General features: G+C 72.3%; 54 protein-coding genes (2 of these 54 running past the window's edge). 24 read left to right on the top strand and 30 right to left on the bottom strand.

Annotated features, from left to right (window positions below; translation table 11 throughout):
- Positions 1-1,863, bottom strand: partial view of an acetyl-CoA carboxylase biotin carboxylase subunit gene (locus LL648_RS06785; RefSeq protein ID WP_232661540.1) — the 5' portion only. It extends 120 nt beyond the left edge of the window; only the first 1,863 of its 1,983 coding nucleotides appear in the window; its start codon is at positions 1,861-1,863; the stop codon falls past the left edge of the window.
- Positions 1,864-1,868: 5 nt separating this feature from the next.
- Positions 1,869-3,434 carry a carboxyl transferase domain-containing protein gene (locus tag LL648_RS06780; RefSeq protein WP_232661539.1) on the bottom strand — a complete coding sequence of 522 codons (1,566 nt, stop codon included), beginning with the start codon at positions 3,432-3,434 and terminating at the stop codon, positions 1,869-1,871.
- Positions 3,435-3,538: 104 nt separating this feature from the next.
- On the opposite strand from LL648_RS06780, the gene LL648_RS06775 reads away from it, so the two are divergent.
- From LL648_RS06775 to LL648_RS45050, 4 genes are all read left to right on the top strand, one after another.
- Positions 3,539-4,012: a DUF1203 domain-containing protein gene (locus LL648_RS06775; protein WP_232661538.1), complete on the top strand. Its 474-nt coding sequence runs from the start codon at positions 3,539-3,541 to the stop codon at positions 4,010-4,012.
- Between the two features lie 49 nt (positions 4,013-4,061).
- Complete coding sequence (locus LL648_RS06770; protein ID WP_232661537.1) at positions 4,062-4,637, top strand: SACE_7040 family transcriptional regulator; 576 nt, start codon at positions 4,062-4,064, stop codon at positions 4,635-4,637.
- A 273-nt stretch (positions 4,638-4,910) separates the two neighbouring features.
- Positions 4,911-5,669, top strand: a complete 759-nt coding sequence (locus tag LL648_RS06765) for a LamB/YcsF family protein (protein WP_232661536.1) — start codon at positions 4,911-4,913, stop codon at positions 5,667-5,669.
- Entirely contained in the window at positions 5,666-7,180 is a 1,515-nt protein-coding gene (locus tag LL648_RS45050) for a 5-oxoprolinase/urea amidolyase family protein (protein WP_308190253.1), read from the top strand. The genes LL648_RS06765 and LL648_RS45050 overlap by 4 nt, the downstream gene beginning before the upstream one ends.
- Before the next feature lie 6 nt (positions 7,181-7,186).
- On the opposite strand, the gene LL648_RS45045 is transcribed toward LL648_RS45050, so the two are convergent.
- The 5 genes from LL648_RS45045 to LL648_RS06730 are packed head-to-tail and all read right to left on the bottom strand — an operon-like array spanning position 7,187 to position 13,130.
- Positions 7,187-8,080, bottom strand: coding sequence for a DMT family transporter (locus tag LL648_RS45045; protein WP_232661535.1), 894 nt, complete (start codon positions 8,078-8,080; stop codon positions 7,187-7,189).
- Positions 8,077-9,684, bottom strand: a complete 1,608-nt coding sequence (locus LL648_RS06745; RefSeq protein WP_232661534.1) for an adenylate/guanylate cyclase domain-containing protein — start codon at positions 9,682-9,684, stop codon at positions 8,077-8,079. Before LL648_RS06745 ends, LL648_RS45045 begins: the two co-directional genes overlap by 4 nt.
- 37 nt (positions 9,685-9,721) lie before the next feature.
- Positions 9,722-10,537 (bottom strand): MaoC family dehydratase, encoded by an 816-nt coding sequence (locus tag LL648_RS06740; protein ID WP_232661533.1) that lies wholly within the window; start codon positions 10,535-10,537, stop codon positions 9,722-9,724.
- Complete coding sequence (locus tag LL648_RS06735; protein WP_232661532.1) at positions 10,537-11,847, bottom strand: 3-oxoacyl-ACP reductase; 1,311 nt, start codon at positions 11,845-11,847, stop codon at positions 10,537-10,539. The genes LL648_RS06740 and LL648_RS06735 overlap by 1 nt, the downstream gene beginning before the upstream one ends.
- Positions 11,844-13,130 (bottom strand): acetyl-CoA C-acetyltransferase, encoded by a 1,287-nt coding sequence (locus LL648_RS06730; protein WP_232661531.1) that lies wholly within the window; start codon positions 13,128-13,130, stop codon positions 11,844-11,846. Before LL648_RS06730 ends, LL648_RS06735 begins: the two co-directional genes overlap by 4 nt.
- 56 nt (positions 13,131-13,186) lie before the next feature.
- On the opposite strand from LL648_RS06730, the gene LL648_RS06725 reads away from it, so the two are divergent.
- Both LL648_RS06725 and LL648_RS06720 read left to right on the top strand, forming a co-directional pair.
- On the top strand, positions 13,187-13,828 hold the full coding sequence (locus LL648_RS06725) for a TetR family transcriptional regulator (protein WP_232661530.1): 642 nt from the start codon (positions 13,187-13,189) through the stop codon (positions 13,826-13,828).
- Positions 13,825-15,774 carry an acyl-CoA dehydrogenase family protein gene (locus LL648_RS06720; protein WP_232661529.1) on the top strand — a complete coding sequence of 650 codons (1,950 nt, stop codon included), beginning with the start codon at positions 13,825-13,827 and terminating at the stop codon, positions 15,772-15,774. Before LL648_RS06725 ends, LL648_RS06720 begins: the two co-directional genes overlap by 4 nt.
- Before the next feature lie 71 nt (positions 15,775-15,845).
- Here LL648_RS06720 and LL648_RS06715 read toward each other — a convergent pair whose 3' ends face one another.
- Entirely contained in the window at positions 15,846-16,187 is a 342-nt protein-coding gene (locus LL648_RS06715) for a winged helix-turn-helix transcriptional regulator (protein ID WP_232661856.1), read from the bottom strand.
- A gap of 132 nt (positions 16,188-16,319) precedes the next feature.
- On the opposite strand from LL648_RS06715, the gene LL648_RS06710 reads away from it, so the two are divergent.
- Positions 16,320-17,135 (top strand): SDR family oxidoreductase, encoded by an 816-nt coding sequence (locus LL648_RS06710; protein WP_232661528.1) that lies wholly within the window; start codon positions 16,320-16,322, stop codon positions 17,133-17,135.
- On the opposite strand, the gene LL648_RS06705 is transcribed toward LL648_RS06710, so the two are convergent.
- Positions 17,118-18,701, bottom strand: coding sequence for an acyl-CoA synthetase (locus LL648_RS06705; protein WP_232661527.1), 1,584 nt, complete (start codon positions 18,699-18,701; stop codon positions 17,118-17,120). The two genes, LL648_RS06710 and LL648_RS06705, sit on opposite strands and share 18 nt — an antisense overlap.
- Positions 18,702-18,790: 89 nt before the next feature.
- Here LL648_RS06705 and LL648_RS06700 point away from each other — a divergent pair, with 89 nt between their 5' ends.
- Positions 18,791-19,375 carry a TetR/AcrR family transcriptional regulator gene (locus tag LL648_RS06700; protein WP_232661526.1) on the top strand — a complete coding sequence of 195 codons (585 nt, stop codon included), beginning with the start codon at positions 18,791-18,793 and terminating at the stop codon, positions 19,373-19,375.
- Between the two features lie 79 nt (positions 19,376-19,454).
- Here the strand turns inward: LL648_RS06700 and LL648_RS06695 are convergent, their stop codons facing one another.
- Both LL648_RS06695 and map read right to left on the bottom strand, forming a co-directional pair.
- Positions 19,455-20,330, bottom strand: coding sequence for an MOSC domain-containing protein (locus LL648_RS06695; RefSeq protein ID WP_232661525.1), 876 nt, complete (start codon positions 20,328-20,330; stop codon positions 19,455-19,457).
- A complete protein-coding gene (gene map / locus LL648_RS06690) occupies positions 20,330-21,121 on the bottom strand; it encodes a type I methionyl aminopeptidase (RefSeq protein WP_232661524.1) in 792 nt (263 codons plus the stop codon). The genes LL648_RS06695 and map overlap by 1 nt, the downstream gene beginning before the upstream one ends.
- Before the next feature lie 32 nt (positions 21,122-21,153).
- On the opposite strand from map, the gene LL648_RS06685 reads away from it, so the two are divergent.
- A complete protein-coding gene (locus tag LL648_RS06685; RefSeq protein WP_232661523.1) occupies positions 21,154-21,420 on the top strand; it encodes a helix-turn-helix domain-containing protein in 267 nt (88 codons plus the stop codon).
- 76 nt (positions 21,421-21,496) lie between these two features.
- On the opposite strand, the gene LL648_RS06680 is transcribed toward LL648_RS06685, so the two are convergent.
- From LL648_RS06680 to LL648_RS06670, 3 genes are read right to left on the bottom strand one after another with little or no spacing between them, the layout of a single operon-like run.
- Complete coding sequence (locus LL648_RS06680) at positions 21,497-22,207, bottom strand: DUF6882 domain-containing protein (protein ID WP_232661522.1); 711 nt, start codon at positions 22,205-22,207, stop codon at positions 21,497-21,499.
- Positions 22,208-22,226: 19 nt separating this feature from the next.
- Positions 22,227-23,132, bottom strand: coding sequence for an NADP-dependent oxidoreductase (locus LL648_RS06675; protein ID WP_232661521.1), 906 nt, complete (start codon positions 23,130-23,132; stop codon positions 22,227-22,229).
- On the bottom strand, positions 23,129-24,289 hold the full coding sequence (locus LL648_RS06670; protein ID WP_232661520.1) for a pyridoxal phosphate-dependent aminotransferase: 1,161 nt from the start codon (positions 24,287-24,289) through the stop codon (positions 23,129-23,131). Before LL648_RS06670 ends, LL648_RS06675 begins: the two co-directional genes overlap by 4 nt.
- An 84-nt stretch (positions 24,290-24,373) precedes the next feature.
- Here LL648_RS06670 and LL648_RS06665 point away from each other — a divergent pair, with 84 nt between their 5' ends.
- Positions 24,374-25,645, top strand: coding sequence for a multidrug effflux MFS transporter (locus LL648_RS06665; protein ID WP_232661519.1), 1,272 nt, complete (start codon positions 24,374-24,376; stop codon positions 25,643-25,645).
- A 102-nt stretch (positions 25,646-25,747) separates the two neighbouring features.
- On the opposite strand, the gene yczE is transcribed toward LL648_RS06665, so the two are convergent.
- Positions 25,748-26,374: a membrane protein YczE gene (yczE, locus tag LL648_RS06660; protein ID WP_232661518.1), complete on the bottom strand. Its 627-nt coding sequence runs from the start codon at positions 26,372-26,374 to the stop codon at positions 25,748-25,750.
- A gap of 117 nt (positions 26,375-26,491) precedes the next feature.
- On the opposite strand from yczE, the gene LL648_RS06655 reads away from it, so the two are divergent.
- The 4 genes from LL648_RS06655 to LL648_RS06640 all read left to right on the top strand — a co-directional run bounded on the left by LL648_RS06655 (position 26,492) and on the right by LL648_RS06640 (position 30,790).
- Positions 26,492-28,432 (top strand): TPM domain-containing protein, encoded by a 1,941-nt coding sequence (locus LL648_RS06655; RefSeq protein WP_232661517.1) that lies wholly within the window; start codon positions 26,492-26,494, stop codon positions 28,430-28,432.
- 23 nt (positions 28,433-28,455) lie between these two features.
- Entirely contained in the window at positions 28,456-28,998 is a 543-nt protein-coding gene (locus LL648_RS06650) for a dihydrofolate reductase family protein (protein ID WP_232661516.1), read from the top strand.
- Positions 28,999-29,078: 80 nt separating this feature from the next.
- Complete coding sequence (locus tag LL648_RS06645) at positions 29,079-29,528, top strand: MarR family winged helix-turn-helix transcriptional regulator (protein WP_232661515.1); 450 nt, start codon at positions 29,079-29,081, stop codon at positions 29,526-29,528.
- Positions 29,525-30,790 (top strand): MFS transporter, encoded by a 1,266-nt coding sequence (locus tag LL648_RS06640; RefSeq protein WP_232661514.1) that lies wholly within the window; start codon positions 29,525-29,527, stop codon positions 30,788-30,790. Before LL648_RS06645 ends, LL648_RS06640 begins: the two co-directional genes overlap by 4 nt.
- Here LL648_RS06640 and LL648_RS06635 read toward each other — a convergent pair.
- The 6 genes from LL648_RS06635 to LL648_RS06610 all read right to left on the bottom strand — a co-directional run bounded on the left by LL648_RS06635 (position 30,787) and on the right by LL648_RS06610 (position 36,317).
- Entirely contained in the window at positions 30,787-31,245 is a 459-nt protein-coding gene (locus LL648_RS06635; RefSeq protein ID WP_232661513.1) for a nuclear transport factor 2 family protein, read from the bottom strand. The two genes, LL648_RS06640 and LL648_RS06635, sit on opposite strands and share 4 nt — an antisense overlap.
- Positions 31,245-32,078, bottom strand: coding sequence for an NAD(P)H-binding protein (locus LL648_RS06630; RefSeq protein WP_232661512.1), 834 nt, complete (start codon positions 32,076-32,078; stop codon positions 31,245-31,247). Before LL648_RS06630 ends, LL648_RS06635 begins: the two co-directional genes overlap by 1 nt.
- The gene (locus LL648_RS06625; protein ID WP_232661511.1) at positions 32,075-32,827 is read right to left on the bottom strand and encodes an alpha/beta hydrolase; all 753 of its coding nucleotides are present in this window, start codon (positions 32,825-32,827) and stop codon (positions 32,075-32,077) included. The genes LL648_RS06630 and LL648_RS06625 overlap by 4 nt, the downstream gene beginning before the upstream one ends.
- 25 nt (positions 32,828-32,852) lie before the next feature.
- On the bottom strand, positions 32,853-33,662 hold the full coding sequence (locus LL648_RS45040; RefSeq protein WP_232661510.1) for a helix-turn-helix domain-containing protein: 810 nt from the start codon (positions 33,660-33,662) through the stop codon (positions 32,853-32,855).
- A gap of 323 nt (positions 33,663-33,985) precedes the next feature.
- The gene (locus LL648_RS06615; protein ID WP_232661509.1) at positions 33,986-35,134 is read right to left on the bottom strand and encodes an epoxide hydrolase family protein; all 1,149 of its coding nucleotides are present in this window, start codon (positions 35,132-35,134) and stop codon (positions 33,986-33,988) included.
- The gene (locus tag LL648_RS06610) at positions 35,124-36,317 is read right to left on the bottom strand and encodes an ROK family transcriptional regulator (protein ID WP_232661508.1); all 1,194 of its coding nucleotides are present in this window, start codon (positions 36,315-36,317) and stop codon (positions 35,124-35,126) included. The genes LL648_RS06615 and LL648_RS06610 overlap by 11 nt, the downstream gene beginning before the upstream one ends.
- 52 nt (positions 36,318-36,369) lie before the next feature.
- On the opposite strand from LL648_RS06610, the gene LL648_RS06605 reads away from it, so the two are divergent.
- Together LL648_RS06605 and LL648_RS06600 are read left to right on the top strand one after the other, a co-directional pair.
- Positions 36,370-36,984 carry an HAD-IA family hydrolase gene (locus LL648_RS06605; RefSeq protein ID WP_232661507.1) on the top strand — a complete coding sequence of 205 codons (615 nt, stop codon included), beginning with the start codon at positions 36,370-36,372 and terminating at the stop codon, positions 36,982-36,984.
- 9 nt (positions 36,985-36,993) lie between these two features.
- Positions 36,994-37,692 carry a class I SAM-dependent methyltransferase gene (locus LL648_RS06600; RefSeq protein WP_232661506.1) on the top strand — a complete coding sequence of 233 codons (699 nt, stop codon included), beginning with the start codon at positions 36,994-36,996 and terminating at the stop codon, positions 37,690-37,692.
- On the opposite strand, the gene LL648_RS06595 is transcribed toward LL648_RS06600, so the two are convergent.
- Together LL648_RS06595 and LL648_RS06590 are read right to left on the bottom strand one after the other, a co-directional pair.
- The gene (locus LL648_RS06595) at positions 37,679-38,692 is read right to left on the bottom strand and encodes a sigma-70 family RNA polymerase sigma factor (RefSeq protein ID WP_232661505.1); all 1,014 of its coding nucleotides are present in this window, start codon (positions 38,690-38,692) and stop codon (positions 37,679-37,681) included. The genes LL648_RS06600 and LL648_RS06595 overlap by 14 nt on opposite strands.
- Positions 38,693-39,007: 315 nt before the next feature.
- On the bottom strand, positions 39,008-40,828 hold the full coding sequence (locus tag LL648_RS06590; protein WP_232661504.1) for an NAD(P)/FAD-dependent oxidoreductase: 1,821 nt from the start codon (positions 40,826-40,828) through the stop codon (positions 39,008-39,010).
- A 156-nt stretch (positions 40,829-40,984) separates the two neighbouring features.
- On the opposite strand from LL648_RS06590, the gene LL648_RS06585 reads away from it, so the two are divergent.
- On the top strand, positions 40,985-41,584 hold the full coding sequence (locus tag LL648_RS06585; RefSeq protein WP_232661503.1) for a PadR family transcriptional regulator: 600 nt from the start codon (positions 40,985-40,987) through the stop codon (positions 41,582-41,584).
- A gap of 174 nt (positions 41,585-41,758) precedes the next feature.
- On the top strand, positions 41,759-42,427 hold the full coding sequence (locus LL648_RS06580; protein ID WP_232661502.1) for a class I SAM-dependent methyltransferase: 669 nt from the start codon (positions 41,759-41,761) through the stop codon (positions 42,425-42,427).
- Positions 42,428-42,493: 66 nt separating this feature from the next.
- On the opposite strand, the gene LL648_RS06575 is transcribed toward LL648_RS06580, so the two are convergent.
- Positions 42,494-43,117 carry a TetR/AcrR family transcriptional regulator gene (locus LL648_RS06575; protein WP_232661501.1) on the bottom strand — a complete coding sequence of 208 codons (624 nt, stop codon included), beginning with the start codon at positions 43,115-43,117 and terminating at the stop codon, positions 42,494-42,496.
- Positions 43,118-43,177: 60 nt separating this feature from the next.
- Between LL648_RS06575 and LL648_RS06570 the strand changes: the two genes are divergently transcribed.
- Positions 43,178-44,704, top strand: coding sequence for an MFS transporter (locus tag LL648_RS06570; RefSeq protein ID WP_232661500.1), 1,527 nt, complete (start codon positions 43,178-43,180; stop codon positions 44,702-44,704).
- Positions 44,705-44,746: 42 nt separating this feature from the next.
- Positions 44,747-45,004 carry a DUF7218 family protein gene (locus LL648_RS06565; RefSeq protein WP_232661499.1) on the top strand — a complete coding sequence of 86 codons (258 nt, stop codon included), beginning with the start codon at positions 44,747-44,749 and terminating at the stop codon, positions 45,002-45,004.
- Between the two features lie 217 nt (positions 45,005-45,221).
- On the opposite strand, the gene LL648_RS06560 is transcribed toward LL648_RS06565, so the two are convergent.
- Genes LL648_RS06560 through LL648_RS06550 form a run of 3 tightly spaced genes read right to left on the bottom strand, consistent with a single transcriptional unit; the run spans position 45,222 to position 49,068 of the window.
- Positions 45,222-46,973, bottom strand: a complete 1,752-nt coding sequence (locus LL648_RS06560) for an AMP-dependent synthetase/ligase (RefSeq protein WP_232661498.1) — start codon at positions 46,971-46,973, stop codon at positions 45,222-45,224.
- Positions 46,970-48,400 (bottom strand): WS/DGAT/MGAT family O-acyltransferase, encoded by a 1,431-nt coding sequence (locus tag LL648_RS06555; RefSeq protein WP_232661497.1) that lies wholly within the window; start codon positions 48,398-48,400, stop codon positions 46,970-46,972. Before LL648_RS06555 ends, LL648_RS06560 begins: the two co-directional genes overlap by 4 nt.
- The gene (locus tag LL648_RS06550; RefSeq protein ID WP_232661496.1) at positions 48,364-49,068 is read right to left on the bottom strand and encodes an esterase/lipase family protein; all 705 of its coding nucleotides are present in this window, start codon (positions 49,066-49,068) and stop codon (positions 48,364-48,366) included. The genes LL648_RS06555 and LL648_RS06550 overlap by 37 nt, the downstream gene beginning before the upstream one ends.
- Before the next feature lie 147 nt (positions 49,069-49,215).
- Here LL648_RS06550 and LL648_RS06545 point away from each other — a divergent pair, with 147 nt between their 5' ends.
- The 3 genes from LL648_RS06545 to LL648_RS06535 all read left to right on the top strand — a co-directional run bounded on the left by LL648_RS06545 (position 49,216) and on the right by LL648_RS06535 (position 53,605).
- Positions 49,216-49,836, top strand: coding sequence for a TetR/AcrR family transcriptional regulator (locus LL648_RS06545; protein ID WP_374111991.1), 621 nt, complete (start codon positions 49,216-49,218; stop codon positions 49,834-49,836).
- 30 nt (positions 49,837-49,866) lie between these two features.
- Entirely contained in the window at positions 49,867-52,131 is a 2,265-nt protein-coding gene (locus tag LL648_RS06540; protein WP_232661494.1) for a molybdopterin-dependent oxidoreductase, read from the top strand.
- A gap of 436 nt (positions 52,132-52,567) precedes the next feature.
- Entirely contained in the window at positions 52,568-53,605 is a 1,038-nt protein-coding gene (locus tag LL648_RS06535; protein ID WP_232661493.1) for a winged helix DNA-binding domain-containing protein, read from the top strand.
- Here the strand turns inward: LL648_RS06535 and LL648_RS06530 are convergent.
- Positions 53,568-54,140 carry a TetR/AcrR family transcriptional regulator gene (locus LL648_RS06530; RefSeq protein ID WP_232661492.1) on the bottom strand — a complete coding sequence of 191 codons (573 nt, stop codon included), beginning with the start codon at positions 54,138-54,140 and terminating at the stop codon, positions 53,568-53,570. The genes LL648_RS06535 and LL648_RS06530 overlap by 38 nt on opposite strands.
- Positions 54,141-54,205: 65 nt before the next feature.
- Here LL648_RS06530 and LL648_RS06525 point away from each other — a divergent pair, with 65 nt between their 5' ends.
- On the top strand, positions 54,206-55,009 hold the full coding sequence (locus tag LL648_RS06525; protein ID WP_232661491.1) for an NAD(P)H-binding protein: 804 nt from the start codon (positions 54,206-54,208) through the stop codon (positions 55,007-55,009).
- Here LL648_RS06525 and LL648_RS06520 read toward each other — a convergent pair.
- Positions 55,002-55,736, bottom strand: coding sequence for a hypothetical protein (locus LL648_RS06520; RefSeq protein ID WP_232661490.1), 735 nt, complete (start codon positions 55,734-55,736; stop codon positions 55,002-55,004). The two genes, LL648_RS06525 and LL648_RS06520, sit on opposite strands and share 8 nt — an antisense overlap.
- On the bottom strand, positions 55,729-56,036 hold the 3' portion of the coding sequence (locus LL648_RS06515) for an RNA polymerase sigma factor (RefSeq protein ID WP_232661489.1). The gene runs 319 nt beyond the window's last position; the window shows 308 of its 627 coding nt (coding positions 320-627); its start codon lies beyond the right edge, outside the window; it ends in the stop codon at positions 55,729-55,731. The genes LL648_RS06520 and LL648_RS06515 overlap by 8 nt, the downstream gene beginning before the upstream one ends.

The following is a 56,036-nucleotide window of genomic DNA, read 5'->3' as shown; positions in this document are numbered from 1 at the left end:
CATCGCTTCGACGACGACGAGCCGCTGACCAGCGGAAACCTGCTGGCCCTCGGTCACGTCGACGACGGTGACGGTGCCGGGCATCGGCGAGAGCACCGGTCCGCCGGCGCCGGCGGCCGCCGCCGCGACGGCGTCGAGCGGGGCCTGCTCGCGCACGGCCCACGCCTGCCCGTCGCGGCCCAGCCAGAGCGTCTCGCCCTCCTGCGCGCAGGCGTAGCTGCGCGCAGTGCCCTGGAACCGGACGACCAGCGCGCCGTCGCGGCGGCTGCCGGAGACGCGTTGCGGCTGGGTGTCGCCGATCACCACCTCGGCGTCGGCCGCGCGACCGCGGATGCGCACCTCGACCGGATCGTGCCCGGCGGCCGTCATCTGCCACTTCGTCCACGCCGGCTCGCCGATGCGCCAGCCGCCGGGGACGTCGAACGGGTCGACGACGGGGCCGGCCGGCTCCAGCTCGAGCAGCTCGTGCACGGCGGCCGCGGCGAGCACGTCGGGCGGCAGCTCGACGTCGGTCCACGCGTCGACCCGGCGCCCGACGAGCCCGGTGTCGAGCCTGCCGGCCCGGACGTCGGGGTCGGCGAGCAGCGCACGCAGGAAGCCGATGTTGGTGCCGAGCCCGAGCAGCACGGTCTCGCCCAGCGCCCGGTCGAGCCTGCGGATGGCCTGCTCGCGATCGGCGCCGTGGGCGATGATCTTCGCGAGCATCGGGTCGTAGTCCGAGCCGACGACACCGTCCTCGACGACCCCGGAGTCGACCCGGACCGAGACATCGGTCGGCTCACGCAGGGCGAGGATGCGGCCGCCCGTGGGGAGGAAGCCGGCCGCGGGGTCCTCGGCGTAGACCCTGACCTCGATCGCGTGGCCGTGCAGCCGGACGTCGTGCTGGTGCAGCGGGAGCGGCTGGCCGGCGGCGACCCGCAGCTGCAGCTCGACGAGGTCGAGCCCGGTGACCTCCTCGGTGACCGGGTGCTCCACCTGCAACCGGGTGTTCATCTCCATGAAGAAGAACTCGTCGGGGGCGTCGGCGCCGACGATGAACTCGACCGTGCCGGCGCCGGTGTAGCCGACGGCCCGCGCGGCCTCGACGGCGGCGGCGCCCATCGCGGCCCGCTGCTCGCCGGTGAGCAGCGGCGAGGGTGCCTCCTCGACGATCTTCTGGTGGCGCCGCTGCAGCGAGCACTCCCGCTCGCCGAGGTGCAGCACGGTGCCGTGCTCATCGGCCAGCACCTGGATCTCGATGTGCCTCGGCGTGGTGATCAACCGCTCGACCAGCAGCGTGTCGTCGCCGAACGAGCCGCGCGCCTCGCGGCGGGCGCCCGCGATGGCGTCGGCGAGGTCCTCCGGCCGGTGCACCTCGCGCATGCCCTTGCCGCCGCCGCCCGCGCTGGGCTTCAGCAGCACCGGGTAGCCGACCTGCTCGACCGCGAGCGTCAACGCGTTGTCGTCCAGCCCGGCGCCGTCCGAGCCGGGGACAACCGGCACGCCGGCCTTCGCGACCGTCTGCTTGGCACGGATCTTGTCGCCCATCGCCTCGATCGCGGAGGCGGGCGGGCCGACGAAGACGATCCCGGCGTCGACGCACGCGGCGGCGAAGGCGGTGTTCTCGCTGAGGAAGCCGTAGCCGGGGTGGATCGCCTGCGCGCCGGTGGCGACGGCGGCCTCGATCACGGCCGGGATCGACAGGTAGCTCTGCGCCGCCGCCGCGGGACCGAGCCGCACGGCCACGTCGGCGAGCGCGACGTGCGGCGCGTCGACGTCGGCATCGGAGTAGACCGCCACCGAACGGATCCCGAGCCGCTTGAGCGTCCTGATGACGCGGACGGCGATCTCGCCACGGTTGGCGACGAGCACGGACTCGAACATGTCCCTCACATCCGGAAGACGCCGAAGGCCGGATCGGCCAGCGGAGCATTGGCGGCGGCGCTGAAGGCCAGGCCGAGCACCGTTCTGGTGTCCTTCGGGTCGATCACGCCGTCGTCCCACAGCCGGGCCGTCGAGTAGTAGGGATGGCCCTGCTCCTCGTACTGGGCGCGGATGCGGGCCATGAAGGCCTCCTCCGGCTCCGGGTCGTTCGGGCTGCGGACGGTGTTGAGCACCATCGCCGCCTGCTCGCCGCCCATCACGGAGATGCGCGCGTTGGGCCACATGAACAGGAACCGCGGCGAGTACGCCCGCCCGCACATCGAGTAGTTGCCGGCGCCGAACGAGCCGCCGATGACGACGGTGAACTTCGGCACGCGCGTGGAGGCCACCGCCGTCACCATCTTGGCGCCGTTCTTGGCGATGCCGCCGGCCTCGTACTCGCGGCCGACCATGAACCCGGAGATGTTCTGCAGGAACACGAGCGGGATGCCGCGCTGGTCGCACAGCTCGATGAAGTGCGCGCCCTTCAGCGCCGACTCGGAGAACAGGATCCCGTTGTTCGCGACGATCCCGACCGGGTGGCCGTGCAGCCGCGCGAAGCCGGTGACCAGCGTGGTGCCGTACTCCGACTTGAACTCGTGGAACCGGGAGCCGTCGACGATCCGGCTGATGACCTCGCGCACGTCGTAGGGGGTGCGGGAATCGGTGGGGACCACCGAGTAGAGCTCGCCGGGATCGGCCAGGGGCTCCTCGGTCGGCACGGCGTCCCAGGGGCGCGGCGCGCGCTGCCCGAGCGTCCCGACGATGGAGCGGACGATCCGCAGCGCGTGCGCGTCGTCGTCGGCCAGGTGGTCGGTGACGCCGGAGATCCTGGAGTGCAGCTCGCCACCGCCCAGCTCCTCGGCGGTGACGACCTCGCCGGTCGCGGCCTTCACCAGCGGCGGGCCGCCGAGGAAGATCGTCCCCTGGTTGCGGACGATCACCGCCTCGTCGCTCATCGCCGGGACGTACGCGCCGCCCGCCGTGCAGGAGCCGAGCACCGCGGCGATCTGCGGGATGCGCTGCCCCGACATGGTGGCCTGGTTGTAGAAGATCCGGCCGAAGTGCTCGCGGTCGGGGAAGACGTTGTCCTGCTCCGGGAGGTACGCGCCGCCGGAGTCGACGAGGTAGATGCAGGGCAGGCGGTTGTGCAGCGCCACCTCCTGCGCACGCAGGTGCTTCTTCACCGTCATCGGGTAGTACGTGCCGCCCTTGACGGTGGCGTCGTTCGCGACGATGACGCACTCGCGGCCGGCGACCCGGCCGACCCCGGTGATCATCCCGGCGCCGGGGGCGTCGCCGCCGTACATGCCGTGCGCGGCCAGCGGGGAGAGCTCGAGGAACGGCGACGACGGATCGACCAGCGCGTCCACCCGGTCGCGCGGCAGCAGCTTCCCGCGCTCGACGTGGCGGGCCCGCGCGCGTTCGCTGCCACCGAGGCGGGCGGTGGCGAGCTGCGCGCGCAGGTCGTCGACCAGCGCGCGGTGCGCGGTCTCGTGCGTCTCTGCGGCCTCCAGCGAGGTAGCGACCATGCGCCCGATGTTAACGTTCATTAACATCGGGCGCCAGTGTGACATGCGCTGCCACGTCCGAAAACCGCCAGTCGAGGCGAGCGGAATCGCCGACGATCAACCACATGGACACCATCGCCTTCGCAGTGAACGAGCTCCCGGCCGATGTGCTCGACGAGGTCCGCACAACCGGACTGGATGCCTCGGGCAACGCCGTCGCGCATGTCGTCGCAGGGGGCGGCGAACCCCTCCGGTGCTGCCTGCGCAACGCCGAAGGCGGCGAGGAGCTGATCCTGTTCGGCTTCGAGCCGCCCATCCCCACCAGCCCCTTCCGAGAGGTCGGCGCGGTGTTCGCGCACAGCGCGCGGTGCGCGGGACCCGCGAGCAGCCACACCTACCCGGCGGACTGGCGCGGCAAGCCGCAGGTGCTGCGCGCCTACGACGAGCGCGGCTGGATCCACCCCGCGACGACAGCGCACGACGGCACCGACCCCGAGCCCGTCATCTCCCGGATACTCGCCGACCCGACCGTCGCGCAACTGCACAGCCGCAACATCGAATACGGCTGCTACATGTTCGAGGTCTCGCGCGCACGGTGAGCCGTTTCCGCCTCGTTAACGATCGCTAACCTCGGGGTACGCTACCCGGATGGCTGTGTCTCCCGAGGTGCGATCCGGAGCCAGCCGGCGCGACCAGATACTCGCCGTCGCGGCGCAGCTCTTCGCGAAGCACGGCTTCCACGGGGTGAGCATCGCCGACCTGGGCGCCGCCGTCGGCGTCAGCGGCCCGGCCCTCTACCGGCACTTCCCCGGCAAGGAGGCGCTGCTCGCCGAGATGCTCGTCGGGATCAGCGAGCACCTGCTCGCCGGCGGGCAGGAACGCGCCGCCGCCTCGACCGACCCGCACGAGGTGCTCGTCGCGCTCGTCGAGTTCCAGGTCGACTTCGCGCTGCGCGAGCCGGAGCTGATCGTCGTGCAGGACCGCGACCTCGCCAACCTGCCCACCACCGAACGCCGCAAGGTGCGCCGCCTGCAGCGCACCTACGTCGAGATCTGGGTCGACACGCTGCAGCGCGCCAACCCCGGCCTCACCACCGACGCCGCCCGCACCGCGGCGCACGGGGCGTTCGGGCTGCTCAACTCCACCCCCCACACCGACCGGACGCCGCAGACCGCCCGCCTCCTCAGCCGCATGGCGCTGGCGGCGCTCACGGGCCTCACCTGACGTCCGGCATGGCGACGCGTGCGTTCCGCACGCAAGGGCAGCAAAGCCACTTTCCGGCCCTCACAGGGCAGGAAAGTGGCTTTCCTGCCCTCCCCAACCCTGGGTGAGCTGGAGCATCTGGTCGAAGAACGTCATCGAGCCGCAGATCGTGACGATCCCGCCTGTGGTGGCCATGATCCCCGAAACCTCCCCACCGTTTTGCCTACTTGCACACCGGAACAGGCGTGCAGGTTGGCAAAACGGTGGGGAAGTTCGCTGTCGCACTACGCTCCGGTGGTGCGCATCGACCTGAACTCCGATCTCGGGGAGTCCTTCGGGAACTGGGTGCTCGGCGACGACGAGGCGATGCTCGGGCTCGTGACGTCCGCCAACGTCGCCTGCGGCTTCCACGCCGGCGATCCTTCGACGTTGCGCTCGGCCTGCGCGACGGCGAAGGAGCGCGGGGTGGTGGTCGGCGCGCAGGTCGGCTACCGGGATCTCGCCGGGTTCGGCAGGCGGTTCATCGACATCGAGCCCCGTGCCCTGATCGACGACGTGATCTACCAGATCGGCGCGCTCGAAGCGATGTGCCGCGTCGCCGGGGCCTCGGTCCGGTACGTCAAGCCGCACGGTGCCCTGTACAACGCGACCGTCCACCACACCGAGCAGGCCGAGGCCGTCGTGACGGCGGTGCGCGCCTACGACCCCGCTCTCCCGGTGCTCGGCCTGCCGGGCTCGGAGCTGCTGCGGCTCGCGGAGGCGGCCGGGCTGCGGGCAGTGCCGGAGTTCTTCGTCGACCGCGGCTACACGCCGGACGCGACGCTCGTCTCCCGCCGGCAGCCCGGCGCGCTGCTGCACGACCCCGACGAGGTGACCGCACGCGTGTTGCGCATGGTCGCCGAAGGCACGATCACGGCAGTGGACGGTTCGGAGATCCGGGTCGCCGCCGAGTCGGCGTGCGTCCACGGCGACTCGCCCGGCGCCGTCGCGATGGCTACGGCAGTGCGCTCAGGACTGGAAGCGCAGGGCGTCGAGCTGAGGGCGTTCGCGTGAAGCTGCTCCCGTGCGGCGACACGGGGTTGCTCATCGAGGTCGACGGGTTGGCCGAGGTGCACGGGCTCAGCGCGGCGATCCGCGCGGCCGACCTCGACGGCGTGCTCGACGTCGTACCCGCTGCGCAGACCGTGCTGCTCGTCGTCGAGCCCGGCGCCGACCTCGACGCGTTGGGCCGCTCGGTCGGCGGGCTGGAGTTCACGGCGGGCGACGCCCCCGACGGCGAGACCGTGGAGATCGAGGTCGTCTACGACGGGCCCGACCTGGACGAGGTCGGCGAGCTCACGGGGCTCGGCGCGGACGGTGTGGTCGACGCGCACACGGGCACCCCGTGGCGGGTCGGGTTCGTCGGGTTCGCGCCGGGGTTCGCCTACCTCGACGACGGCGACGAACGGCTCGACGTCGCCCGCCGCGACGACCCGCGGACCAGCGTCCCGCCCGGGTCGGTCGGGCTGGCCGGCGGGTACAGCGCCGTCTACCCGCGCGCGTCGCCGGGCGGCTGGCAGCTGATCGGGCGCACCGACGCCGTGCTCTGGGACGAGACCCGCGACCCGCCCGCGCTGCTGCAACCGGGCGCGCGGGTGCGTTTCGTCCAGGCGCCTCATGGAACCTCGACGCTGCCGAAAGAGCCTGTTCAACAGCCACGAGGTTCCATGAGGCGGGGGCTGGAGGTCCTTTCTACGGGAGTGCAGGCCGTCGTGCAGGACCTCGGACGGCCCGGGCACGCCGCTTCCGGGGTCGGCCGGTCCGGCGCGGCCGACCGGGCGGCACTGAAGCTCGCCAACCGGCTCGTCGCCAACCCCGAGGACGCCGCGGGCATCGAGGTCGTGTTCGGCGGGCTCGCCGTCCGGGCCGGTCGGCGGCTGACGGTCGCCACGGCGGGTGCGCCGGCGGGCGCCGACGTCGACGGCACGCCGGTCGGACACCACGCGCTCGTCGAGCTGAAGGCGGGGCAGGTGCTGCGGCTCGGCCAGCCGCCGGTGGGGCTGCGCACCTACCTCGCGGTGCGCGGCGGCATCGACGTCCCGGCAGTGCTCGGGTCGCGCAGCACGGACGTCCTCTCCCGCGTCGGCCCCGCGGTGCTCGAAGAAGGCGACGTCCTGCCGGTCGGCGGGGAGCCCACGGAGCTGCCGCTGATCGACGTCGCACCGGTCGCGCTGCCAGCCGGCGGGACCGTGACGCTGCGCGCGCGGCTCGGCCCGCGCGCCGACTGGGTGGACGTTCCCGAGGCGCTGGCCCGCACGGAGTGGACCGTGTCGAGCCGGAGCGACCGGGTCGGCGTCCGGCTCGAAGGCGAGCCGCTGCGCAGGCGCGACAGCGCCGAGATCGCGAGCGAGGGCATGGTGACCGGTGCCGTGCAGGTGCCGCCGGGCGGCGAGCCGGTGCTGTTCATGGCCGACCACCCCGTGACCGGCGGCTACCCGGTCGTCGCGGTCGTGCTCGACGCCGACATCGACAAGGCGGCTCAGCTGCGCCCCGGCCAGCGGGTCCGCTTCAAGCTGGTGCGTTGACCCGGATCACTTCTTCCGCGACAACCCGACCCCGACGAGGCAGATCGCGCCACCCACCAGCGCGAGCACGGTGGGGAACTCGCCGAGCACCAAGGCGGACATCACGACCGTCAGCGGTGGAGCGAGGTAGGTCGCGACGCCGAGCCGCCCGGCGTCCATCCTGGACAGGGCGTACGCCCACGTGCTGAACGCCAGCGCGGTCGGCACCAGCCCGAGGTAGACCAGCCCCAGCGTCGCGCCCGTCGAGGCCGCCGCGGCATCGACCACCAGCGCGGGTGTGAACGGCAGCGCGGCCACGGCGCCGATCGCGCACGCCAGGAACGTGACCTGCAGGCCGGGCAGCCGGCGCAGCACGGGCTTCTGCGCGAGCACGCCGATCGCGTACGTGACGGCCGCGACCAGGCAGAGCACCACGCCGAGCACGTCGGCCGTGTCGGTGTTGGCGGTCGCGGCGCCGACCAGCACCGCCCCGCTGAACGCGATCAGCGCACCGATCACCAGCCACCGCGGGAAGCCCTCGCCGAGCAGCAGCCCGGCGAACAGCGCGATCAGGATCGGGCCGACGTTCACGAGCATCGCGGCAGTTCCGGCGTCGACGAGCCGCTCGGCCTGGTTGAGCGCCACGTTGTAGACGCCGAACCACGCGAGGCCGCAGAGCACGATGAGGCCCCACTCACGCCCGGTCGGGCGGACCCAGCCGCGGCGGCTGACGAGCAGCCCGGCGCCGAGCGCGAGCGCGCCGATGACGAGCCGGCCGAGCGCCAGCGCGCCTGCGGAGTACGACTCGCCGACGGCCCTGATGGCGACGAAAGCGGATGCCCACGCGAGCACGGTGAAGACGACGGCGGCGACCGCTCCCCACCGCTCGACGGCGCTGGTACGGGTTGGTGCAAGTGTCACGATGGGACGCTATCCGCCCGCCTCACCGGTTCTCGCGCGGTTTTCGGACGTCCAGCATCGAGATCCTGCCCATTCCGCTCGTGGGACGCCGGTGGTGTGACGGGCTTCGCCATCCGCGTCGGCACCGGGCGCCCCCTGAGCACCATCGCGTCGCCCAGCGCCCACTGCGCGGCCTCGCCGGGGCCGGCCAGCTCGACCGCAGCCGCGGCCGCCAGCACCCGGCCCGGGACGCCCTTGGCGAGCTCGGTGAGGCGCGCGGCCTCGTTCACCGGGTCGCCGATCACGGTGTACTCGTAGCGGCGGACGTCACCGACGTTGCCGGCGACGGCGTCACCGGCCGAGACCCCGATGCCCACGTCGAAGTCGGGCAGCTCCTCCGGGAGCCGCTCGGCGAGGCACCGGGCGGCGGCGAGCGCGCAGCCCGCGGGGTCGTCGATCGTGACGGGCGCGCCGAACACCGCGAGCGCGGCGTCGCCCTCGAACTTGTTGATCCAGCCGTCGTGCTCCTCGACGACCTCGACGACCACCGCGAAGAAGCGGTTGAGCAGCGCGACCACCTCGTCGGGCGGCCGGTGCGCGGCCAGCGCGGTCGAGCCGACCATGTCGACGAACAGGACGGCGACCTGTCGCTGCTCACCGCCGAGGCGGACCTCGTCGGTGGCCGCGGCCGCCTTCGCGACGTCGCGTCCGACGTGCCGGCCGAACAGGTCGCGGAGGCGTTCGCGCTCGCGCAGGCCCGCGACCATCGTGTTGAAACCGGCCTGCAGCTGCCCCAGCTCGGTGCCGTCGTACACGGCGACCTCGGTGTCCAGCTCGCCCTTCTCGACCTTCGCCATCGCGCGGCGGACGGCGTTGACGGGGTCGGCGACCGCCCGTGCCGCGCCGACGGTCACGAGCACGCCGGTCACCATCGACGTGCCCCCGACGGCCAGCACGATCACGGCGAGCTGTGGCATGGACACGTCGCCGAACACCAGCGCGGCCACCCCGGAGAGCAGCAGCCCGACCACCGGGACGGCCGTGCCGAGCAACCAGAACAGGATCGACCGCATCACGATCCCGGGCAGGAACCGCCGGCGCGGCACCTCGTCCTTGAGCACGCGCGCCGCGGTACGACGCAGGATCCGCTCGCTGAGCAGGTAGCACAGCGCGCAGGTCGTGATCCCGCCGAGCAGGATCGTCTCGCCGACGCGCACGCCGAGCCGCAGGTTGAAGTAGCCGTTCACGACGCCGAAGAGCGCGGCGGCGCCCGTCCACAGCACGCCTTGCACGGTGACGAGCCGCAGGGGCCCGTACAGGACGAGCCGGCGTTCGCGGCGTCGCTGAGCCTCCTCGTCGGAGCCGTTCCACAGCCGGAAGCGGCGACCACCCCAGAACACCCCGATGGGCACCGCGAGCGCGAGGTAGCCCGCGAAGAGCGCCATGTTGAGCAGCCGCACGCCCGCGGGGTCGGCCAGCGGGCCTTCCGGCAGCACCCAGGACGCCAGCGCGAACACGACGGCCGACCCGCCGACGTTCCCCATGATCACGACGATCCCGAGCGCGATCCGGACGCGGACGTCGATCACCCAACGCCGCGCCCGCGCTCGCTTCGACCGGGCCATATGCGGAGTTTAGGCCGTTCGGGCGACGGGACTCACGTCAGGAAAGGGTGGCGGTGAGGTGCTGCGCCTTGCGCGAGCGGACGTCGAGGTGCCATCCGTCGCCGACAGGCCGCGTCCGCAGCTCGACGATCGAGGGCAGCAGCAGCGGTTTTGCGAAGGCGACGTCGTACGTGGCGGCGTCGGCCGTCCGGCCCTGCAGCGCGGCCAGCGCGTGCGCGGCCGTCCACATGCCGTGCGCGATGGCGCGCGGGAAGCCGAACGCCTTCGCTGTCAGCGGGTGCAGGTGGATCGGGTTCACGTCGCCGCTCACGGCCGCGTAGCGCCGTCCGGTGCCGGCGTCGACCAGCCAGGTCGCCACGGCCGGGCCGTCCTCGATACCGGACGGCAGCGGCGGCTCGAACTTGTCGCTGTCCGGCGCGCTCGCGCCCCGGGCCAGGTAGGTGCTCCGCCCGTGCCACACCGGCTCGCCACCCGCGGCGATCTCGGCGACCAGGTCGACCTGCGCACCTTTCGGGTGCGCGCGCAGCCGCTCAGCGTGCACGCGCACGTCCAGCTCCTCCGCGGCGTCGATCCGGCGCCGTGCGGTGATCGTGTTGCGGACGTGCACGAGCCCGGGGAGCGGCAGCGGGAACGCCCGGCTCGCCATCAGCTCCACCTGCAGCGGGAACGCCAGCACGTGCGGGTACGTCAGCGGCAGCACGTCGCCGACGGCGAAGCCGCACACCCGTGCGTACGCCGCGAGGTGGGCCCGATCGACGGGGACGGACCGCATGAGCTCGGTGGACGGCAGCTCGCGCGAGCGCGGCCCGACCGCACCGACCGCCGCCTTCACGTACAGCCCGGCGAGCGACATCAGGCCCCCAGCAGGCTCTGCCCGCACACCCGGACGACCTGCCCCGTCACCCCGCCGCTCGCGGAGCTGCCGAGCCAGCCGACCGTCTCCGCGACGTCGACCGGCAGCCCGCCCTGGCGGAGGCTGTTGATCCGGCGACCGGCCTCGCGGGTGCCGAGCGGCATCTTCGCCGTCATCTCGGTCTCGATGAAGCCCGGCGCGACCGCGTTGATCGTCGCGCCGCGATCGGCGATCCGCGGCGCGGTGGCGCGGACCATCCCGATCACGCCCGCCTTGCTGGCCGCGTAGTTCGTCTGGCCGCGGTTGCCGGCGATCCCGCTGGTGGACGCCACGCAGACGATCCGACCGGTCTCGCCGAGCACGTCGGAGCCCAGCAGCGCCTCGTTGATCGCGAGCTGGGCGCGGAGGTTGACCGCGAGCACGGCGTTCCAGCGGTCTGCGTCCATGTTGGCGAGCAGCTTGTCGCGGGTGATGCCGGCGTTGTGGACCATGACGTCGAGCCGGCCGTGCCGCTCCCGCACGTGCGCGAGCAGCCGCTCCGCGGCGTCGGGGGCGGTGATGTCGAGCTGCAGCGCCGTGCCGCCGGCCCGGTTCGCGACCTCGGAGAGCGCCGCGCCGGCCGCCGGGACGTCGACCGCGACGATGCCCGCGCCGTCGCGCGCCAGCGTCGCGGCGATGGCGGCGCCGATCCCGCGCGCGGCGCCCGTCACGACGGCCAGCCGGCCCGTGAGCGGCCGCTCCGGATCAGCCGGCGGCGCACCCGAGACGCTCGCCCCGACCCGCACGACCTGCCCCGACACGTACGCCGAACGACCGGAGAGGAAGAACCCGAGCGCCGACTCGATGTTCGCGTCCGGCTCGACGACCAGCAGGTTCGCCGTGGCCCCCGCCCGCACCTCCTTGCCGGCCGACCGCACGATCCCTTCCAGCGCCTGCGCGACGGCGGCGGCCTCCGGGTCGCCACCCACGAGCGGCCCGATGACCACCAGCCGACCGGAGGGCGCGAGCCTGCGCACCGCGGGCGTCAGGAAGGCCTGCACTGTCGAGAGGTCGTCGACGGTGCTCGCCCCGGCCGCGTCGAGCACGACAGCGGCGACCTTCCCGTCGTTGCCCGCCTCGACGATCCCGGCCTCCCCGAGCAGCGCCCGCGCCTGCTTGGCGAACGTGCCGGCACCGACGGCCCCGACGAGCGCGGGCCCGTCGAGCAGCGGCGCTCCCGGGGTGTGCCGCCGGAGCACCGGGATCGCCGGCACGCCGACCAGCCTGGCGATCGGCGTGTGCGAGAAGCCCGCGAGCCGGTCGGTGGTCATGCAGCCGCCTCCAAGATCATCGTGACGCCCTGGCCGCCCGCTGCGCAGATCGAGATCAGGCCGCGGCCGCCCTTGTTCTCGTGCAACAGCTTCGCGAGCGTCGCGACGATCCGCCCGCCCGTTGCCGCGAACGGGTGACCGGTGGCGAGCGAGGAGCCGACAACGTTGAGCCGGGAGCGGTCGATCGCGCCGAGCGGGGCGTCGAGGCCCAATCGCTCCTTCGTGAACGCCGGGTCCTCCCACGCCTTGAGCGTGGCCAGCACGGTCGACGCGAAGGCCTCGTGGATCTCGTAGAAGTCGAAGTCCTGCAGCGTGAGCCCGTTGCGTTCCAGCAGCACGGGCACGGCGTAGACGGGCGCGGTCAGGAGGCCGTCGCGGCCGTGCACGTGGTCGACGGCCGCGGTCTGCGCGTCGACGACGTGCGCGAGCACCGGCAGCCGATTCTGGGCGGCCCACTCGTCGGAGCCCAGCAGCACCGCCGACGCGCCGTCGGTCAGCGGGGTCGAGTTGCCGGCCGTCATCGTCGGGTGTTCGAGGTCCTTGCCGAACACCGGCTTCAGCTTCGCGAGCTTCTCCGCCGACGAGTCGGGCCGCAGGTTCGCATCGCGGGTCAACCCGAGGTACGGGGTGACGAGGTCGTCGAAGAACCCGCGGTCGTAGGCGGCGGCCAGGTTGCGGTGGCTCGCCGCGGCCAGCTCGTCCTGCTCCTCGCGGCCGACCTGCCACTCCTGCGCGGTGATCGCGGCGTGCTCGCCCATCGAGAGGCCGGTGCGCGGCTCTGCGTTGCGCGGGATCTCGGGGACGATCTGGCCGGGGCGCAGGCCGCGCAGTGCCTTGAGCCGGGCCAGCGGGGTCTTGGCGCCGTTGAGCTCCATCAGCACCCTGCGCAGGCCGTCGTTCAGCGCGACGGGCGCGTCGCTCGCGGTGTCGACGCCGGCCGCGATGCCGCTCTCGATCTGCCCGAGAGCGATCTTGTTGGCGACCGCCACCGCCGTCTGCAGGCCGGTGCCGCACGCCTGCTGCAGGTCGTAGGCCGGGGTCCGCGGGGAGAGTGTGCTGCCGAGCACGGCCTCCCTGGTGAGGTCACGATCGCGCGAGTGCTTGAGCACGGCACCGCCGACGACCTCGCCGAGCGTCGCGCCCGCGAGCCCGAAACGGGCCGCCAGCCCGTCCAGCGTGGCCGTGAGCATGTCGAGGTTGGACGCTGTGGCGTAGGCGCCGTTCGCCCGGGCGAACGGGATGCGGTTGCCGCCGATCACGGCGGCCTTGCGGACGTTCGGCATGGGAACCCCTTACCCGTCGGTAGCCGATACCCAAAGTACACGGTACTCTGAGTTTCGTGAATGTGACCCGTGACCGACGAGCCAGCCGCTGGGACGCCCACCGGCGCACCCGCCGAGCCGAGCTGGTGGACGCCGCGATCCTCGCGATCCGCAGCCACGGCGCCGGCGCGGGCATGGACGACGTGGCGGCGCAGGCCGGCACCAGCAAAACCGTCGTCTACCGGCACTTCACCGACCGCACCGAGCTGTACGTCGCCGTGTGCGCGCGGGTCGCCGAGGTGCTGATCGGGCAGGTGCGGGCGGCGATGGAACAAGCCGACGAGCCGCGGGAGAAGGCTGCCGCGGGCATCGAGGCGTACCTGCGGCTCATCGAGCACGATCCCGAGGTGTACCGGTTCGTGGTACACCGCCCGCTCGCCGAAAGGGCGATCGAGGCCGATCCTGTAGGTGATCTCGTCTCGCTCATCGGCGAGCAGGCCGCTGCGGTGATCAGCGCACAGCTGCGGGAGAGCGGACGGGACACGGACGCCGCCGTGCCGTGGGGTCACGGCGTCGTCGGGATGGTCCGCGCCGCTGCCGACAACTGGCTCGCGCGACCTGGCGGGATGAACCGCGAGGAACTGGCTGCCCACCTCACCGATCTCGCTTGGGGCGGGCTGGCCGGCGCGCTGGCTGCCGAGCAGGAGGAGGACTCGTGAACACGCACCACCTGCGCACGACCGTCGACGGCCGCTGGGCCGCCGTCCGCGACGACGTCCGGGAGCAGATGGGCGAGCTCAAGCTGCTGCCCGACCCCGACCTGAGCACCGAGGAGCACCGCGCGCTCGTCGCCGACGCGATGGTGAAGCTCGCCGCCACCGGGCGGCCGCACGAGGCCTTCGACCCCGCGTACGGCGGGGCGGGTGACGTCGGCGGTGTGGTCGCCGCGTTCCAGATGCTGGCGTACGGCGACCTGTCGCTGCTGGTCAAGGCCGGTGTGCAGTGGGGCCTCTTCGGAGGCGCACTGCAGGCGCTCGGCACCGAGCGCCACCACGAGCGGTACCTGCGCGACACGATGTCCGGCGCGCTGCAGGGCTGCTTCGCGATGACGGAGACCGGCCACGGGTCCGACGTGCAGCACCTGCGCACGACCGCGACCTACGACGAGGCCACGCGGGAGTTCGTGATCACGACGCCGGACCTCGGGGCGCGCAAGGACTACATCGGCGGTGCCGCCCGCGACGCGCGGATGGCCGCGGTGTTCGCGCAGCTCGTCACGAAGGGCGAGACGCAGGGCGTGCACGCGTTCCTCGTCCCGATCCGCGACGACGACGGCGCAGCGATGCCGGGCGTCACGATCTCCGACTGCGGCCGGAAGGCCGGCCTGAACGGCGTCGACAACGGGCGGCTCGTGTTCCACGAGGTGCGGGTGCCGAGGGAGGCGCTGCTCAACCGGTACGGCGACGTCGACCCCGACGGCACGTACAGCAGCCCGATCGACAACGAGACGCGCCGCTTCTTCACCATGCTCGGCACGCTCGTGCGGGGCCGGATCAGCGTCGCGGGCGGCGCCGGCAGCGCCACGCAGAAGGCGCTCACGATCGCGATCCGCTACGGCAACGTGCGGCGCCAGTTCGCCGACCCGGTCAGCGGCGAGGAGGTCGTCGTGCTCGACTACCTCGCCCACCAGCGCAAGCTGCTGCCCGCGCTCGCCACGACGTACGCGCTGCACTTCGCGCAGAACGACCTGCTGGCGCGGATGGACCGGCTGCAGGGCTTCGGCCCGGGCACCGTGCGCAGCGAGAGCGAGCAGCGCGAGCTGGAGACGCGCGCCGCCGGGATCAAGGCCGTCGGGACGTGGCACGCCACCGCGACCATCCAGGCGTGCCGGGAGGCCTGCGGCGGCGCCGGCTACCTGGCCGAGAACCTGTTGCCGCAGCTCAAGGCCGACACAGACGTCTTCACGACGTTCGAGGGCGACAACACAGTGCTCCTGCAGCTCGTCGCGAAGACGTTGCTCTCGGAGTACGGACGGTCGGTCGGTGCGCTCGACACGGCCGGCAAGGCGAGGTTCGCGGTCGGGTTCGTCGGCGAGGTGATCGCGGAACGCAGCGGCGCACGGCTGCTGCTGCGCCGCGGCAACCTCCGCGACCGCGGCTACCAGCGCTGGCTGCTCGCCGAGCGTGAGGAGCACCTGCTCGCGGGGCTGGCGCGGCGGCTGCGACCCGCGCTTCGCAAGGGTGCCGACCAGTTCGGGATCTTCAACGCGGCGCAGGACCACCTGCTGGAGACCGCGCGGGCGCACGTCGACCGGATCGTCGTCGACGCGTTCACCGAGGCCGTCGAGCGCACCACCGACCGGGACGTCCGCGCGCTGCTGGAGCGGGTGCTGGAGCTGCACACGCTGGCGACGATCGAGGCCGACCGGGCGTGGTTCGTCGAGCACGGGTACCTGACGGCCGCCCGCACCAAGGCCGTCACCAGCACGATCAACCGGCTGTGCGGCGAGCTGCGCCCGCACGCGCGCACGCTCGTCGACGGCTTCGGGATCCCGGAACCGTGGGTCGACTGCCCGCTGCTCGACGGCGAGCGCAACGCCGCCGACCCGAACACCAACCCTGCGCCCGGCGCCGGCGAGCCCGCGGAGATCGCCGCCGTCGGCTGACCGAACTTCCCCACCGTTTTGCCAACCTACAGACCCCCAAGGCCGTGCAAGTTGGCAAAACGGTGGGGAAGTTATGCGCTGCGGGCGGCGAGGACGTCGGGGAGGCGGGTGTCGATCCAGTCGAGCAGGCCCGTCACGTGGCTCGCGACGCCCGTGCCGAGTTCCGTCAGGCTGTAGCTCACCTGCGGAGGCGTGGTGGGGACTACCTCGCGGGCGACGAAGCCGTCGGTCTCGAGCGTGCGGAGGGTCTGCGCGAGCATCTTCTCGCTCACCCCGCCGATGGTCCTGCGCAGCGCGCTGAACCGCAGCGGGCCCTGCCGCAGCGCGGCCAGCACGAGCACCGCCCACTTGCTGGTGACGTGGTCGAGCACGGTCCGCGCCGGGCACTGACTGTCGAACACGTCACCCCGCATGGCATCGCCATTGCCCAGTAGCTGCAAGCTCACGTTCGCCTCCGGCACTTACCACAAGGTACGTACTTACCAACGGTGAGTACCGAGCATACGTTCGCTCCCGGTATCAGCACCACTCACGAGGAGCATTCGATGATCGTCGTCACCGGAGTCACCGGGAATCTCGGCAAGATCGTCATCAACGACCTGCTGGAGCGGGTGCCGGCGAGCGAGCTCGTGGCCGTCGCGCGCACCCCCGCGAAAGCGCAGGAGCTCGCCGACAGAGGGGTCGAGGTCCGGGCGGGCGACTACGACGACCCCGCCTCGCTCGAAAAGGCGTTCGCCGGCGCGGACGTGCTGCTGTTCGTCTCGTCGCCGGACATCACTCCCGGCGTGCGGCCGCGCCAGCACGGCAACGTCGTCGACGCCGCGAAGGCCGCGGGCGTCGGGCGGATCGTCTACACCAGCGCGATCGGCGCACAGGACGGCCCGGGCTTCCTGGCCGACCACACCCGCACCGAGGGCCTGCTGCGCGACTCCGGCCTGCCGCACACGCTGCTGCGCAACACGTTCTACACGGAGTCGCTGGTCAACCCGGGCCTCCAGGAGAACGTCGAATCGGGCGAGCTGGTCGCGGCCGACGCGGGGCAGCCCGTGAACTTCGCGACCATCCGCGACCTCGCGCTCGCCGCCTCCGCCACCCTCACCGGCGACGGGCACGTGGGCGCGGTCTACGAGCTGCGCGGCCCGGTGTGGACGCTCGCCGAGCTCGCCGCAACCGTCGGCGACGTCGCCGGCAAGCCCGTCGCCTACCGGCAGGTGCCGGTCGAGGAGCTGGAGGGCCTTCCCGCCTTCCTCTACGGCTTCATCGCGACGGGCCTGTTCGCCGAGCCGTCGGACGACCTGGAGAAGCTGCTCGGCCGCCCGGCGACGTCGCTGCGCGAGGCGGTCTCAGCCGTCCTGCGCTAGACCACCGTGCTCTTCGCGGAGCGCGCGCTTGAGGATCTTGCCGCTGGGGTTCTTGGGCAGCGCGTCCGCGAAGACGACGTACTTGGGCCGCTTGTAGCCCGCGAGGTGCTCGCGCGCGTGCGCGTGAACTGCGTCCTCGGTGAGCCGGGCGCCGTCCTTCACCACGACGACGGCCGTCACGGCCTCGATCCAGTGCGGGTGGCTGATCCCGAACACTGCCACCTCGGCGACCCCGTCGAGCTGGTAGATCGCCTCCTCGACCTCGCGGCTCGCGACGTTCTCGCCACCCGTCTTGATCATGTCCTTCTTGCGGTCGACGACGGAGAGGTAGCCGTCCTCCGTCATGACGCCGAGGTCGCCGGAGTGGAACCAGCCGCCCCTGAAGGCCGCGGCGGTCTTCTCCTCGTCCTCGTAGTAGCCGAGCGCGGCGTGCGGGCTGCGGTGCACGATCTCGCCGACCGCCCCGACCGGCACCGGCTCGTTGTCGTCATCGACCAGCATCGTCTCGACGTTCACAGCGGCCCGGCCGGCGCTCCCGGCGTGCGAGAGCTGCTCGTGCGGGCGCAGGATCGTCGCGAGCGGCGCCATCTCGGTCTGGCCGTAGAAGTTCCAGAACTCGACGTCCGGCAGCCGCTGCTGCAGCTCCTTCAGCACCTCGACGGGCATGGCCGACGCCCCGTAGTAGCCCTTGCGCAGCGACGACAGGTCGCGGCTCGCGAAGTCCGGGTGGCGCAGCAACGCGATCCACACGGTCGGCGGGCAGAAGAGCTTCGTGGCCCGCTCCCGCTCGATCGTCGCGAGGATCGCGGCCGGGTCGGGCGCGGGCAGGATGATGCTCGTCGCGCCGAGGTAGACGTCGACGGAGAGGAAGCAGTCGAGCTGCGCGCAGTGGTATAGCGGCAGCGAGTGCACCTCGATGTCGTCGGCGCTCATCCCGCCGTCGATCACGCAGCTCACGTACTGGGCGACGAGCGAGCGGCTCGACAGCATCACGCCCTTCGGTCGCGACTCGGTTCCGCTCGTGTACATCAGCCGCAGCGGGTCGTCGTCGGCGACGGCGACCTCGGGGTCGTGCGCGTGGCCGACGGTCCACCAGTCGTCGACGTCCTCCCAGCCGTCCGCCGCCGCGCCGATGCACCCACGGATGCCGTCGGTGACACCGGCGCTCGCCAGCGCCTTCTCCGCGGTCGGGACCAGCGCGTCCTCGGCGACCATCCCGGTCGCGCCGGAGTGCCGCAGGATGAACGCGACCTCCTCGGCGCCAAGCATGAAGTTGACCGGCACCAGCACGACCCCGAGCCGCGCCGTCGCGAAAGCGAGCACGGCGTACTGCCAGCAGTTGTGCGAGAGCAACGCGAACCGGTCGCCCTTCGCGAGCCCGCGCCCCGCGAGCGCGTTGGCGCACCGGTTCACGGCGACGTCGAACTCGGCATAGGTGACCCGCAGCTCCCCGGCGACCACCGCGAGCTTGCCGGGATACCGCCGGGCCGTGCGCCGGAGCAGGTCGCCGACCGCGTGCTGGCGGGCCATGGCGATCGCGGCCTGGGTGTCGGAGGTGAAGGACATGCGCGGATCGTGCCAACTCGACGCCGATCCGACAAAGTTGCGCGGCACGCAGTCTTACGCGGCACGCAAGTTCGGCGCTACCGTTCCCCATGGCCGACGGTCTGCGGGAACGCAAGAAGGCCGCCACCCGGGAGGCGCTCTGCCGGGCCGCGCTGCGGCTGACCGTCGAGCGCGGGTACGAGAACGTGCTGGTGGACGACATCGCCACCGCCGCGGGGGTCTCGCCGCGCACGTTCAACAACTACTTCACGAGCAAGGCCGAGGCGGTCGCGCACCGGCACCGCCACCACCTCGAACAGCTCGCGCGGAAGCTCCACGAGCAGCCGGCGGACGTCCCGCTCTGGGTCGCGATCGCAACGGTCGCCACCACCTACTTCGGCGGGGACGAGCACCTCCCGGACCCGTCGTGGGCGGAGGACATCGGGGTGGTGGCGGCGCACCCGGCCGTCTACGCCGAGTTCCTCAAGGCGAGCGTGCTGGCCGAGGAGAGCATCGCGGAGGTCATCGGCGAGCGGACCGGCGCCGACCCGTTCTACCAGCGGCTGGCCGCAGCGGCAGTCGGAACCGCGATCCGGGTCGCAATCGAGGAGTGGCGGCATCCCGACCCCCGCCCCCTGGGCCGACTCATCGGATCGGCAATAGAACAACTCACCGCCGGCCTCCCGACCCCCTGACCCGAAACTTCCCCACCGTTTTGCCAACCTGCACGCCCTGCGGGGTGTGCAAATAGGCAAAACGGTGGGGAAGTTCGGGCTACGTGAGGTGGTGGGGGTTCCCGACGCCGACCTCGCCGGGCGTCTCGACTTCGCCGTAGACGCCCGCGCAGGCCCACTTGCCCATCTCCGGGATCTCGATGCGGTTGTGCTTGGCGATCGTGCGCAGCGTTTCGGCGTCTCGGGGCAGATCGCCCTGGGCCAGGGTCGTCATGACGCACCGCATCGTCGGGATCGAGACGCTGACCCGGGTGGCGCCGATCGTGAGCGTGCGCCCCATCCAGGTGTTCTCCGCGAAGCCGTCACCGGCGTCGTCGAGCACGAAGTTGGGGCGGTAGCGCTGCACGTCGAACGTCGCCGAGGGCGCGAGGGCGCGCAGCTGCGCGAGGGTCGATTCGGTGAGCACGTGCACGGTCGCCAGGTCGAAGAACGCCGTCGACTCCTGCGCCATCATCGCGATGGCGAAGCTGCTGATCGGCTCGCCGGACACCTCGGTGCGGGTGGTCGTCCCGCCGATCAGCCCTTCCGGGGCGAGGCCGTCGATCTCCGGCCACAGCTCCTCGAAGCTGCCGTCTTCAGGACGCTTCGAGGTCAGGTGGACGGCACGGCCGACCACGGCCGAGAGTGCGGCGTCGATGTCGGCGTCGGCGCTGGTGTGCACGGAACCGTCCGGGAACGTGATCTCGACGTCCGGCGGTGCGGAGTCCGGCTCCGGCTCGACGAGGTAGCGGGCGGAGAAGTCGAGCAGCGCCGCCCAGCGGCGCGGGACCTTCGCGCTCGCGACGGTGCCGGTCTCCACGTCCACCAGCGCGTATGCGCGGTCACCCGGGATGCCGCCGCGCCCGACGCGGCACCGTTCGAGCGACTCGCCGAGCATCGACTTGACCGGGTAGCGGTGGATCGCCGTGACCGACATCACCCGGTCTTAGCATGCGGGCGGTTCGCCGTCAGCACCCGCGGACCATCTTCCGTGATGGCGATCGTGTGCTCGGTGTGCGCCGCGCGGCTGCCGTCGGACGTGCGCAACGTCCAGCCGTCGGGGTCGTGGCGGTAGCGGTCGCGCCCGCCGGCGATCAGCATCGGCTCGATCGCGATCACCAGACCCGACCGAAGGGTGAGGCCACGGCCCGCCTTGCCCTCGTTCGGGACGTGCGGTGCCTCGTGCATGGTCCGCCCGACGCCGTGCCCGCCGTGGTCGGCGAGCAACCCGTAGCCGCCGGCCCGGCCGATCTTGCCGATCGCATTGGCGACATCGCCCATCCGCGCGCCGGGCCGCGCAGCTGCGATCCCGGCGGCGAGCGCCCGTTCCGTCGTCGCGACCAGCTCGACGTCGGCGGGGTCGGGGTCGTCCCCGATCACCATGCTGAACGCGGCGTCGGCGCACCAACCGTCGATGTGCACGGCGAGGTCGACGCTGAGCAGGTCACCAGGTGCGAGCGGGGTCGGGCCGGGGATGCCGTGCACGACGGCGTCGTTGACGCTGGCGCACGTCACCGCCGGGTACGGCTGCGGCGCCCACTGCGGGTGGTAGCCGAGGAAGGTCGGCGTCGCGCCTGCGGCGGCGATCAGGTCGGCGGCCATGTCGTCGAGCCCGCGCGGCGAGCGGCCCGGCGCGGCATGGTCGTGAACGGCGGTCAGCACGTCGCCGACGATCTTCCCGGCGGCCCCGATCGCGTCCAGCTCCGATGGTGTCTTCAGCTCGATCACACGTCGACTATGCCGGTATTACTATTGGCGCCATGGTTCGCGTCCCCCTCACCCCTGCCGACCGCCGGCGCGGGGAGCGGCTCGGCGCCCTCCTCCGTGAGGCACGGGCCGAGCGCAGCCTCGGTGACGTCGCCGCCGCGGCGGGGATCTCGGCCGAGACCCTCCGCAAGATCGAGACCGGCCGGATCCCCACGCCGGCCTTCTTCACCGTCTCGGCGCTCGCGACGGCGCTCGACCTCTCCCTCGACCGGCTGGTGGAGGCCACCACACCACGCCTGCCCACCCGCGAAGCCGGCTGAGGCGCAAACCTCCCCACCGTTTTGCCAACTTGCACACCGTTTTGGGTGTGCAGGTTGGCAAAACGGTGGGGAACTTCTACGTCTGGCCGGCGGTGATGTGCGCGATCCGGCCCTGCGGGTCGAACGAGACGGTGATGGTGAACCGTTGACCGGTGAGCACCAGCTGGCTGAAGTCGGCCGAGAACGTCGAGGGCAGGCCGCGACGCACCGAGTAGCTGTGCACGGCGCGGCGGTGGTCGATCATGGGCACCTCGGCGAGGCCCTGGTGCAGCACGCGCAGGATCCGCGCCGGCTCGGGCGCCGGCAGCAGGAAGTCGGGGTGCTCGATCAGGAACGCCGCGTTCGTGCCGTGCCCGGCGTCGCCGGTGTAGGACGTCCAGCGCCCGGTCACGACCTTCGCGGCCTCCACCATCACCCGCGCGACGGACGCCGGGTCGCCGTTGCTGCCCGGCACCATGTCGAACGGCACCTCGGGCGACGACAGCTCCGACACGCCGTTCGTCCGGCCGAACTCGCGCACCGACTCGGCCACCCCGACGATCCGCGGGCTGTACCCGGCGGGGTTCGCCCAGCTCCACAGCCACGAGCGGGGACCGGGGGCCGCGCTGCCCAGCAGGTGGACGCCGGTGCAGATCAAGGTCCGCGCTCCGGTGAAGGAGAAGCGCTCCTCCTCGAGGTCGACGAACCACTGGTGTTCGCCGAGCACCTCGGAGAGGTGGATCTGGTGCTCGAGCGACATCAGCGCTGCGTCGTCGAGGACGTCGACAAGATTGAGCGGCTGCGTCACATGTCGGACGGTAGCGCGATCACCCGATCTCCAGCACGACCTTGCCCCGAGCGTGGCCGCTCTCGACGGCCGCGAGCGCGGCTCCGGCCTCCGCAAGCGGTCGGGTCTCCGTGACGAGCGGATCGAGGACGCCGTCGGCGACCAGCTGGGCGAGCGTGCTGAGCACGGCGGTGCTGCGATCCCTTTCGACGCCTCTCCCACCCAACTCGGCGACGAGTTCCCGGTCGGCGACGGTGTAGAGCCTCGACCGCTCGGCGAGCAGCTCGGCGACGGCCCGCAACGCGCCCCCGCCGACCAGGTCGAACACACCGTCCACGCCCTGCGGCGCGGCCGCCCGCACCCGGTCCACCACGCCGTCGCCGTACGCGACGGGAACCGCACCGAAACCGGCCAGGAGCTCGTGCTTGCCCGGGCTCGCGGTGCCGACGACCGTGATCCCGCGGGCGACGGCGAGCTGCACGGCAGCCACTCCGACGCCGCCGCCGGCCCCGTTGACCAGCAGCGTCTGCCCCTGCGCCAGCCCGAGCTGGTCGAGCGCGTCGTACGCCGTGCCGGCAGCGACCGGCAGCGCCGCCGCGGCGGCAGGCGAGACGGCCTCCGGCCGGTGCGCGGCGAACCCGGCGATCACCAGCGAGTGCTCTGCCCAACCGCCGGTCATGCCTGGGGTGCCGCCGAAGACCTCGTCGCCGATCGCGAAGCCGGTGACGTCCGGCCCGACCTGCTCGACGGTCCCCGCGACCTCCCGCCCCAGCACTGCCGGCGGCTCGACGCCGTAGGACCCGGAGCGCATCCGCCAATCGCCGGGGTTGACGCCGGCCGCACGCACCCGGACCAGCAGCTCGCCAGGCCCCGCGACGGGCACCGGCACGTCGAACATCCGCTCGCCCTCCGGCCCCCCGGCTGCGACGAACCCGTACGCCTTCATGCCCCCACCGCCGTCCGGAGCCCGGCGAGCCGGGACACCGCCTCTGTCAGTACTTCATCGCGCTTGCAGAACGCGAAGCGCACGAGCGTCCGCCCGAGCTCGGGGTCGGCGCAGAACACCGAGACCGGCACGGCGGCGACGCCGATCAGCTCGGGCAGCCGCCAGCAGAACTCGGCGCCGTCGGTGATCCCGAGCGGTGCGACGTCGGTGACGACGAAGTACGTGCCGGCGGTCGGGTAGACGGTGAACCCGGCGGCGCGCAGGCCGTCGGAGAGCAGGTCGCGTTTGCGCTGCAGACCACCGGCGAGGTCGGTGTAGAAGGAGTCGGGCAGCGCGAGCGCGTTCGCGATCGCCGGCTGGAACGGCGCGCCGCTCACGTAGGTCAGGAACTGCTTCGCCGCCCGCACCGCCGCCACCAGCTCCGGCGGCCCGTGCACCCAGCCGACCTTCCAACCGGTCACGGAGAACGTCTTGCCCGCTGAGGAGATCGTCAGCGTGCGCTCCGCCATCCCGGGCAGGCTCGCCATCGGCACGTGCTCGGCGCCTTCGAACACCATGTGCTCGTAGACCTCGTCGACGACGACGATCGCGTCGTGCTCGGCGGCGAGCTGCCCGATCAGCGCGAGCCGCTCGGCGGAGAAGACGGCGCCGGTCGGGTTGTGCGGCGTGTTGACCAGCACGAGCCGGGTGCGGTCGGAGAAGGCGGCCCGCAGCTCGTCGGGGTCGAAGTCGAACGTCGGGGGGCGCAGCGCGACCGGTCGCATCGTGGCGCCGGCGAGCGCGATCGTCGCACCGTAGGAGTCGTAGTAGGGCTGGAAGGCGACCACCTCGTCGCCGGGCTCGCACAGGCCGAGCACCGCGCCCGCGATCGCCTCGGTGGCGCCGGTGGTGATCAGGACGTGCTCGGGGTCGACCTCGAGCCCGTAGAAGCGGCGCTGGTGCTCGGCGACTGCGGCGCGCAGCTGCGGGATGCCCGGGCCCGGCGGGTACTGGTTGATCCCGCCGGTGATGTTCGCCGCGGCGTCGGCGAGCAGCGACGGCGGGCCGTCGGTGTCGGGGAAGCCCTGCCCCAGGTTGATCGCCCCGGCGCGGAGGGCGAGCGCCGACATCTCGGCGAAGATCGTCGACGTGTACGGACGCATCCGCTCGACCAGCATGCATGCACCGTAGTAGGCCGCCGTCGGCGGTGGCACGGCTCACAGGCGGGAACAAAGACCAGGCCGGATCGTCTTGATCCACCCGTGACTCTGACTCCTGAACGGCTCGTGCAGGCACCGGTCGGGCCGCAGACACGGAGGCAGCGGGTCACGCTGATCGTCGTGCTCGGCGCGCTGATCGCGCTCGGCCCCCTCACGATCGACATGTACCTCCCGGCACTGCCGACGATCACGGCGGATCTGCTGACCACCTCGGCGACGATCCAGCTCACGCTCACCGGCACGCTCATCGGCCTCGCGCTCGGCCAGCTGATCATCGGGCCGCTCTCCGACGCGCTCGGGCGCCGCCGCCCGCTGCTGATCGGCGCGAGCCTGCACGTGCTGGCCTCGTTGCTGATCACCCTCGCGCCGAACGTCGCCGTGCTGGGCGGGCTGCGCGTCCTGCAGGGCATCGGCGCCGCGGCCGGGGCGGTCGTCGCCATGGCGATCGTGCGCGACCTCTTCACCGGCCGGCAGGCCGCCACGCTGCTCTCGCGGCTCATCCTCGTGATGGGTGCCGCGCCCGTCATCGCCCCCACGATCGGCGGCGAGCTGCTGCGCCTGACCTCGTGGCGCGGCGTGTTCGCCTTCCTCGCGCTCTACGGTCTGGTGATCATCCCGATCGCCGCGCGGACGCTGAAGGAGACGCTGCCGCCCGAACGGCGCCGCAGCGCAACCATCGGCGCGACCCTGCGCACCTACGCCGGGCTGCTGCACGACCGGACGTTCGTCGGGCTGGTGTTCGTCGCCGGGCTGACGATGGCCGGGCTGTTCGGGTACATCGCCGGCTCGTCGTTCGTCTTCCAGGAGCAGTTCGGGCTCAACCAGCAGCAGTTCGGGCTGCTGTTCGGCGCCGGAGCGTTCTGGCTGATCGCCGCCACCCAGCTGAACGCCTACCTGCTGCGCCGCTTCGAGCCGCGCCAGCTGCTGCTCGCGGCGGTCGGCTCGGGGACGGTGGCCGGGCTCGTGCTGCTCGGTGCCGCGGTGACCGGCGTCGGCGGCCTCGTCGGCCTGGTGATCCCGCTGTGGCTCGTGCTGTTCACCGTCGGGCTCGCGCTGCCGAACGCGCCGGCGCTGGCGCTGGGCCGCCACGGCGAGGCTGCGGGCACCGCGGCCGCGCTGCTGGGCGCCGTCCAATTCGGGGTCGGGGCGATCGTCTCCCCGATGGTCGGCGTGCTGGGCAACAGCGCCGTCGCGATGGGGCTCGTCGTCTCCGGCGGGCTGATCGTCGCGCTCACCGTGCTCGTGACCGTCGTGCGGCCGTGGGAGCTGGAGAGCATCGACGGCGACGAGCTGGAACCCGCCTTCGCGCACTGACCCCGTGCTTGTCCCTCCCCGCCTCCGGCGGGAGGGCAGGAAAGCCACTTTCAGGCCCTGTGAGAGCAGGAAAGTGGCTTTCCTGCCCTCACAGGCCCGCGGTCAGCGGTCGTTCGTGCGCACGGCGACGAGCGGCAGGAAGGCCTGCGTGAGCGGGCCGATGGCCAGCGCGTAGAGCACCGTCCCGACCCCGACGGTGCCGCCGAGCAGCCAGCCCGCCGCGAGCACCGCGAGCTCGATCCCGGTGCGAACGAGCCGGACCGACCACCCGGTCCGCGCGTGCAGGCCCGTCATCAGGCCGTCGCGCGGGCCCGGCCCGAGCCGCGCGCCGACGTACGCGGCCGTCGCGAGCGCGTTCAGCACGACCCCGGCAACGAGCATGACGATCCGCCACACCAGCCCCTCCGCGACGGGGACGAGCCACAGCGCGAGGTCCACCGCGCCGGCGATCACCAAGACGTTCGCCACGGTGCCGATCCCGGGGCGCTGCTTGAGCGGGATCCACAGCAACAGCACGAAGATCCCGGTGATCGCGGTGATCACCCCGAAGCTGAGCGGGGTGATCCGCGTGAGGCCCTCGTGGAAGACGTCCCACGGGTTGAGCCCGAGCGTCGACCTGATCATCAGCGCCATGCTCGTCCCGTAGAGCACGAGGCCGCCGAGCAGCTGGGGGAAGCGCCTGGCCGGGTCGCGGGTGAACGGGATCGGTCGAAGGTCGATGACGGCCATGATTCCCAGTCTGCGCGGGTACCAGGAGGTGACCAGTGCCAATCCGTGGCGGGTGGCCGCCTGCGCGGTGCGCCGACCCGACATGATGGTGCCCGTCCCCGATCTGCGGAGGTCGTCGTGCGCCGGTTGTCCACCCTGGCGGCGGTACTGGCCGTCCTGTTCCTCGCAGGCGCAGGCCCTGCGCTGGCCGAGCCGCCGCTGCGCGCCGAGGAGACCGTCACCGACCACACCGGTGTGCTCGAAGGGGGCCTCCCCCGCATCGACGAGGCGATCGACAAGTTGAGCGCCGAGCGCGGGTACGACCTGTACGTCGTGTTCGTCCGCTCCTTCGACGACGCCGGCGGGCAGGACTGGGCCGACGAGTCGGCGCGGCTCTCGCAGCTCGGCGACGCCGACGTGCTGATGGCCGTCGCGGTCGACGACAGGGCCTACGGCGTCTCTGTCGCCGGCAACTTCCCGCTCTCGACGACCGCGCTCGACGACCTGCGGTCGGAGCAGGTCGAGCCGCTGCTGAAGCAGGGCGACTGGACGGGTGCGGTGGTTGCGCTGGCGGACGGCCTGCGCACCGGCGGCGGCAACGGCAACGCGCTCGGGATCGGCGTCGCCGTGGTCGGCGGGGTCGCCGTCATCGGCGGGGGCGCGTACCTGCTCAGCAGGCGCCGCAAGGCGGTGGCGCAGCCCGGCGCCCCCCGCCCGAAGGGCACGGCGCCCACCCCCGGCGGGGAGTTCGCCGACGTCTCGACCGACGACCTCGGTTACCGGAGCGCGCAGGCGCTGCTGGACGTCGACGACGCCGTGCGCACGTCGGAGACCGAGCTGTCGGCCGCCCGAACGCACTTCGGCGAGGCGGCGGTCGCGGAGTTCACGGCGGCGCTGGAGCAGTCGCGCGCCGACATGCTGCGCGGGTTCGGCCTGCGCCAGCAGCTCGACGACGAGGTCGCGGAGGACGAGCCGACCCGCCGCTCGATGCTGATCGAGATCATCAGGGCGTGCCGCAGCGCCGACGAGCGGCTCGACGCGCAGGTCGCAGCGTTCGACCGGCTGCGCGATCTGGAGGCGAAGGCGCCGGAGTACATCGAGGGTCTCGGCGCGCGGCTCGTCGCGGTCAGCGCGCGGCTGCCGCAGGTCGAGGCGCAGTGGACGGCGCTGCGGCAGCGCTACGCACCCTCCGCGCTCGACGCGGTCGCCGGCAACCTCGACCAGGCCGGGAAGCTGCTCGACGCCGCGAGCACCGAGGTCGCCGAGGCCCGCGCCGAGCTGGCGGCGCGCGCGGCGGGCGCCGTCGTCTCCGGTCGCGCGGCCGAGGACGCGATCACGCAGGCCGAGACGCTGCTCGACGGCATCCCCCGACTGGAGGGCGAGCTCGTCGAGGCCGCCGGCCGGATCGCGGGGGCGCGCGCCGAGGCGGAGCAGGACCTCGCCGAGGCGCGGGCGATGGCGTCCCCCGAGCTGGCGCCGGTCGTGGCGCGGGCGGAGGCGGCGCTCGCCGCGGCCGAGGCCGCGGAGAAGTCACCGATCCCCGACCCGCTCGCGGCTCTGCGGCTCATCACCGAGGCGGGTGCCGCGCTCGACAAGGGCATCGCGCAGGCCCGCGACGCGCAGGCACACGCCCGGCGGGCCGCTGAAGCGCTGGAGAAGGCGCTGGTCACCGCGCGGTCGTCGGTGGCAGCCGCGGCCGACTTCGTCGCGACCCGCCGCGGCGCCGTCGGCATCAACGCCCGCACCCGGCTCGCGGAGGCGCAGCGCCGCCTCCAGGTCGCCGAGTCGGGCAGCGATCCGGAGAGCGCGCTCGGCGACGCCCAGGCCGCCGACCAGTACGCGCGGCAGGCGCTGGAGATCGCGCAGTCGGAGGTCTCGACCTGGTCCGCCCCCGGCGGTGGGGTCGGCGGCGACGTCATGGTCGACCTGGGCAGCTTGATCCTCGGCGGCATCATCGCCGGCTCCCGCGGCGGCGGCGGGTTCGGTGGCGGTGGTGGCGGCGGCGGGTCCCGCCGGTCACCAGGTAGCTTCGGCGGCTCGAGCAGCCGCGGGCGTCGTGGCTTCGGCGGACGGTTCTGACCCGTCCACAACGGGATGGGGGCATGCACATGCGCCGGGTGGTCTACCACGTCGCAACGAGCGTCGACGGGTTCATCGCCGGGGAAGGCGGTAGCTTCGAGGGCTTCCTGTTCGAGGGGGAGCACCTGCCCGACTTCCTGGGCAGCCTGACCGACGACTACGACACCGTGCTCATGGGCCGGGCCACCTACGAGGCCGGCTACGCGTTCGGCGCGAAGCCCGGCGACCCGTCTTACACGGAGTTCGGGCTGGTCAACTACGTCTTCGGGAAGCTCGACCTGCCGTCGGGCGAGCAGATCCACTTCGTCGACGGCGACGCCGCGAAGACCGTCGCCGAGCTGAAGGAACAGCCGGGCAAGGACATCTGGCTGTGCGGCGGCGGCGTGCTCGCGCGCTCGATCCTCGACGCCGGGCTGCTCGACGAGGTCGTCCTCAAGGTCAACCCGATCTGGATCGGCAAGGGGGTGCCGCTCTTCGGCGGCGACGGCCCGCTCCCGCTCTCGCTCGTCGAGGCGAAGACCTACAGCAACGGCGTCGGTCTGCTCCGGTACGTCCCCGCCACCTGACGGCACCCGCAGGGCGTTCACCTGGCCGAAACACGTCCGGAGGTATATGCTTGCTGATAGGCAACTAATTGGGAGACTGCATGCCGGCGAGCTTCGACGAAGAAGACGTCGCCCGGCTCCGCATCGCACTCGCCCGCATCGCCCGCCAGCTCGATCGCCAGACCCGCGGTGAGACCTTCTCGCGCGCGCAGACGTCGGTGCTCGCCACGGTGGGTCGGATCGGACCCTTGCGGATCAGCGAGCTGGCCGACATCGAAGGCCTCAACCCCACGATGCTGTCGCGCATCGTGGGCAAGCTGGAGGACGCGGGGCTGCTGCTGCGCCGCCCCGACCCGGACGACCGGCGCGCCGCGTTCGTCGAGACCACCGAGGCGGGCAAGGAGCTGCACATGCGGCTGCGCGCCGAGCGCACCCGCCTGCTGAGCGAGCACCTGACCGGGCTCTCCGACGCCGAGGCCGCGCAGCTGCTGGCCGCGCTCTCGGCGCTGGAGTCGCTCGCCACGACGCTCACGCCGGAGGCCCGGCGATGACCCTGACCCCGCTCAAGACGCTGGGCCGTCAGACGTTCGCCGCACTCGCCAACCCGAACTACCGCCGCTACACCGCAGGCCAGTCGATCTCGCTGGCCGGCACCTGGATGCAGGCGATCGCGCAGTCGTGGCTCGTGCTGGAGCTGTCCGGCTCCGCGACGGCGCTCGGCGTCGTGATCGCGCTGCAGACCCTGCCGACGCTCGTGCTCGGCCCCTACGCCGGTGTGGTCGCCGACCGCATGGACAAGCGCAAGATGATGATCGCCCTGCAGTCGTCGATGGGTGTGCTCGCGCTGGTGCTGGGCCTGTTGACGATCACCGGCGTCGCCCAGCTGTGGCACGTCTACCTGCTCGCGTTCCTGCTCGGCATGAACAACTGCTTCGAGAACCCCGCGCGGCAGGCGTTCGTGCTGGAGATGGTCGGACCGGAAGACCTGCGCAACGCGGTGAGCCTCAACTCGGTACTGGTCAACGTCGCCCGCGCGGTCGGGCCCGCCATCGCGGGGCTCGTCATCGCGGCCGGCGGGCTGGCGCTGTGCTTCCTGATCAACGCGGCCAGCTTCGTCGCCGTCGTGATCTCGCTGCTGCGGCTCGACGTCTCGGAGCTGCGCCCGTCGGTGCCGACCCCGCGCGCGCCCGGCCAGCTGCGTGAGGGCCTCGCCTACGTCCGGCGCACGCCGGAGCTGGCGGTCCCGCTGCTGATGATGGCGCTGGTCGGCTGCCTGGCCTACGAGTTCCAGGTGGTGCTGCCCGTCGTGGCGCAGCAGACGTTCAGCGGCGACGCCAGCACCTACGGCTTCCTGACCGCGACGATGGGGGCCGGCGCCATCGTCGGCGGGCTCGGCGTCGCCGCGCGCGGCCGCACCGGGCTCGGCGCGCTGGTCGCGGCCTCGACGGCGTTCGGCATCGCGATGCTCGCCGTCGCGCTCGCCCCGAACCTGGTGGTCGCGCTCATCGGGATGGCGTTCGTCGGCGCGTCGAGCGTCGCGTTCCTCTCGATCGGCAACAGCACGTTGCAGCTGGCGTCCGAGCCGCACATGCGGGGGCGGGTGATGGCGCTGTGGGCCGTCGCGTTCCTGGGCTCGACGCCACTCGGCGGTCCGATCGCCGGTGTGGTCAGCCAGCTCTTCGGCGGCCGGGCCGGGCTCGCGCTCGGCGCCGCGGCGTGTCTGGTCGCGGCAGCCGGCGCGGCCGTGGCGCGCCACCGCCTGCGCAAGCCGGCCCCAGTCGAAGAGCCGGAGCCCTGCCCCGCCACCACCTAGCGTGGCTGTCGTTGCGTCTCCGGCCGCGCCGCGCGGGCGGTGGCGAGGGCGGGCAGGGCGATGTTGCCCTCCTGGTAGAACAGTTGCAGCGTCAGCGCCGTGATCAGCCCGGCGCGCACCCGCGCGAGGTAGTGCCCGTGGACGCCCCAGATCGGGCCGCCCTCGGCGTCGGCGATCCGGTGGAAGCTGCGCACGTGGGTATCCACTCTGACCACACCGTTGTCCTCAGGCGTGAGGATGCACGGGCCGGTGATGTGCTGCGTCGCCCCGAACCCCGGGAAGATCGACTGCCAGCGGCCGATCAGCTCGTCGGCGGCCACATCCTCGACCTCGCCGCCGGCGAGCTCGGTGTAGTCGACGCGGACGGTGTCGGCGAACGCCGCCCGCACGGTCGCCCAGTCGAGCGCGTCGACGGCGTGCAGCATGCGGGTGAACACGGTTGTCGGGTCGTCCACTACCCCTGCTCTCCTCGGAAGGCGTCGGCGTGCGCCGTAGCCCACTGTTCGAACGTGCGTGGCGATCGTCCGGTGACCTCGGCGACGGTCGGGTGCACAACCGACTCGTCGAGCGTCCCGTCGACGTAGAAGCTGAAGAACGCGCGGACGTACCGCTCGGGCATGATCGCGGTCATCCGCTCCCACGCCTCTTCGTCCGGCTCGGCCACGAACCGCAGGTCGCGCCCGAGCACCTCGCCGAGGATCCGCAGCCGGTCGGCGGGCACCAGCGGATCCGGGCCGCTCAGGGCGTACCCCACCCCGGCATGGGCGTCGGACGTCAGCGCTTCGAGCGCGACGGCCGCGATGTCGGCCGGGTCGATCACGGCGATCGGGACACCCGCGAACGGCGCCCGCACGACATCCCCCGCCGCCAGCTGGGGCACCCATTCCAAAGTGTTCGACATGAAGCCGGCCGGGCGCAGGAAAGTCCACGCCAGCCCGGAGGCCCGCACGGCCTTCTCGGTGGCGATCATGTACTCGGACACGGCGTTGTCGCTCTCCTCGATGACCGCCGAGCCCCCGGAGAGCAGCGCCACACGTGTGATGCCGGCCGCGCGGGCCTCGTCCAGTACGGCCTCCGGGTAGCCGGCGAGCAGGAAGAGCGCATCGGCGCCGGCAAACGCCTCGCGCAGGCTGTCGGGCCGGCTCAGATCGCCGACGGCGAGCTCGACGCCCTCGGGCAGCACGGCGTCCGGCTTGCGCACGACCGCCCGGGCCGCTTCCCCGCGCTCGGCGAGCTGCCGGACGAGCTCACCACCGACATGACCGGTCGCCCCGGTTACCACGATCATGACGCGAGGGTAGTGCGGTAATGCCTGTCGGCAGCGTCGACGGCCAGCGCCACCTGGGCGTCCTGGTCGTAGAAGTCGATCTGGCCGCCTTCGGCCCAGACGACCTCGGCCGGCCCGCCGAGCGCGGCCGCCACCGTGCGCACGTTGTCGGGCAGCACGCAGCCGTCGCCGTGGACGAACAGCGTGGGCGTCGACACCGCCGGCGCCACGGACAGCCCGTCGAACGTCAGCCAGTACGCCCAGCTGAACTCGGCCATCTCGTTCAGCCAGGTCGGGACGGCACCACGGCCGGGTTCGGCGTAGTAGGGCAGCTCGAGCGACATGCCGGCGCGGTCGTTGCCGGCCTCGTACGCCGGCACGGTGCGCACCTCGCCGTTGCTCTGGTAGAGGTCGAACGCCTCGCTCGCGCGGTCGAGCCGCATCGAGACGCCGTCCGGCCCGCCGTAGAACGGCGCGACGGTGGTGGTGTCGTGGAACCAGCCCTCGTCGATCTTGCGGGTGGGCAGCTCGGCCTGGCGCGGAGCGCCGCCGCTGGCGCCCCACCCCGCGAAGTCGAACGTGATGGCGGTGTACCCGCGCGCCGCGAGCTCCGCGGCGTAGCGGTCGGCCATCTGCTCCTTGACGGTCAGCCACGAGCCGGTGATCAGCACCGCAGGCTGCCGCGCGTCGAGGTCGTCGATGTTGCGGTGGATGCGCGCCGCCAGCGGGACGTCGCCGTTGAAGAACTGGAAGGGACGTGAATGGATCACGGGCGGACGATGCCACGCCGGCCGGCTACCGCGGAGGGTCCATTCCTGCTGTCCCACGCACCTCGCCGGGCAGCGCCCCCAGCTCACGGCGGAACACCCTGCGGAAATGGCTCACGTTGGAGAACCCGACGGCATGCGCGATGTCCACGACGCTCTCCCGCGATCCCACCAAGCGGGCACGTGCGGCCTCCATGCGGCGCGCCGTCACGAACCGGTGCGGGCTGATCCCGGTGCTCGCCCGGAACGCCCGCGCGAAGTGGAACGGGCTCAACGCGGCAACGTCCGCGAGCCGGTCGAGCGTGAGCGTCTCCTGCAGGTGCGCGTCGACGAACTGCACGACGAGGTCCACCAGCTTGCGGTCCATGGCGCCGACGGGTGGGTTCACCCGCTTCCGGGCGCCGGGCGCGTAGACGTCATCGAGGTGACGGGCGAGGCGGTGCGCGAGGGTGCTCGCTTCCACGTCGGTGAGCCGGCCGCCGGTCAGGTGCGCCCTGCGCAGCACGTGCGCCGCGCCGAGCACCACCCCGTCGCGGGCGTCCATCGCCGTCACGACCTCACCTCCGGCCGGGAGCAGCGCCGGATCGAGGTAGATCTCCATCGCCTCGGTCCACTCGCCGACCTCGCTCCACGTGATCGCGTCGGAGCCGGTGACGAACACGGCGCCGGCGGCGACGTCGGCCTTGGTCGACCGCCCGTCGACCGTTCGCACCGGACCGGTGTGCTGCGAGAACGAGACCCCGAGCTGGTTCGCCTTCGTGGTGGTCGTGCCATCGCTCGGCGGCAGGGACGCGTACTCCGAACGCATCCCCGGCCAGTGGATCGTCGAGCTGGGCACGACGCCCAAGGGTAGTCGCGGCTCAGCGGACCAGCCGGTGCGTCGGCGGCTCGGTGAGGGCGCCGGGTGCGGCTGCCGGGTCCCGGACACGCGGCCTGGGGCCGGGTGTGGCGGAGGTGCCAGGAAGGCCCGCCATGCCCTTCGGGCCGCCACGAGGGATGAGAACTCGTGCTGGGGCGGGATGTGTGCGTTGCGCATGCAAGGGCAGGAAAGCCACTTTCAGGCCCTGTGGGGGCAGGAAAGTGGCTTTCCTGCCCCCCACACGCGGCCAGTCCGTGGGCCCGGTGGGTCGATTCACCATGTGGCGCCGAGAAAGCCGCGGCTCAGCGGACCAGCCGGAAGAACGTGCGCACCTCGTCCACGAACGTCGCCGGTTGCTCGAAGGCGGCGAAGTGGCCGCCCTTCGGCAGCTCGTTCCAGTGCCTGATGTCGACGAACCGGCGCTCGGCCCACCGCCTCGACGGCCGCGGCAGCTCCTTCGGGAAGATCGAGCAGCCGGTCGGGACGTCGACGGTGTCGGTGACGCCGTCGCGGAAGCGCGCGGCGACCGCGCGGATGCTCTCCCAGTACAGCCGGGCCGACGACGCGCCGGTGCGCGGCAGCCAGTAGAGCATCACGTCGTCGAGCATCTCGTCGCGCGTGAGCACGTTCTCCGGGTGGCCGTCGCAGTCGGTCCACGCGCGGAACTTCTCGACGATCCAGCCGCACAGCAGCGCGGGCGAGTCGACGAGCCCGTACCCGATGGTCTGCGGGCGGGTCGACTGCTGCACGGAGTAGCCGTCCTCCCAGTCCTTCGCACGTTCCAGCGCGTCGAGGGACGCCTGCTCGGCGGGGGTCAGGTCGTCGAACGTTGCCGGGTCGGGCGGGGCGAGCGGCGGGTTGAGGTGGATCCCGACGACGTGCTCAGGGTCGAGCTGGGCGATCGCGGTGGAGATGCTGGTGCCCCAGTCGCCGCCCTGCGCGCCGTACCGGCGGTACCCGAGCCGGGCCATGAGCTGCACCCACGCGCCCGCGATCCGCTCGACCGTCCACCCCGGCGCAGTGGGTCTGTCACTGAAGCCGTAACCGGGCAGCGACGGGCAGACCACGTGGAACGCGTCGGCCGGATCCTCCGGGTCGGTCAATGGGCCGACGACCTTCATGAACTCGACGATCGAACCCGGCCAGCCGTGCGTCATCACGAGCGGCAGGGCGTCCGGGTGCGGCGAGCGCACGTGGAGGAAGTGGATGCCGAGCCCGTCGATCTCCGTCCGGAACTGCGGGAACGCGTTGAGCCGCGCCTCGGTGCGGCGCCAGTCGTAGTGCTCCGCCCAGTAGCCGCAGAGATCCTGCAGGTAGGCGAGCGGCACCCCTTGCGACCAGTCGTCGACGGTCTCCGCCTCCGGCCAGCGGGTGCCGCGCAGGCGCGCGCGCAGGTCGGCGAGCTCCGCTTCCGGGATCTCGATCCGGAACGGGACCACGTCATCCGGCATGTCGTTCCCTCCTGTCCGCCCAGTCGGCCAGCGCGCTAGCGCTGACGGCCGCGTCGAGCCCGACAGCGGCAGCGCCCCGGAGCGCGCCGTCGTCGCCGTGCACGGCATCGAGCACCGGCGGGGGCGCGGCCTGCCGGAATGTCATCAGCCCTTCGGCGAGCGCCGCGGCGAACGCGTCGGGTGCCGCCGCGCGCAGCGGGCCGGCGAGCCCGCCGAGCGTCACGACGTCCGGGTCGTGCGCGTTGACGAGGCCGGCGATGCCCGAGGCCAGCGCCCTCGCGACCGTCGCCACCGCCGTCCTCGCTGCGGAGTCGGCGCGCTGCAGGACGTCACGCGCGTAGGTCCGCGGGTCGACCGGCGCCGGCCGGCCGAGGTGCCGGGCCAGCGCCCGCCCGTCGACCTCCATGTCCCAGCAGCCGAGCGCCCCGCACGGGCACCGCAGCTTGCGGTCGCCGAACGGGACGTGGCCGTACTCGCCTGCCGCCCCGCCCGCGCCGGTGAGCGGCCTGCCGTCGACGACCAGTACGCCGCCGACCCCGACCTCCACCAGCAGGTGCAGTGCGGTCCGGGCGCCGACCGCGGCACCCGACCGGGCTTCCGCGACGCCGCCGAGAGTCGCGTCGTTGCCGATGAGCAGCGGCAGCGCCGGCTCGCCGGCCAGCGACCCCAGCTCGACCTGGCCCCAGCCGAGGCCGGCCGCCTGCGCGATGCCGTCGTCGCGGACGGTCGCCGCGACGGCGATCGAGACGGCGACCACCCGCTCGCCGTGCCCGTCCCGCGCGGCGCGGATCGCGGCGCGCACCGCGCCGAGCACCCGTTCGGGGTCGGCCCCGGCGCCGTGCCGGCCGGTCGCGGTGACGTCGAGCGTGCCGTCGAGGCCCGCGACGGCGCAGCGCCAGTCCTCGTGGCGCAGCTCAGCGGCGACGACGAGCGGGCCGTTGGGGTTCGCCGTGAGGACGGTGGTCGGCCGGCCGCGCCCGGAAGCGGGCGCGCGCTCCTCGCCGACCAGCTCGAACGTGCGCAGCCGCCCGACGATCTCCGCGGCCGAGCCGCTCGTCAGCTGCAGCCGCTTGGCGACATCGGCCCTGGTCACACCCGGTTCGCGACGCACTTCGGCCAGCACGTCGGCCGCCGCCCGCCATCGCTCACGGCGAGCCCGATCACCCGCACCACTTGCCAGCACCGCTCACTCCTTTATCCTCGTGTGGCGAGGATAAACCATCGGAGGAGAGAACGTGGACCTGCGAAGCGTCGACGCCGTGCTGTTCGACATGGACGGCACGCTGGTGGACTCCGACGCCGCCGTGGAGCGGGCATGGGTGACGTGGGCGGCGGAGTACGGGGTAGATCCTGCCGCAGTGCTCGCGATCGCGCACGGCAGCCCGGCCGACCGGACCGTGCGCCGGATCCGTCCCGACCTCGACGACGAGCAGGTCGAAGCCGCCGCGGCACGGCAGCTCGACCTCCAGTACGACGACCTCGCCGACGTCGTCGCCACCCCCGGCGCCCACGAGCTGGTCGCGACCCTCGCCGAGGCCGGCGTGCCGTGGGCGGTCGTGACCAGCGCCGACGTCCGGCTCGCCAAGGCGAGGTTGGGTGCCGCGGGGATCGACGCGCCGCTGCTGGTAACGGTCGAGGACATCGAGCGCGGCAAGCCGGAGCCCGACGGCTACCTCAAGGCGGCGCAGCTGCTCGGCGTCGACCCGACGCGGTGCCTCGTCGTGGAGGACGCCGAGCCCGGCATCGTCTCCGGCCGGGCGGCCGGCGCGAAGGTGGCGGCGCTGCGCGGCCTCGATGCGGACCTGCGGATCGGGACGCTGCACGAGCTCCTCCCCGGCCCGCGCAAGTAGTGTTCAGGCGTGGATGAGCTCGACCAGCTGGAACGTGTTTGCGAGCTGTACCGCAAGTACACGTCCGACCTCGGTGCCGTGATCGAGCAGCAGCGGGCGTTCCGGGAGGCGACCCGCGGGCGGATGACCCCGCAGCTCGACGATCTCGAGGCCGAGATCACCTACTTGAAGCTGCGCGAGCTCCGGCCGCAGACGGTGATGGAGCTGGGCACGTTCCACGGGTGGTCGACGACGTGGCTGCTCAGCGCGCTGCGCGATAACGGCACCGGCCACCTGCACTCGTTCGACAAGATCCACAACGTGGTGCGGAACGTGCCGTCGGAGCTCGTGGGCGACCGGTGGACCTTCGTCGCCGGCGACATGCGCGCGAACCTCACGAAGGTGCCAGCCGCCGTCGACTACCTGTTCGTCGACGCCGACCACGGCCGCCGCTTCGGCCGGTGGTACCTGCAGAACCTCTTCCCGCTGATGCGCTCGGGCACACCGGTCAGCGTCCACGACGTGTTCCGCGGGCGGCAGGCCCGCGTGTGGTCGGAGGGCGCGGAGGTGGTGACCTGGCTGCAACGCCGGCAGGTGCCGGTGTTCAGCGCCTCGCGACGTCAGGCACCCGCCGTGTTCGCCCAGCTCAACGCGCTGCGCGCCGAGCTGGGGATCGAGGGCGCCCGGGGCACCCTGCGCAACCCGATGATCTTCTTCAGCTTGCCGTGACCTGCTCGCCCGGCTCCAGGTGCAGGGGGAGACCGAACAGCGGGAACATCGTGGCGGTGTCGAGGAACGCGTTCTGGTGCGTGATCTTGCCGTCGGTGATCTCCAGCACCTGCAGCGCCCACGCCTCGTGGCTGCCATCGCCGTTGGGCCGGTACTGGGCGAACGCCGGCATGCCGTTCGCCATGATCGGCACCAGCCGGGAGCCCTCACACGGCTTGCCGGGCCCGACGTACCACTTGCCGATCTCCGCCGGCCCCTGCAGCCACAGCTCGTAGGGCGGCATCGAGAGCACGGCGTCCTCGTGCAGCATCGTGACGATCGACTCGACGTCGTAGCGCTCGAACGCATCGGCGAACCGGCGCAGCAGCTCCTCCTGGTCCTGCGCCACCGCCGTGCCGCCCTCGGCGAGGGTGGGCTGCTGATCGGCGAGCGTGGCCCGGGCCCGCTGGAGCGCGCTGTTGACCGACGCGACCGTGCTTCCCAGCAGCTCGGCCGTCTCCGCGGCGCTCCACTGCAGAACCTCGCGCAGGATCAGCACGGCGCGCTGACGAGCGGGCAGGTGCTGCAGCGCCGCGACGAACGCGAGCCGGATCGACTCGCGGGCGACGGCCAGCTCGGCGGGATCACCCTCCGCCGGGATCGCCCACGCATCGGGGATCGGCTGCAACCACGTCGCCTCGCCGTGCGGCTCGCCGAGCGTGGCCGTCTCGACCGTCGCCGCCGGCCCGAAGTCCATCGGCCGCGCACGCTTGCCACGACCCTCGAGCATGGTGAGGCTGACGTTGGTGGCGATCCGGTAGAGCCACGAGCGGAGGGACGATCGGCCCTCGAACTTGTCGTAGCTCTTCCACGCCCGCACCATCGTCTCCTGCACGGCGTCCTCGGCGTCGAACGCCGAACCGAGCATCCGATAGCAGTAGCCGGTGAGCTCGACCCGATGCTTCTCCAGCATCGACTCCAGCTCGCCCTCCGCAGCCGCGCCAGCAACCAGCTCGGTCATCGTGCGCCGCCTCCTCAGACCCTCGGGACACCGTCATGTCCGGCGGGAACACCCTACGACGAGGCACCGACAGTTCGGGGAAACTGGCGGGATCGGCAGGTTCGAGGGCAGTTCGACTATCCCACGGGGCGGCCCCGGCCTCCGGCCGGTGCCAGGAAAGCCGGGTTGTGCGAGTTCCGCACACGAGGGCAGGAAAGCCACTTTCCGGCCCTCACAGGGCAGGAAAGTGGCTTTCCTGCCCTCCCCAACCCCGGGTTGAGCTGCGCGATACACCTGACGGCACCCCCACGGCGGCGGAGCCACCCGGCGCGCGGGTCAGCGCAGGTGGTGCACCTCCGGCGTCCCGTACACGGGCGTCGGGATGCCCTCGTACCGCGCCTTCAGCTGCAGCGCGAGGTAGAGGGAGTAGTGGCGCGACTGGTGCAGGTTCCCGCCCTGGAACCACAGCCCTTCCTGCTTGGTGGGCTTCCACATGTTGCGCTGCTCGCCCTCCCACGGGCCTGGATCCTTGGTGGTGTCGGAGCCGAGGCCCCACACCTTGCCGACCTTGTCGGCGACCTCCTGGCTGATCAGGTCGGCGGCCCAGCCGTTCATCGAGCCGTAGCCGGTGGCGTAGACGACGACGTCGGCCGGCAGCCGGGTGCCGTCCGCCAGCACGACGGCGTCCTCGGTGAGCTCGGTGACCTGCCCGTGCGCGAGCTTCACGTCCCCGTTCGCGACGAGGTCGGCCGCGCCGACGTCGATGTAGTAGCCCGAGCCGCGGCGCAGGTACTTCATGAACAGGCCGGACTCGTCCTCGCCCCAGTCGTGCCGGAAGCCCGCGCCTTCGAGCCGCTCGTAGAACTCGGCGTCGCGCTCCTTGATCGCCGCGTAGACCGGGGTCTGGAACTCGTGCAGGATCCGGTACGGGATCGACGCGAAGATCATGTCGGCCTTCGCCGTGGTGACGCCCGCGGCCACCGCGCGCTCCGAGTAGAGGTCACCGAGGCCGAGGTCCATCAACGTGTCCGAGCGCACGATGTGCGTCGAGGAGCGCTGCACCATCGTCACGTCCGCGCCGACCTCCCACAGCGCGCCGCAGATGTCGAACGACGAGTTGTTCGAGCCGATGACGACGACCTTCTTGTCCTTGTACCGGTCGGGGCCGGGGTGCTGCGAGCTGTGGTGCTGCTCGCCGCGGAAGACGTCCTGCCCCGGCAGCACCGGCACGTTCGGCTTCCCGGACATCCCGGTGGCGAGCACCAGCTGCTTCGGCCGGAGCACGACCTCCTCGCCGTCACGGTCGACGACGACGGTCCACTCGCCCTCGTCCGCGTCGTAGGACGCGCTGCGGCACGTCGTCGACGACCAGTAGTTGATCTCCATGACCCGCGTGTACATCTCGAGCCACTCGGCGATCTTGTCCTTGGGCGAGAAGATCGGCCAGTTCGCGGGGAACGGCAGGTAGGGCAGGTGGTCGTACCAGACGGGGTCGTGCAGGCAGAGGGACTTGTAGCGGCCGCGCCACTGGTCGCCGGGCCGCGGGTGCCGGTCGACGACGACGTGCGGCACGCCCAGCTGCTTGAGCCGGGCGCCCAGCGCGATGCCGCCCTGCCCACCACCGACCACCACGACGTACGGCTGGCGCGTGCGGCCCATCTCGTTCAGCTCGGCCTCGCGCGCCTCCTGCCACGTGACCCGGTCCTTGATCGCGCCGTGCCGCACACCCTTGGGACGCAGCTCGTTCTGCGGCTCCTCGTAGCCGGTGAGCTCGTAGAGGGTGGTCAGCAGCGTCCAGGCGCCGTCGGCCGTGAGTCGCAGGTGCCCGCTGCCGCTCCCGACGGCGGTCTCGAAACCGATCCACGCGTCCGTCACGCCGTCGGCCTCGGTCGCCTCCTCCGTGGTGTGGAACCCCTTCGCGCCGACGGTGTCGATCACCTCGCGCAGCATCCCGGCAACGCCGTCGGGCCCTTCCACGGTGGTGAGGTTCCACGTGAACGCGATGAGGTCGCGCCAGAAGCTCGTCGGCGCGAACAGGGCGGCGGCCCGCTCGACGTCCTTCGCGGCCAGCGCGGACTCGAAATCGGCCAGCCACGCGTCCACCCGCTGCTGCGGCGATGTGGCCGTGGCGGCCTCGGGATCGACGGTACGGGTCACGAGCGGCTCCCCTGTGGTCCTGCGCCCTCCGCATCGAGGGCTCCCGACCACCGACACTGCCACCCATGCGGCCGGATGAGGAGGGCACGCGCCTTCTTGCACCTGTCCAAGAGATTGCTCGCCGACGTATACTCGTGCACGAGTAAGGGAGGTCGCATGGCGCGGCGCAAGGTCGGGAACCTGATGGCGCTCGCCATCCTGTCCGCCGTCCACTCGCAGCCGATGCACCCCTACGAGATGGCGTCGGTGCTGCGCAGCCGCGGCAAGGACCACGACATGCGGATCAAGTGGGGCTCGCTCTACACCGTCGTCGGCAACCTGGAGAAGCACGGCCTCATCGAGCCCATCGGCAGCGAGCGCGTGGGTGGGCGCCCAGAGCGCACCGTCTACCGGATCACCGAAGCCGGCCGGGACGAGCTGGACGACTGGGTGCGCGAGCTGCTCGCCATGCCCCAGCACGAGCGGTCGCCGTTCGTCGCGGGGCTCTCGATCGCCGCCGCGCTCCCACCGGACGACGTCGTCGCGCTGCTGCGCGAGCGGCTCGGCAGGCTCGATGCCGAGATCACCGCGCAGCGCGCGGCGATCGAGGGGTTCCGCGCCGAGGTCACGCGGCTCTTCCTCGTCGAGAGCGAGTACGAGCTCGCGATGCGCGAGGCGGAGGCGGGCTGGGTGCGGGCGCTCCTCGGCGAGCTCACGTCTGGGACCTTCGAAGGCCTGGCCGAGTGGAAGGAGTGGCACACCGAGGCGACGAAGTGAACGACCGAACCCGGCGAAGGTGCGGCAACACCGCCGCCGGGACGGCCTTCGACCTCGAACCGAACCCGCGGAACGGATCCCGGCCACGAGGTGGCATCCACAGGCTAGGGGACGTTCCCACGGGGCGGTTCGGACAACAACCGATCCAGAACCGACTGTGGAGGAACAACAACCATGCAGGACGTCCGACCGAAGCGACGCAAGCTCGTGCCCGAGATAGAAGGCGCCTCGGCACGCTGGTACGCGAAGATGCGCGGCTCCGCGCCCCAGATGGCGAGCTACCGCACCGCCGCGGCGAGCCTCACCGCGGGCCTGGCCGAGGGCGCGACGGTGCTGGAGATCGCGCCGGGGCCCGGCTACCAGGCCGTCGAGATCGCGAAGCTCGGCTTCGCGGTGACCGGGCTCGACATCAGCCGCACGATGGTGCAGATCGCGGGCGAGACCGCGCGGTCGGCCGGCGTCGAGGTCGACTTCCGGCACGGCGACGCCGGCCGGATGCCGTTCCGGGACGGCTCGTTCGACCTCGTCGTCTGCCAGGCGGCGTTCAAGAACTTCGCGCAGCCCGTCGAGGCGCTCGACGAGATGCACCGGGTGCTGCACCCCGGCGGCGTCGCCGTGATCCAGGACCTCGACCGCGACGCGACGGACGAGCAGCTCAGCGCCGAGGTCGAGGCGATGGGCGGCAGCAGGCTCACCTCACTGCTGACCACGATCCCGCTCAGGTGGCTCCGCCGCCGGGCGTACTCGCGGGCGGGCTTCGAGCAGCTCGCCGCGCGGAGCGCCTTCGGCGGCTGCACGGTGACGCGGGACGGCATCACGCTCGACGTCCGCCTCACCAAGTAGCCCGTTGACAACGACGTTTCGGCTGTTGTTAGCGCTAACAAACAGCCAGAACGTCGTTGTCGATGGTTACACGTGCTCGTGGTCGTGTGCGGCTATCGCTCGACTGTGCGCCAGTAGCGCCGGGTAGTCCGCGGCGATCCCGCGCAGCAGCGCGTCGACCGCCTGCCCGACGTCGACCCCGCCGGTGGTGGCGAGTCCGAACAGCGCCCGGTAGTGCACGAGCGCGCCGATCATGTCCAGGACCAGCGTGGTGTCGACGTCGGGGCGCAGGTCGCCCTTGGCGACGGCGCGGTCGAGCATCTGCGCGACGGCCGTGCGCGGCGGCTCGAAGAGCGACGTCATGAACTCCTCGCGCAGCGACCGCTCGGCCGCGCAGTCGGCGAAGAGCGGCCCGAGCACGTCGGGGCGGATGCGCTGGAACGCCGTCACGAAGATGTCGATGCCCTCGCCGAGGTCGCACATCGTGCAACCGGTGTCGGGCACCCCGATCGCGCTGATCCGCGCCGAGAGCGCGGCCAGCACGAGGTGCTGGCGGGTCGGCCACCGGCGGTAGATCGCCGGCTTGGTCGCACCCGCCCTGCGGGCGACATCCTCGACGGTCAACCGCGTGTACCCGCCCTCGTCGAGCGCCGCGAGCGTGGCCTCGATCACAGCTGCCGCGATGTGCGGGTCACGGGGACGACCAGGCATGGACGCAACTCTACCGCCAATGTTACGTTCCGGATCGGAACGCAATCGGAGGAGGCGGAGATGGCCGAGAACGTCGTGCCAGAGAACGACATCCCAACCACGAAGGCCGGCAAGCGCGAATGGCTCGGCCTCGCAGCGCTCGTGCTGCCGACGCTGATCATCTCGATGGACCTGGTCGTGCTGATCCTGGCAACGCCCGCGCTGAGCGCCGACCTGCAGCCGAGCAACACCCAGCTGCTGTGGATCACCGACATCTACGGGTTCCTCATCGCCGGCTCGCTGATCACAATGGGCACGCTCGGCGACCGGATCGGCCGCCGACGGCTGCTGCTGATCGGCGCCACGGCGTTCGGGCTGGCCAGCGTCCTCGCGGCGTTCGCCCCGACCCCTGAGCTGCTGATCGCGGCCAGGGCGCTGCTCGGCATCGCGGGCGCGACGCTCATGCCGTCGACGCTCGCACTGCTGCGAAACCTGTTCACCGACCCCGGCCAGCGCACGGTCGCGATCGGGCTCTGGGTCACCAGCTTCTCGGTCGGCGTGGTGATCGGGCCGGTGGTCGCGGGCCTGCTGCTGCAGTACTTCTGGTGGGGATCGGTCTTCCTGCTGAACCTGCCGGTGATGGTGGTGCTGCTGATCGTCGGCCCGCTGCTGCTGCCCGAGGTCCGCGACCCCGGCGCCGGCCGCTTCGACCTGCTCAGCGCCGCGCTCTCGCTCGTCGCCGTGCTCGCGATCGTGTACGGGGTCAAGGACGTCGCCGCGCACGGGCTCACGGCGGCAGCCGCCGTCGCCGTCGTGGTCGGCCTCGTCGTCGGCGGGTTCTTCGTCTCGCGCCAGCGCAGGCTCGTGCACCCGCTCATCGACCTGCGCCTCTTCGGCAACCCCGCCTTCAGCGCGTCCGTGGGCGTCAACATCCTGATCGGCACGGTGATGGCAGGGATCTTCTTCCTCATCGCACAGCACCTGCAGCTGGTGATCGGGCTCAGCCCGCTGGAGGCAGGGTTGTGGCTGCTCCCGCAGGCCGTGGCGATCATCGCCGCGTCGATGCTCTCGACGGCGCTGGTGCGCAAGATCCCGGCACGGGTGATCGTCGGGGTCGGTCTCGCCATCGCGGCCGCCGGCCTGATCGTGATCACGCAGGCCTCGTCGAGCCTGGCGCTGCTGATCGTCGGCACGGTGGTGATGGGGCTCGGTGTCGCGCCTGCGTCGACGCTCAGCGTCGACCTGATCATCGGCGCGGCCCCGGCGGAACGCGCGGGAGCGGCGTCGGCGATCTCGGAGACGGCGGGCGAGCTGGGCAACGCGCTCGGCATCGCGCTGCTCGGCAGCGTCGGCGTCGCGGTCTACCGGGCGGCCATGGACGGAGCCGTGCCGGGGTCGCTCCCGGCCGCGGATGCCGCAGCGGCCGCCGACTCGCTCGCCGGCGCGGTGACGGTGGCCGGCACGCTGCCGGCCGACGTCGCCGGGCGCCTGATGGCCGAAGCCACCTCCGCGTTCGCGAGCGGCCTGCAGCTCAGCGCGTGGGTGGGCGCCGCCGTCGCGATCGTGTCGGCCGTGGTGGTACCGGTGGTGCTGCGCCGGGCCCGCTGACGTGCGCTGATTGCGCCGAACGGCCGCGGGGTACCCGCCGGCATGCCCAACTCCAGCATCAAGGACGAGAAGACCTACCGCGAAGTCCGCAAGTCGGGCGCGTCGAAGGAGAAGGCGGCGCGCGTCGCCAACGCCAGCGCGAACCAGGGCCGCAAGACCGTCAGCAAGAAGGGCGGCAAGTCCGGCAGCTACGACGACATGAGCAAGGAGCAGCTCTACGAGCGGGCCAAGAAGGTCGGCATCAAGGGCCGGTCGAGCATGAACCGCAAGGAGCTCGTCAGCGCGCTCCGCAACCACTAGCGGGGCGACGGCGGACGGCAGGTGCCAGGAAAGCCACTTTCCTGTCCTGTGGTGCCAGGAAAGCCACTTTCCTGGCACCGCCGGGACCACCCTGGGTGCACCCCTGGGCGCGCCGGGCAGGGCCGGAAAGCCACTTTCCTGCCCTGTGAGGGCCGGAAAGTGGCTTTGCTGCCCTCGCGTGCAGACGCACGCATCCAGGCGCGGCGGTGGTCCGTGCTCAGCCGTAGAGGTCGTCCAGCAGCCCGCGGTAGCGCTCCTCCACCGCCCGCCGCTTCACCTTCAGCGACGGGGTGAGCTCGCCGGTCTCGATCGAGAAGTCGTGGTCGAGGATCGTGAACTTCTTGATCTGCGAGACCTTCGCGTACCGGCTGTTGACCTGGTCGAGGACGTCCTGGACGAGCCCGCGCACCTGCGGGTCGACGGCGAGCGCGGCCACCTCGCCCGGCAGCCCGCGCTCCGCGGCCCACGGCACGACCATCTCGGCGTCGAGCGTGATCAGCGCGACCGGGTAGGGCCTGCGGTCGCCGTGCATCAGCGCCTGCGAGATCCACCGCGACTGGCGCAGGTCGTTCTCCAGGTTGTTCGGCGTGAGGTTCTTCCCGCCTGCCGTGATGATGATGTCCTTCTTGCGGCCGGTGATCGAGAGGAAGCCGTCCTCGTCGAGGCTGCCGAGGTCGCCGGTGAGCAGCCACCCGTCGGAGAGGATGTCCGCGGTCGCCTCGGGATTCTTCCAGTAGCCCGCGAAGATGTGCGGGCCGCGCATGAGGATCTCGCCGTCGTCCGCGATCCGGATCTCGCAGCCGGGGACGGCGCACCCGACCGAGCCGATGCTCAGCGCGTCGGCGGTGTTCAACGTGCCGACGCCGGCCGATTCGGAGAGCCCGTAGCCCTCGTGCACCGGAACGCCCGCCGCGTGGAAGAACTGCAGGATCTCCGGCGCGATCGGGGCCGCGCCCGTGATCGCCTGCCGCAGGCTGCCGCCGAACGCCGCGCGGACCTTCGAGAACAGCTGCTCGTCGGCCTTCTCGAAACCGGCCTCCAGCGGCGGCGGGACCTCCCGGCCCGCAGCCCGCAGCTCACGCACCGCGAGCCCCGCGTGCACGGCCTGCTCGCGCATCTCGGCCGGCACCATCCCGGCGATGGCGGCGAAGACCTTCTCGAAGATCCGCGGGACCGACGGGAGGAACGTCGGGCGCACGGCCTGCAGGTCGGCCATGATCGCTGTCGGGCCGCCGCTGTTGTAGGCGACGAGCGCGCCGGAGCTCGCGGCGCCGAGCACGACCGTCTGCGCGAAGACGTGCGCGAGCGGCAGGAACAGGTAGGCCACGTCCTCCGGGGTGACGACCTCCATCTCGGCGCACAGCCGGCAGCAGGCCGTCATGTTGCGGTTGGTCAGCACGCAGCCCTTCGGCCGGCCCGTCGTCCCCGAGGTGTAGATGATCAGCGACGGATCGTCCGGCTGGACGGCGGCGGTGCGCCGTTCCAGCTCGGCGGTGTCGCCGCCGGCCGACCGCAGCTCGGCCAGCGCGTCGACCATGATCACGTGCCGCAGCTCGGGCAACCGGTCCCGCACCGCCTCGACCTTGGCGAGCTGGGCGGAGTTCTCGCAGACCACCGCGACGGTGCCGGAGTCGGAGAGCACCCACTCGCACTCCTCGACGCTGCTGGACGGGTAGATCGGCACCACGACCCCGCCTGCTGCGGCAATGCCCAGCTGCGCCTGGAACCACTCGGGGCGGGTGTCGGAGAGCACCGCGACCCGCTCGCCGGGCCCGACGCCGAGGCCGATCAGCCCGCACCCGATCTCGGTGGCGATGGTGTGCAGCTGCGCGAACGTCAGCTCGTGCCACTCGCCGTCGCGGTGGAACCGCTGCGCAGGGCGATCGGCGAACTGCTCGGCCGCGGTGCGGGAGAGCGCCGCGACCGTCTCGGTGATCGTCTCGGATCGGGTCACGTCGTGCGTGGTCATCCTCGTCCTCCCGGTGCGGTCGCGATCTCGAGCAGCTCGGTGACACCCGCCTCGATGCCGCGCGCGAGCACGGCGAGGTCGGGCACGGTGTCGTAGTCGCCGGTGAGGCCGAAGTGGACACCACCGTCGTAGGAGAAGATGCCGATCGCGATCCGCAGCGACGCCGCGAGCGGGATCGTCGGCGCCGATTCGAGCAGCTTGCGCCCGACGAAGAAGAGCGGCCGCTGCGGGCCCGGCACGTTCGTCGTCACGGTGTGGAAGCTGCTCTGCGGGACGGTCGTGGCCAGCCGCTGGCCCGCGGCGAGCAGCATCGGCGGGGCGAACCCGCTCAGCTCGGTCAGCCGCGCGCCCGCGACGGCGCCCTTCGACTTCTTGATCCCGTCCATGGACTTGCGGATCTCCGCGAGCCGCGCGAGCGGGTCGGCGAACCCGACCGGGAGATCGGCGAACACCGCGGACACCTTGTTGTTGAACGTGCCGCGCTCGCTCTCCGCGCGCACCGACACCGGCACCATCGTGCGGATGGAGCGGCCGTCGACCTGCTCCCCGCGGGCGATCAGCAGGTCGCGGAACCCCCGGGTGATCGCCGTGAGGACGACGTCGTTGATCGTGCCGCCGCAGCCCGCGCGGATCGTCTTGATGTCGGCGAGCGAGGTGTGCGCCGACGTCCAGCGGCGGTGCGGGCCGTACGAGCCGCTGAGCGACGACTTCGGGGTCGGGACGAGCTTCGGCGCGAGACCCGCGATCGCGCGGGCCGCCTCCAGCCCGCTCCCCGCGGCCTGCCTCGGCGTGCGCAGGGCCGTGACCAGCCGCCAGACCCGGTCGACCGGGCTGAGGATCCCCGTGACCGTGCCGCCGACCACCTCCAACAGGGACGGCTCCGGGCGCGGCTTCCACTCGGGCTGCACGGGTAGCGGCGCCGGGTGCTGCTCCAGGTCGAACAGCACCGACATGAGGTCGGTCGCCGAGACGCCGTCGACCATGCAGTGGTGGACCTTGGAGACGACGGCCCACTGCCCGTCCTCCAGCCCCTCGACGATCCACATCTCCCAAAGCGGCCGCGCCCGGTCGAGGTGCTGCGACATGACCCTGCCGACCAGGTTGTCGAGCTCGGCGCGGCCGCCGGGCGCGGGCACGGCCGTGCGGCGCACGTGGTACTCGATCGAGAAGTACGGGTCGTCGACCCAAGCCGGCCGGCCGAGGTCGAACGGCAGGAACCGGACGCGCTGGCGGTAGCGCGGCACCAGCGGGATCTTCGCGAGGAACCGCTCGACCAGCTCGTCGTGCGTCGCCGGCGGGCCTTCGAAGACCGCGACCCCGCCGATGTGCATCGGGGTGGTGTCGTTCTCCATGTACAGGAACGACGCGTCGAGCAGGCTCATCTGCTCCATCAGGCGGCCGCCGCGCGCACCCGGAACGGCATCCACTTGCCTTCGGGTTGCGCGAGCCGGTCGGCCACGACGCGGACGGACATCGGGTGGTGCGCGAGGCCGCAGTGGCTGCCGAACACCTCGACGTTCTCGCTGAGCTCGTCCTCGACGTTGACGCACGACTCCCACGGGACGATGCCGTCGGTGCGCGTGTAGATCGCGGTGTTCGGCACCGGCAGCGGCGCCTCCGACGGTGTCACCGGGCGTTCGTGCAGCGCGCCGAGCATGCGGTAGAGGCTGCTCGCGTTCGTGATGTGCGGGCCAGAGTACGTGGTCGGCAAGCGGAACGGGCTGCCGAGCGTGATCACCTGGCGCACCCGCTCGGGCTTGCGGATGGCCAGCTGACGTGCGTAGACACCGCCGAGGCTGATCCCGAGGAGGCTCACCGGGCGGCCGCTGTCGCGCCACGCGTCGTCGACGAGGTGCAGCAGGCCGTCGACGATCGACGATGTCGGGCCGAGGTTCGTGCCGAGGCCCCATCCGCGGGCGTCGTGGCCGAGGCCGCGCAACACGACCCGCAGCGCGAGCGTGGAGAGGTCGTTCGTCATGAAGCCCGGCAGCACCAGCACCGTGTGGCCGTCGCCGCGCGGGGCGAGCACCACCGCGGGCGCCGCGGCGGCGAGCATCGCGAGCTCGACGGTCGCGCGTGGCGCTTCCAGGCCCATCAACAAACGCGACGGGCGCCGTGGCGTGTTCGTCACCGACATGCGTCCGTCTCCACTCCGTTGTGCCGCCACGGCAGTGAAGCCGGGGTGGTCACCTCGTGTCAAGGAGCTGAACAGGGCCTCTACCTGGGATACCATCCGGTCGGTATGTTCCGGAGCTCCGGAGGTGAACCGATGGCTGCACCAGCGACGACGGCCCGTGCACTGCCCGACCGGCTGCTCGAGGTGGCCACGCGACTGTTCGCCAAGCAGGGCTTCGAGCGGACCTCCGTCGCCCAGATCGTCGAGACGGCCGGGGTGACGAAAGGCGCGCTCTACCACTACTTCGACTCGAAGGACGACCTCCTCCACGAGATCTACGCGCGGGTGCTGCGGATGCAGCGCCACCGGTTGGAAGAGATCGCGACCGGCGCCGGCGGGCCGGCCGAGCGGCTGCACGCCGCGGCGAGCGACGTCGTGGTCACGAGCATCGCGAACCTCGACGACACCACGATCTTCCAACGCTCGATGCACCAGCTGAATCCCGAGAAGCAGCGCGAGTTCCGGGCGCAGCGGCGGGCGTACCACGAGCGGTTCCGCGAGATCGTCCGTGAGGGCCAGGAGGCGGGGCTCTTCCGCGCCGACGCCCCCACCGACCTCACCGTGCACTTCTTCTTCGGCAGCGTGCACCACCTCGGCACCTGGTACCGGCCCGACGGCCCGCTCTCGGCGGCCGACGTCGGAAACCAGTTCGCCGACCTCCTGCTCGCCGGACTGCGCCCCGCTTGACCGCGACCCGCCCGACCCGAGAGGTGCTCGATGACGGACGAACGCACGTCGTACCGGATCTGCCCGCTCTGCGAAGCCACCTGCGGGCTCGTGATCACCACCCGCGGCGAGCGGGTCGTCAGCGTCCGCGGCGACACGGAGGACGAGTTCAGCCGCGGGTTCGCCTGCCCGAAGGGCATCGCGCTCGGGGAGCTGCACCACGACCCCGACCGGCTCACCACGCCGCTGATCAGGCGCAACGGCGAGCTCGTGCCGGCCACTTTCGAGGAGGCGTTCGCCGAGATCGCCGCGCGCCTGCCGAAGCTGATCGAGGAGCACGGGCGCAACGCCGTGGCCGTCTACCTCGGCAACCCGGTCGCGCACGATCACGCCGCGCTGCTCTACGCGCCGATGCTGATCAAGGCGCTGGGCACCGACCACCGCTACTCGGCGAGCACCGTCGACCAGATGCCGAAGCACCTCGCCGTCGGCCTGATGTTCGGCACGGTGATGTCGGTGCCGATCCCGGACGTCGACCGCACCGACCACCTGCTGGTGCTCGGCGCGAACCCGCTGGTCAGCAACGGCAGCCTGTTCACCGCGCCGGACATGCCGGGGCGGCTGCGCGCTCTGCGCAAGCGCGGTGGGCGGCTGGTAGTCGTCGACCCGCGCCGGACGCGCACCGCGAAGGCGGCGGACGAGCACGTCACGATCCGGCCGGGCACCGACGCGCTGCTGCTCGCCGCAATGGCGCACACGCTGTTCGCCGAGGGCCTCGTCACACTCGGACGGCTCGCGCCACACGTCAGCGGTCTCGACGACGTGCGCGAGATCGTCGCGGCGTACCCGCCGGAGACGGTGGCGCAGGCCTGCGGGGTGCCGGCCGCCGACATCCGGCGGCTCGCGCGGGAGCTGGCCGCCGCGCCGAGCGCCGCCGTCTACGGGCGGATCGGCACCTGCACGACCGCACACGGCACGCTCGCGAGCTGGCTCGTCGACGTGCTGAACGTGCTCACCGGCAACCTCGACCGCCCTGGTGGAGCCCTGTTCACGAAGCCCGCGGCGCGCACCGACAACACGGCGGGCGAGCCGGGCCGCGGGCGCGGCGTGCGGGTCGGCGGGCCGCGCCGGACCCGCGTGCGCGGCCTGCCCAGCGTGCTCGGCGAGTTCCCCGCGGCCACGCTGGCCGAGGAGATCGACACCCCCGGGCCCGGCGGGGAGCGGATCAGGGCGCTGGTGACGGTCGCGGGCAACCCCGCGCTCTCCACACCGAACGGGGCCCGGCTGGAGGCCGCGCTCGGGCAGCTCGACTTCATGGTTTGCATCGACGCGTACCTCAACGAGACGACCCGGCACGCCGACGTCGTGCTGCCGGCGCCGTCGCCGCTGACCCGCAGCCAGTACGACCTGCCGTTCGCGCAGTTCAGCACGCGCAACGTCGCGCACTGGTCGCCGCCGGTGTTCCCGCCGTCCGACGGCCGCCCGAGCGACGGCGAGCTGATCCTGCGGCTGGCCGCGATCATGCTGGGCACCACCGCGGAGGCGCTCGACGACCTCGTCGTGCAGCGCACCGCGGCCGCGGCGGCGGCCGACCCGAGCTCGCCGTTGCACGGGCGCGACCCCGCGGAGCTGGTGGCCGAGCTCGGCGAGCGCCGCGGCGCCGACCGGATGCTCGACCTGATGCTGCGCGCCGGCCCGTACGACCTGACGCTCGACGATCTGGCCGCAGCGCCGCACGGCGTCGACCTCGGGCCGCTGCAGCCGCGCATCCCCGAGGTGCTGCGGACGCCGAGCGGGACGATCGAGCTGGCCCCACAGCCGATCGTCGACGACGCGCCGCGGCTCGCCGACCTGCTCACGTCGACCGCCGGGCTCACGCTGGTGGGACGGCGCGACCTGCGGTCCAACAACTCGTGGATGCACAACCTGCCGGCGATGGTGAAGGGCGCCGACCGGTGCACGCTGCACATCTCGCCGTCCGACGCGGTTGCGGCCGGGATCGTGGACGGCGGCCGCGCGACCGTGACGTCCCGCGTTGGGGCGGTGGAGGTGACGGTGCTGGTGACCGACGACGTGCGGCCCGGGGTCGTCAGCCTCCCGCACGGCTGGGGGCACGCGGAGACGGGAATGTCCGTCGCCCGCGCGCACGCCGGGGTGAACAGCAACCTGCTCACCGACGAGCTGGAGATCGACCCGCTCTCGGGCAACGCGGTGCTGAACGGCATCCCCGTCACCGTCACGCCGGCCGGGGCGACGGAGCCGACCCGTCCAACACGCTCCGTGGTCGCGGCTGGTTCAGGAAAGCCACTCTCCTGAACCGTGGGGACAGGAAAGTGGCTGTCAGGTGAATCGCCGCAAGCCCTGGGTCGACGTTGCACACCGTCGACACACCTTGCACATGGCCAGCCATGTGCAACGCACACCCACGGTATGCAACGTCGACCCCACCCGGTCCCACGACGAGCGGTCGGCCACCTGCCCCCGGGGTGCAGGTGGAGGGCAGGAAAGCCACTTTCCTGCCCTCACAGGGCCTGAAAGTGGCTTTCCTGCCCTCGCGTGCGCAACGCACACACCCCAACCCCAGCACGTCCCCGCGGATGCGTGCGCAAGGCACTCCCGACCGCCCGGCAGGCCGGGCCGCGCCCAGCACGGATTCCCATCCCTCGTGGCGGCCCGGAGGTCATGGCGGACTTTCCTGAACCAAGCCGACCCCGGCGACGGGCACGGAGGGTGACGTCGGGAGGGTTGGTGAGTGGGTCATCGCGTCAGGCGCCGGCGGGCCGCCGCGCAGTTGCTCCTGCCCGGGCGGCGGTCGCCGGAGGCGGTGGTCGAGCACCTGCTGGCCGTCCAGGCGCAGGACCTGCGGGCCGCCTACCTGGCGCTGCGGGCCCGTGGGGTCGAGCGGGCCACCGACATCGACCGGGCGTTGACCGTCGACCGCTCGCTCGTCGTCGGCTGGCTGGGGCGCGGAACGTTGCACCTCGTCCGCAGCGCGGACTACCGCTGGCTGCTGCGGCTCACCGCGCCCGGCGGCGAGGTGACGAGCCTGCGCCGCCTCGCCGAGCAGGGCGTTCCCGCCGAGACCGCCGAACGCGCGGTCGAGCTCGTCGAGCGCGAGCTGGCCCAGCGCGGTCCGCTGCCGAGGGCCGATCTGGTCGAGGCGTTGCGGTCGGCCGGTATCCCGGCGGAGGGGCAGGTCGGGCCGCACGTGCTGCGGCTGGCCGCGCTGCGCGGGACGGTCGTTCTCGGCCCGGTCGCCGACGGCCAGCAGGCCTACGCCCTTGCCGCCGACTGGCTGGGCCCGCAGGAGCCCGAGCCGTCGCTCGCCGTCCGGTACCTGCGCGGGCACGGACCGGCCACCGAGACGGACCTGGCCCGCTGGGCCGGGATCCCGCTGCGCGACGCCCGCGCGGCGTTGCGGGCGGCGACCGACCGGGTCGTCGAGGTGGACGACGGTCTGCTGGGCCTCGCCGAGCGGCCGCCGGACGAGGACCCGGTGCCGGCCCGCCTGCTGCCGGCGTTCGACCCATACCTGCTGGGCTGGCAGGACCGCGGCTTCGCCGTCCCGCTCGCGCACGCGAAGGCCGTGCACCCCGGCGGCGGGATCCTGCGGGCCGTCGCGACGGTGGACGGGCGGGTGGTCGGCACCTGGTCGCTGCGCGCGGACCGGGCCACCGTGACCTACCTCGACCCACCCGACGCCGGAACGACCGAGGCGCTCACCGCAGAAGCGGAAGCCGTCGCCGAGTGGGTCAGGCCGGCCGGATCCCGCCTTCCAGCGTCCGGGTGACCATGGGGACGACGGCGTGCCTGGTCAGCTCGCCGTTGCGGACGGCCTCGCAGCCCGTGTAGACGAGCGCCCAGAGCGTCTGCTGGATCCAGTCGGGGGTCAGCTGATCGTCGAAGGCGCCCTCGGCCTGGCCGCGTTTGATCATCTGGATCACCCGCTGGTCGGCCGACGGCTCCGGCTGCGCGTCCTCGTCGGGACAATCGTCATCATCGACGCCGAGCACCCGCGGGTCGCCGAAGAGGTAGATCAGCCGGTCGCCCACCGAGACCATCGCCGCGACCAGCCTGCGCATCGCGTCGACGGGCGAGCCGTCCTCGATCGCGGCATCCGTGACGGCCTGCTCGACCGCCGCGAGCGAGTCGGCCGTCGTGGCGGAGAGGAGCGACTCGCGGTCGGGGAAGTAGCGGTGCAACGTCGTGCGGCCGACCCCGGCCGCCTCGGCGACCGCGGGCAGCGTCGCGTCGTGGTTGCGGCCGAGCACGACGGCGGACGCTTCGAGGATCGCCGCCCGGGTGCGCTCGCGTGGACCGGACATGAGAGGAAGGATATCCACATACAGAATTGGAACGTTGGAGTTCCATTCTGGTAGTCTCTCGTGCTGTGACGATTCTCGTGACCGGCGCGACCGGCAACATCGGCAGGCTTGTGGTCGACCACCTCCTGAAGGAGGGCGCCACCGACATCCGCGCGCTGACCACCAACCCGAAGAAAGCGGCGCTCCCGTCCGGGGTCGAGGTGGCCGTCGGATACATCAGGAAGCCGGAGACCCTGCAGGCCGCGCTGGAGGGCGTCGAGAAGATGTATCTCGCGCCCGCCCCGGAGACCGTCACCGAGGTCGTCACGATGGCCGGGAAGGCCGGCGTCCGGCTGATCGTCGACGTCTCCGGCGAGCCCGACCAGCACTGGGGCGAGGTCAACAACGCCGTCGAGGAGTCCGGAGTGCCCTTCACGCATCTGTGGCCCGGCGAGTTCATGGAGAACGCGACGATCTGGACGCAGGCGATCCGCGAGCAGGGGATCGTGCACGACGCCTACGCGAGCTCGGCGAACGCGATGATCTGCATGGACGACATCGCCGCCATCGCCGCGCGGCTGCTCGTCGAGGACGGGCACGCCGGCAAGGCCTACCCGCTGACCGGCCCGGAGACGCTGACCCGGGCGGAGAAGGTGCGGCAGATCGGCGTCGCGCTCGGCCGCGACATCCCCTACGTCGAGATCAGCCCCGAGGCGGCGACGGCGCAGCTCGAACCGGACATGGGCGAGTTCGCGCAGTGGTACGTCGAGGGGATGCGGATGCTCGCGGAGCACCCGCAGCCGGTCTCGCCGGCGTTCGCCGAGGTGATGGGCCGCCCCGGCACGACGTTCGCCGAGTGGGTGGCGGCCAACACCGCCGAGTTCAGCTGATCGTGATCGCGATCGCGATCGCGCCCTCGCGGTCGAGCACCGACTCGATGCGCACCGTGCAGCGCTCCTCGACGACGACGAGCGATCGCGTCGAGAGCCGGGTCTGCAGCGGCGCACCCTGATCGTCGAGCAGGACGAGCGGGTGCGGCCGGGCGGTCCACGCCGCGGGCTGGCCGTCGATGTCGAACCGCTCGGGCGGCGCGGTGAGCAGCTTCTCGAAGATCGGGCCGCGGTCGGGGTCGATCACGTCGATCACCAGCCCGATCCCGGAGGGCCCGATCTCCGGCAGCCGCGGCCCGGCACGCCACACCAGCGTCGCGGCGCGCGCCCCCTGCAGGTAGACCTCGTCCGGCTCGCCGAGCGACGACGGCAGCGGGACGGGGAAGGGCAACGTCCGCCGGGCCTCGTCGAGCGACACCGGCCCGTGCAGCCCCAGTGCCTCACCGAGGCGGCCGGCGCCCGGCGGCGGCAGCGCCTCGGACGACTGGCTGAACAGGACGCCGGGCAGGCTCTGGAAGAAGCCGCCGACCGCGCTCGCCGCACCCGGCACCACCCCGATCAGCACCGCGACGATCGCGGCGAAACCGCCGCCGATCAGCCATCGCGCGCGGCGCGGTCGCCGCGGCTCGGCCAGCCTGCTCAGTACTTCGGGCATGACGTCGGGAACCGGGCCGGTGTCGAGGACCCGGCCGAGGTCACGCAACGCTTCGTCGAGCTGGTCAGCCATGCCGGGTCACCTCCTGCCCGCTCCACAGCCCGGCGACCTTGCGCAGTTGCGCGAGCCCTCGGGAGAGCCTGCTCTTCACCGTTCCCGGCGAGAGGCCCAACACCTCCGCCGTCTCCGCCTCCGACATCTCCAGCAGGTACCTGCAGGTCACGACCACGCGGTAGCGCTCGGCAAGGCCCTGCACGGCCAGCAGCAAGGCCTGCCGCGCCGCCGTCCGCTCGGCGTCGTGCTCGGCGGCGGGCACCACGACGTCGAGCGTGACGGCCTGCGCACGGGCCCACAGCCCCGCCCGTCGCCGGG

Source organism: Pseudonocardia sp. TRM90224 (genome assembly GCF_021245725.1).
In the GTDB taxonomy this organism is placed as follows: domain Bacteria; phylum Actinomycetota; class Actinomycetes; order Mycobacteriales; family Pseudonocardiaceae; genus Pseudonocardia.
This window is presented reverse-complemented; position numbering and strand designations above follow the sequence as displayed.

Bases quoted from the DNA above. Each gene is read 5' to 3' on its own strand.
- LL648_RS06780 (WP_232661539.1), bottom strand. From the start codon at position 3,434: ATGGTCGCTACCTCGCTGGAGGCCGCAGAGACGCACGAGACCGCGCAC.
- LL648_RS06775 (WP_232661538.1), top strand. From the start codon at position 3,539: ATGGACACCATCGCCTTCGCAGTGAACGAGCTCCCGGCCGATGTGCTC.
- LL648_RS06770 (WP_232661537.1), top strand. From the start codon at position 4,062: ATGGCTGTGTCTCCCGAGGTGCGATCCGGAGCCAGCCGGCGCGACCAG.
- LL648_RS06745 (WP_232661534.1), bottom strand. From the start codon at position 9,684: ATGGCCCGGTCGAAGCGAGCGCGGGCGCGGCGTTGGGTGATCGACGTC.
- LL648_RS06740 (WP_232661533.1), bottom strand. From the start codon at position 10,537: ATGTCGCTCGCCGGGCTGTACGTGAAGGCGGCGGTCGGTGCGGTCGGG.
- LL648_RS06735 (WP_232661532.1), bottom strand. From the start codon at position 11,847: ATGACCACCGACCGGCTCGCGGGCTTCTCGCACACGCCGATCGCCAGG.
- LL648_RS06730 (WP_232661531.1), bottom strand. From the start codon at position 13,130: ATGCCGAACGTCCGCAAGGCCGCCGTGATCGGCGGCAACCGCATCCCG.
- LL648_RS06715 (WP_232661856.1), bottom strand. From the start codon at position 16,187: ATGCGGGGTGACGTGTTCGACAGTCAGTGCCCGGCGCGGACCGTGCTC.
- LL648_RS06710 (WP_232661528.1), top strand. From the start codon at position 16,320: ATGATCGTCGTCACCGGAGTCACCGGGAATCTCGGCAAGATCGTCATC.
- LL648_RS06705 (WP_232661527.1), bottom strand. From the start codon at position 18,701: ATGTCCTTCACCTCCGACACCCAGGCCGCGATCGCCATGGCCCGCCAG.
- LL648_RS06700 (WP_232661526.1), top strand. From the start codon at position 18,791: ATGGCCGACGGTCTGCGGGAACGCAAGAAGGCCGCCACCCGGGAGGCG.
- LL648_RS06695 (WP_232661525.1), bottom strand. From the start codon at position 20,330: ATGTCGGTCACGGCGATCCACCGCTACCCGGTCAAGTCGATGCTCGGC.
- LL648_RS06685 (WP_232661523.1), top strand. From the start codon at position 21,154: ATGGTTCGCGTCCCCCTCACCCCTGCCGACCGCCGGCGCGGGGAGCGG.
- LL648_RS06675 (WP_232661521.1), bottom strand. From the start codon at position 23,132: ATGAAGGCGTACGGGTTCGTCGCAGCCGGGGGGCCGGAGGGCGAGCGG.
- LL648_RS06670 (WP_232661520.1), bottom strand. From the start codon at position 24,289: ATGCTGGTCGAGCGGATGCGTCCGTACACGTCGACGATCTTCGCCGAG.
- yczE (WP_232661518.1), bottom strand. From the start codon at position 26,374: ATGGCCGTCATCGACCTTCGACCGATCCCGTTCACCCGCGACCCGGCC.
- LL648_RS06650 (WP_232661516.1), top strand. From the start codon at position 28,456: ATGCACATGCGCCGGGTGGTCTACCACGTCGCAACGAGCGTCGACGGG.
- LL648_RS06645 (WP_232661515.1), top strand. From the start codon at position 29,079: ATGCCGGCGAGCTTCGACGAAGAAGACGTCGCCCGGCTCCGCATCGCA.
- LL648_RS06640 (WP_232661514.1), top strand. From the start codon at position 29,525: ATGACCCTGACCCCGCTCAAGACGCTGGGCCGTCAGACGTTCGCCGCA.
- LL648_RS06630 (WP_232661512.1), bottom strand. From the start codon at position 32,078: ATGATCGTGGTAACCGGGGCGACCGGTCATGTCGGTGGTGAGCTCGTC.
- LL648_RS06615 (WP_232661509.1), bottom strand. From the start codon at position 35,134: ATGCCGGATGACGTGGTCCCGTTCCGGATCGAGATCCCGGAAGCGGAG.
- LL648_RS06595 (WP_232661505.1), bottom strand. From the start codon at position 38,692: ATGACCGAGCTGGTTGCTGGCGCGGCTGCGGAGGGCGAGCTGGAGTCG.
- LL648_RS06585 (WP_232661503.1), top strand. From the start codon at position 40,985: ATGGCGCGGCGCAAGGTCGGGAACCTGATGGCGCTCGCCATCCTGTCC.
- LL648_RS06580 (WP_232661502.1), top strand. From the start codon at position 41,759: ATGCAGGACGTCCGACCGAAGCGACGCAAGCTCGTGCCCGAGATAGAA.
- LL648_RS06575 (WP_232661501.1), bottom strand. From the start codon at position 43,117: ATGCCTGGTCGTCCCCGTGACCCGCACATCGCGGCAGCTGTGATCGAG.
- LL648_RS06570 (WP_232661500.1), top strand. From the start codon at position 43,178: ATGGCCGAGAACGTCGTGCCAGAGAACGACATCCCAACCACGAAGGCC.
- LL648_RS06565 (WP_232661499.1), top strand. From the start codon at position 44,747: ATGCCCAACTCCAGCATCAAGGACGAGAAGACCTACCGCGAAGTCCGC.
- LL648_RS06560 (WP_232661498.1), bottom strand. From the start codon at position 46,973: ATGACCACGCACGACGTGACCCGATCCGAGACGATCACCGAGACGGTC.
- LL648_RS06550 (WP_232661496.1), bottom strand. From the start codon at position 49,068: ATGGGCCTGGAAGCGCCACGCGCGACCGTCGAGCTCGCGATGCTCGCC.
- LL648_RS06545 (WP_374111991.1), top strand. From the start codon at position 49,216: ATGTTCCGGAGCTCCGGAGGTGAACCGATGGCTGCACCAGCGACGACG.
- LL648_RS06540 (WP_232661494.1), top strand. From the start codon at position 49,867: ATGACGGACGAACGCACGTCGTACCGGATCTGCCCGCTCTGCGAAGCC.
- LL648_RS06530 (WP_232661492.1), bottom strand. From the start codon at position 54,140: ATGTCCGGTCCACGCGAGCGCACCCGGGCGGCGATCCTCGAAGCGTCC.
- LL648_RS06520 (WP_232661490.1), bottom strand. From the start codon at position 55,736: ATGGCTGACCAGCTCGACGAAGCGTTGCGTGACCTCGGCCGGGTCCTC.